Annotated in this window: 53 protein-coding genes and 2 tRNA genes (1 of these 55 running past the window's edge); 33 read left to right on the top strand and 22 right to left on the bottom strand. The window is 47.6% G+C overall.

Translation table 11 applies throughout. The features are described 5' to 3' along the window. From QZ375_RS04750 to QZ375_RS04740, 3 genes are all read left to right on the top strand, one after another. Positions 1 to 258 carry the final stretch of a hypothetical protein gene (locus QZ375_RS04750; protein ID WP_295216013.1) on the top strand. 714 nt of this gene lie to the left of the window's left edge, so 258 of the gene's 972 nt are visible here — the last part of the coding sequence; its start codon lies beyond the left edge, outside the window; it ends in the stop codon at positions 256 to 258. A 144-nt stretch (positions 259 to 402) separates the two neighbouring features. Beyond that, positions 403 to 669: a 30S ribosomal protein S15 gene (gene rpsO, locus QZ375_RS04745; protein ID WP_295216009.1), complete on the top strand. Its 267-nt coding sequence runs from the start codon at positions 403 to 405 to the stop codon at positions 667 to 669. Between the two features lie 213 nt (positions 670 to 882). After that, complete coding sequence (locus tag QZ375_RS04740; protein ID WP_295216006.1) at positions 883 to 3,003, top strand: polyribonucleotide nucleotidyltransferase; 2,121 nt, start codon at positions 883 to 885, stop codon at positions 3,001 to 3,003. A 99-nt stretch (positions 3,004 to 3,102) separates the two neighbouring features. Here the strand turns inward: QZ375_RS04740 and QZ375_RS04735 are convergent, their stop codons facing one another. Further along, positions 3,103 to 3,537 carry a TM2 domain-containing protein gene (locus QZ375_RS04735; protein WP_295216001.1) on the bottom strand — a complete coding sequence of 145 codons (435 nt, stop codon included), beginning with the start codon at positions 3,535 to 3,537 and terminating at the stop codon, positions 3,103 to 3,105. Positions 3,538 to 3,652: 115 nt separating this feature from the next. On the opposite strand from QZ375_RS04735, the gene QZ375_RS04730 reads away from it, so the two are divergent. Continuing rightward, positions 3,653 to 3,868 carry a helix-turn-helix transcriptional regulator gene (locus QZ375_RS04730; protein ID WP_295215997.1) on the top strand — a complete coding sequence of 72 codons (216 nt, stop codon included), beginning with the start codon at positions 3,653 to 3,655 and terminating at the stop codon, positions 3,866 to 3,868. Positions 3,869 to 4,013: 145 nt separating this feature from the next. Here the strand turns inward: QZ375_RS04730 and QZ375_RS04725 are convergent, their stop codons facing one another. The 3 genes from QZ375_RS04725 to QZ375_RS04715 all read right to left on the bottom strand — a co-directional run bounded on the left by QZ375_RS04725 (position 4,014) and on the right by QZ375_RS04715 (position 9,685). Continuing rightward, positions 4,014 to 6,671: a YfhO family protein gene (locus QZ375_RS04725; RefSeq protein WP_295215994.1), complete on the bottom strand. Its 2,658-nt coding sequence runs from the start codon at positions 6,669 to 6,671 to the stop codon at positions 4,014 to 4,016. Continuing rightward, a complete protein-coding gene (locus tag QZ375_RS04720) occupies positions 6,655 to 7,410 on the bottom strand; it encodes a PIG-L family deacetylase (protein ID WP_295215990.1) in 756 nt (251 codons plus the stop codon). The genes QZ375_RS04725 and QZ375_RS04720 overlap by 17 nt, the downstream gene beginning before the upstream one ends. A 181-nt stretch (positions 7,411 to 7,591) precedes the next feature. Then, the gene (locus QZ375_RS04715; protein WP_295215987.1) at positions 7,592 to 9,685 is read right to left on the bottom strand and encodes a glutamine synthetase III; all 2,094 of its coding nucleotides are present in this window, start codon (positions 9,683 to 9,685) and stop codon (positions 7,592 to 7,594) included. Positions 9,686 to 10,268: 583 nt separating this feature from the next. Between QZ375_RS04715 and QZ375_RS04710 the strand changes: the two genes are divergently transcribed. The 3 genes from QZ375_RS04710 (at position 10,269) to QZ375_RS04700 (ending at position 13,551) form a co-directional block, all read left to right on the top strand. Beyond that, the gene (locus QZ375_RS04710; RefSeq protein ID WP_295215984.1) at positions 10,269 to 10,712 is read left to right on the top strand and encodes an ACT domain-containing protein; all 444 of its coding nucleotides are present in this window, start codon (positions 10,269 to 10,271) and stop codon (positions 10,710 to 10,712) included. 21 nt (positions 10,713 to 10,733) lie between these two features. Beyond that, positions 10,734 to 11,963 (top strand): homoserine dehydrogenase, encoded by a 1,230-nt coding sequence (locus QZ375_RS04705; protein ID WP_295215981.1) that lies wholly within the window; start codon positions 10,734 to 10,736, stop codon positions 11,961 to 11,963. 181 nt (positions 11,964 to 12,144) lie between these two features. Continuing rightward, positions 12,145 to 13,551 (top strand): MATE family efflux transporter, encoded by a 1,407-nt coding sequence (locus tag QZ375_RS04700; RefSeq protein WP_295215978.1) that lies wholly within the window; start codon positions 12,145 to 12,147, stop codon positions 13,549 to 13,551. Between the two features lie 58 nt (positions 13,552 to 13,609). Here the strand turns inward: QZ375_RS04700 and QZ375_RS04695 are convergent, their stop codons facing one another. Next, positions 13,610 to 14,527, bottom strand: a complete 918-nt coding sequence (locus tag QZ375_RS04695) for a SufD family Fe-S cluster assembly protein (RefSeq protein ID WP_295215975.1) — start codon at positions 14,525 to 14,527, stop codon at positions 13,610 to 13,612. Continuing rightward, complete coding sequence (locus QZ375_RS04690) at positions 14,527 to 15,249, bottom strand: ABC transporter ATP-binding protein (RefSeq protein WP_295215972.1); 723 nt, start codon at positions 15,247 to 15,249, stop codon at positions 14,527 to 14,529. Before QZ375_RS04690 ends, QZ375_RS04695 begins: the two co-directional genes overlap by 1 nt. Before the next feature lie 265 nt (positions 15,250 to 15,514). Here QZ375_RS04690 and cls point away from each other — a divergent pair, with 265 nt between their 5' ends. Beyond that, the gene (cls, locus tag QZ375_RS04685) at positions 15,515 to 17,044 is read left to right on the top strand and encodes a cardiolipin synthase (protein ID WP_295215971.1); all 1,530 of its coding nucleotides are present in this window, start codon (positions 15,515 to 15,517) and stop codon (positions 17,042 to 17,044) included. 100 nt (positions 17,045 to 17,144) lie between these two features. On the opposite strand, the gene QZ375_RS04680 is transcribed toward cls, so the two are convergent. Then, positions 17,145 to 17,783, bottom strand: a complete 639-nt coding sequence (locus QZ375_RS04680) for an XRE family transcriptional regulator (protein ID WP_295215968.1) — start codon at positions 17,781 to 17,783, stop codon at positions 17,145 to 17,147. A 222-nt stretch (positions 17,784 to 18,005) separates the two neighbouring features. After that, positions 18,006 to 18,218: a hypothetical protein gene (locus QZ375_RS04675; protein ID WP_295215965.1), complete on the bottom strand. Its 213-nt coding sequence runs from the start codon at positions 18,216 to 18,218 to the stop codon at positions 18,006 to 18,008. 126 nt (positions 18,219 to 18,344) lie between these two features. On the opposite strand from QZ375_RS04675, the gene fumC reads away from it, so the two are divergent. The 11 genes from fumC to QZ375_RS04620 all read left to right on the top strand — a co-directional run bounded on the left by fumC (position 18,345) and on the right by QZ375_RS04620 (position 31,493). Further along, positions 18,345 to 19,721, top strand: a complete 1,377-nt coding sequence (gene fumC, locus QZ375_RS04670; RefSeq protein ID WP_295215962.1) for a class II fumarate hydratase — start codon at positions 18,345 to 18,347, stop codon at positions 19,719 to 19,721. A gap of 46 nt (positions 19,722 to 19,767) precedes the next feature. Next, positions 19,768 to 20,550, top strand: a complete 783-nt coding sequence (locus QZ375_RS04665; protein ID WP_295215959.1) for a CoB--CoM heterodisulfide reductase iron-sulfur subunit B family protein — start codon at positions 19,768 to 19,770, stop codon at positions 20,548 to 20,550. Between the two features lie 12 nt (positions 20,551 to 20,562). Beyond that, positions 20,563 to 20,943, top strand: a complete 381-nt coding sequence (locus QZ375_RS04660; protein ID WP_295215957.1) for a 4Fe-4S dicluster domain-containing protein — start codon at positions 20,563 to 20,565, stop codon at positions 20,941 to 20,943. Positions 20,944 to 20,955: 12 nt separating this feature from the next. Next, entirely contained in the window at positions 20,956 to 22,956 is a 2,001-nt protein-coding gene (locus tag QZ375_RS04655; RefSeq protein ID WP_295215954.1) for a CoB--CoM heterodisulfide reductase iron-sulfur subunit A family protein, read from the top strand. Continuing rightward, the gene (locus QZ375_RS04650; protein WP_295215949.1) at positions 22,947 to 23,387 is read left to right on the top strand and encodes a hydrogenase iron-sulfur subunit; all 441 of its coding nucleotides are present in this window, start codon (positions 22,947 to 22,949) and stop codon (positions 23,385 to 23,387) included. The genes QZ375_RS04655 and QZ375_RS04650 overlap by 10 nt, the downstream gene beginning before the upstream one ends. Next, entirely contained in the window at positions 23,372 to 24,346 is a 975-nt protein-coding gene (locus QZ375_RS04645; RefSeq protein WP_295215946.1) for a 4Fe-4S dicluster domain-containing protein, read from the top strand. The genes QZ375_RS04650 and QZ375_RS04645 overlap by 16 nt, the downstream gene beginning before the upstream one ends. Then, the gene (locus QZ375_RS04640; RefSeq protein ID WP_295215943.1) at positions 24,346 to 25,380 is read left to right on the top strand and encodes a 4Fe-4S dicluster domain-containing protein; all 1,035 of its coding nucleotides are present in this window, start codon (positions 24,346 to 24,348) and stop codon (positions 25,378 to 25,380) included. The genes QZ375_RS04645 and QZ375_RS04640 overlap by 1 nt, the downstream gene beginning before the upstream one ends. After that, positions 25,377 to 26,210: an FAD/NAD(P)-binding protein gene (locus QZ375_RS04635; protein WP_295215940.1), complete on the top strand. Its 834-nt coding sequence runs from the start codon at positions 25,377 to 25,379 to the stop codon at positions 26,208 to 26,210. Before QZ375_RS04640 ends, QZ375_RS04635 begins: the two co-directional genes overlap by 4 nt. A gap of 18 nt (positions 26,211 to 26,228) precedes the next feature. After that, positions 26,229 to 26,903, top strand: a complete 675-nt coding sequence (locus QZ375_RS04630; RefSeq protein WP_295215937.1) for a 4Fe-4S dicluster domain-containing protein — start codon at positions 26,229 to 26,231, stop codon at positions 26,901 to 26,903. 15 nt (positions 26,904 to 26,918) lie between these two features. Then, positions 26,919 to 28,517 (top strand): FAD-dependent oxidoreductase, encoded by a 1,599-nt coding sequence (locus QZ375_RS04625; RefSeq protein WP_295215934.1) that lies wholly within the window; start codon positions 26,919 to 26,921, stop codon positions 28,515 to 28,517. A 366-nt stretch (positions 28,518 to 28,883) separates the two neighbouring features. Further along, a complete protein-coding gene (locus QZ375_RS04620; protein WP_295215931.1) occupies positions 28,884 to 31,493 on the top strand; it encodes a cation-translocating P-type ATPase in 2,610 nt (869 codons plus the stop codon). Between the two features lie 72 nt (positions 31,494 to 31,565). On the opposite strand, the gene QZ375_RS04615 is transcribed toward QZ375_RS04620, so the two are convergent. Next, on the bottom strand, positions 31,566 to 31,754 hold the full coding sequence (locus QZ375_RS04615) for a hypothetical protein (RefSeq protein ID WP_295215929.1): 189 nt from the start codon (positions 31,752 to 31,754) through the stop codon (positions 31,566 to 31,568). A 111-nt stretch (positions 31,755 to 31,865) separates the two neighbouring features. On the opposite strand from QZ375_RS04615, the gene QZ375_RS04610 reads away from it, so the two are divergent. Then, positions 31,866 to 32,099 (top strand): helix-turn-helix transcriptional regulator, encoded by a 234-nt coding sequence (locus QZ375_RS04610; RefSeq protein ID WP_295215926.1) that lies wholly within the window; start codon positions 31,866 to 31,868, stop codon positions 32,097 to 32,099. A 57-nt stretch (positions 32,100 to 32,156) separates the two neighbouring features. Here QZ375_RS04610 and hydF read toward each other — a convergent pair whose 3' ends face one another. The 3 genes from hydF to hydG are packed head-to-tail and all read right to left on the bottom strand — an operon-like array spanning position 32,157 to position 35,584. Next, positions 32,157 to 33,365 carry a [FeFe] hydrogenase H-cluster maturation GTPase HydF gene (hydF, locus tag QZ375_RS04605; RefSeq protein ID WP_295215924.1) on the bottom strand — a complete coding sequence of 403 codons (1,209 nt, stop codon included), beginning with the start codon at positions 33,363 to 33,365 and terminating at the stop codon, positions 32,157 to 32,159. Then, positions 33,362 to 34,147, bottom strand: a complete 786-nt coding sequence (locus QZ375_RS04600; RefSeq protein WP_295215921.1) for a PhzF family phenazine biosynthesis protein — start codon at positions 34,145 to 34,147, stop codon at positions 33,362 to 33,364. The genes hydF and QZ375_RS04600 overlap by 4 nt, the downstream gene beginning before the upstream one ends. A gap of 18 nt (positions 34,148 to 34,165) precedes the next feature. Then, a complete protein-coding gene (gene hydG / locus QZ375_RS04595; RefSeq protein WP_295215917.1) occupies positions 34,166 to 35,584 on the bottom strand; it encodes a [FeFe] hydrogenase H-cluster radical SAM maturase HydG in 1,419 nt (472 codons plus the stop codon). A gap of 271 nt (positions 35,585 to 35,855) precedes the next feature. Between hydG and QZ375_RS04590 the strand changes: the two genes are divergently transcribed. Beyond that, positions 35,856 to 37,688 (top strand): glycosyl hydrolase, encoded by a 1,833-nt coding sequence (locus QZ375_RS04590; protein WP_295215914.1) that lies wholly within the window; start codon positions 35,856 to 35,858, stop codon positions 37,686 to 37,688. 69 nt (positions 37,689 to 37,757) lie between these two features. Here the strand turns inward: QZ375_RS04590 and QZ375_RS04585 are convergent, their stop codons facing one another. After that, positions 37,758 to 38,048, bottom strand: coding sequence for a sporulation transcriptional regulator SpoIIID (locus tag QZ375_RS04585; RefSeq protein ID WP_295215911.1), 291 nt, complete (start codon positions 38,046 to 38,048; stop codon positions 37,758 to 37,760). A gap of 210 nt (positions 38,049 to 38,258) precedes the next feature. Here QZ375_RS04585 and QZ375_RS04580 point away from each other — a divergent pair, with 210 nt between their 5' ends. After that, complete coding sequence (locus QZ375_RS04580; protein WP_295215908.1) at positions 38,259 to 39,119, top strand: undecaprenyl-diphosphate phosphatase; 861 nt, start codon at positions 38,259 to 38,261, stop codon at positions 39,117 to 39,119. Positions 39,120 to 39,198: 79 nt separating this feature from the next. Here the strand turns inward: QZ375_RS04580 and QZ375_RS04575 are convergent, their stop codons facing one another. From QZ375_RS04575 to QZ375_RS04565, 3 genes are all read right to left on the bottom strand, one after another. Beyond that, complete coding sequence (locus QZ375_RS04575; RefSeq protein ID WP_295215905.1) at positions 39,199 to 40,116, bottom strand: GDSL-type esterase/lipase family protein; 918 nt, start codon at positions 40,114 to 40,116, stop codon at positions 39,199 to 39,201. A 21-nt stretch (positions 40,117 to 40,137) separates the two neighbouring features. Then, positions 40,138 to 41,544, bottom strand: coding sequence for an MBOAT family O-acyltransferase (locus QZ375_RS04570; RefSeq protein WP_295215902.1), 1,407 nt, complete (start codon positions 41,542 to 41,544; stop codon positions 40,138 to 40,140). Between the two features lie 146 nt (positions 41,545 to 41,690). After that, positions 41,691 to 43,280: a sodium/solute symporter gene (locus QZ375_RS04565; protein ID WP_295215900.1), complete on the bottom strand. Its 1,590-nt coding sequence runs from the start codon at positions 43,278 to 43,280 to the stop codon at positions 41,691 to 41,693. A gap of 396 nt (positions 43,281 to 43,676) precedes the next feature. Here QZ375_RS04565 and QZ375_RS04560 point away from each other — a divergent pair, with 396 nt between their 5' ends. The 11 genes from QZ375_RS04560 to QZ375_RS04510 all read left to right on the top strand — a co-directional run bounded on the left by QZ375_RS04560 (position 43,677) and on the right by QZ375_RS04510 (position 51,973). Beyond that, positions 43,677 to 43,973 carry a DUF2325 domain-containing protein gene (locus tag QZ375_RS04560; protein ID WP_295215897.1) on the top strand — a complete coding sequence of 99 codons (297 nt, stop codon included), beginning with the start codon at positions 43,677 to 43,679 and terminating at the stop codon, positions 43,971 to 43,973. 187 nt (positions 43,974 to 44,160) lie between these two features. Then, positions 44,161 to 46,305: a glycoside hydrolase family 9 protein gene (locus tag QZ375_RS04555; protein ID WP_295215894.1), complete on the top strand. Its 2,145-nt coding sequence runs from the start codon at positions 44,161 to 44,163 to the stop codon at positions 46,303 to 46,305. Positions 46,306 to 46,322: 17 nt separating this feature from the next. Then, positions 46,323 to 46,835, top strand: coding sequence for a flavin reductase family protein (locus QZ375_RS04550; protein ID WP_295215891.1), 513 nt, complete (start codon positions 46,323 to 46,325; stop codon positions 46,833 to 46,835). Positions 46,836 to 47,073: 238 nt separating this feature from the next. Beyond that, the gene (gene queD / locus QZ375_RS04545; RefSeq protein ID WP_295215888.1) at positions 47,074 to 47,493 is read left to right on the top strand and encodes a 6-carboxytetrahydropterin synthase QueD; all 420 of its coding nucleotides are present in this window, start codon (positions 47,074 to 47,076) and stop codon (positions 47,491 to 47,493) included. Between the two features lie 2 nt (positions 47,494 to 47,495). Further along, positions 47,496 to 48,161 carry a putative 7-carboxy-7-deazaguanine synthase QueE gene (gene queE / locus QZ375_RS04540; protein ID WP_295215884.1) on the top strand — a complete coding sequence of 222 codons (666 nt, stop codon included), beginning with the start codon at positions 47,496 to 47,498 and terminating at the stop codon, positions 48,159 to 48,161. Positions 48,162 to 48,179: 18 nt separating this feature from the next. After that, entirely contained in the window at positions 48,180 to 48,740 is a 561-nt protein-coding gene (folE, locus tag QZ375_RS04535; RefSeq protein WP_295215880.1) for a GTP cyclohydrolase I FolE, read from the top strand. Positions 48,741 to 48,751: 11 nt separating this feature from the next. After that, positions 48,752 to 49,456 (top strand): 7-cyano-7-deazaguanine synthase QueC, encoded by a 705-nt coding sequence (gene queC / locus QZ375_RS04530; protein WP_295215877.1) that lies wholly within the window; start codon positions 48,752 to 48,754, stop codon positions 49,454 to 49,456. Then, positions 49,440 to 49,937 carry a preQ(1) synthase gene (queF, locus tag QZ375_RS04525; RefSeq protein ID WP_295215872.1) on the top strand — a complete coding sequence of 166 codons (498 nt, stop codon included), beginning with the start codon at positions 49,440 to 49,442 and terminating at the stop codon, positions 49,935 to 49,937. The genes queC and queF overlap by 17 nt, the downstream gene beginning before the upstream one ends. A 215-nt stretch (positions 49,938 to 50,152) precedes the next feature. Next, positions 50,153 to 51,568, top strand: a complete 1,416-nt coding sequence (locus QZ375_RS04520; RefSeq protein WP_295215869.1) for a sodium:alanine symporter family protein — start codon at positions 50,153 to 50,155, stop codon at positions 51,566 to 51,568. 202 nt (positions 51,569 to 51,770) lie between these two features. After that, positions 51,771 to 51,853 (top strand) — tRNA-Leu (locus QZ375_RS04515). A gap of 28 nt (positions 51,854 to 51,881) precedes the next feature. Continuing rightward, positions 51,882 to 51,973 (top strand) — tRNA-Ser (locus QZ375_RS04510). 202 nt (positions 51,974 to 52,175) lie between these two features. Here QZ375_RS04510 and QZ375_RS04505 read toward each other — a convergent pair. The 6 genes from QZ375_RS04505 to QZ375_RS04480 all read right to left on the bottom strand — a co-directional run. Then, on the bottom strand, positions 52,176 to 52,946 hold the full coding sequence (locus QZ375_RS04505) for a peptidoglycan recognition family protein (RefSeq protein WP_295215866.1): 771 nt from the start codon (positions 52,944 to 52,946) through the stop codon (positions 52,176 to 52,178). Positions 52,947 to 52,968: 22 nt separating this feature from the next. After that, a complete protein-coding gene (locus tag QZ375_RS04500; RefSeq protein WP_295215863.1) occupies positions 52,969 to 53,181 on the bottom strand; it encodes a holin in 213 nt (70 codons plus the stop codon). Positions 53,182 to 53,192: 11 nt separating this feature from the next. Beyond that, on the bottom strand, positions 53,193 to 53,423 hold the full coding sequence (locus QZ375_RS04495) for a hemolysin XhlA family protein (protein ID WP_295215861.1): 231 nt from the start codon (positions 53,421 to 53,423) through the stop codon (positions 53,193 to 53,195). 16 nt (positions 53,424 to 53,439) lie between these two features. Beyond that, entirely contained in the window at positions 53,440 to 55,497 is a 2,058-nt protein-coding gene (locus tag QZ375_RS04490; protein WP_295215858.1) for a hypothetical protein, read from the bottom strand. Positions 55,498 to 55,499: 2 nt separating this feature from the next. Further along, positions 55,500 to 56,900, bottom strand: coding sequence for a hypothetical protein (locus QZ375_RS04485; RefSeq protein WP_295215856.1), 1,401 nt, complete (start codon positions 56,898 to 56,900; stop codon positions 55,500 to 55,502). Then, positions 56,897 to 57,671, bottom strand: a 775-nt coding sequence (locus tag QZ375_RS04480; RefSeq protein WP_295215854.1) for a hypothetical protein, incomplete at its 5' end; no start/stop codon positions are given. The genes QZ375_RS04485 and QZ375_RS04480, both read right to left, overlap by 4 nt.

The raw sequence follows: 57,671 nt of genomic DNA, 5'->3' as shown, positions 1-57,671 counted from the left end.
ATGCCGGCGTCCTGGCTGGGATTGGTTGTGGTGATGCAGTGCTATCCCGTGATCCAGAAGTATATCATCAATCCGTACTATGAACAGCGCGGCGAAGTGAATCCAGAACTGCTGCAATCGACTTCATCGGAGGATGAGACTGTTTTTGAAGATATGGGCGGTAAGGAAAAGCCTATTGAGCCGGCGAAAAAAGCGAAGAATGGAAAGTCCGGCGGAAAAGGCTCGTCCAGAGGACATAAAGGAAAAATCATTTCTTAATTCATAGAAAAGTTCCTTTACAAATTCCCACAAATGTGGTATAATACTTTTTGTCATGTACTCGGATTTTGGAGTAAGCCCGGAACGGGAGGTCACCTGCCTTTTTCTATGTGTATGACGAAATATTGAATGAGGTGAAAGAACATGCTGTTGAAAGAAGAAAAAACTGAAATTATCGAAAAGAATCGTACTCACGAGAACGACACTGGTTCTCCGGAAGTGCAGATCGCCATTCTCACCAAGAGAATCAATGATCTGACTGCACATCTGAAGACACATAAGAACGACCATCACTCCAGAAGAGGTCTGTTGAAGATGGTTGGTCACAGAAGAAACCTTCTGAACTATTTGAAGAAGAAGGATGTTAACCGTTATCGTGCTACTATCGAGAAGCTCGGTATCCGTAAGTAAGATTTTTAAAGTAGAAAAGGCAGTACAGAGCAATGGTCTCTGTCTGCCTTTCTGTGTATCGTTATAGCATCGATTTCAGCAACAGCGGCTTTAGCAGGAAGCCGTGGTTTCCATTGTTGTGGAATTCAGGGCTTTTTGCTAACGCTGCTGCTTATCTCTATGTTTCTGTGCAGCTTTTGAGATTTAGAAATCGGGAAAGGAATTTAGAAAATCATGTTTGAAAACGTACAAAAATTTGAGACTACCTTTGCCGGCAGACCGCTTGTGGTGGAAACCGGAAAGACTTGCGAACTTTCGAATGGTTCGTGTTGGGTACGGTATGGCGACACTGTTGTAATGGCAAATGTCACTGCAAGTGCAAAACCTCGGGAGGGCATTGATTTCTTCCCACTGTCGGTGGATTATGAAGAACGGATGTATTCCGTAGGCAGGATCCCAGGCTCATTTACCAAGCGTGAGGGAAAGCCTTCGGAAAAGGCAGTTCTGACCTCTCGTATGGTTGACCGCCCCATTCGCCCGCTGTTTCCGAAGTCTATGCGCAATGATGTTTCAGTTGTTATGACTGTTCTGGCAGTGGATCCAGACTGCTCTCCGGAGATCACTGGCATGATCGCAACTTCGATTGCCATTTCGATTTCGGATATTCCGTGGAACGGTCCGATTGCTGGTATCAGCGTAGGTCTGGTGGATGGCGAGATCGTCCTGAACCCGACTCTGGAGCAGCGCCAGCACAATGACTTACAGCTGACCGTTGCAGGAACCAAGGACAAGATCGTCATGATCGAAGCTGGTGCTAAAGAAGTGCCAGAGGATACCATGCTGAATGCTATCCTTACGGGTCATGAAGAGATCAAGAAGATCGTCGCCTTTATTTCGGACATCCAGGCGAAGATCGGCAAGGAAAAGTTTGTATTTGAAGCACATGAAGTCGATCCGAAGCTGTTTCAGAAAATTGATGCTATGGTACACGAACAGGTGGAATATGCGCTGGATACCAATGATAAGAATATTCGAGAGGCTCGTTTGCGCCCGATTTCAGACGCTGTACATGAAGCATTTGAGGAGACATGCGGCGAAGAGGTCGGCATGATCGATGAATGCTTGTACTTGATCCAGAAGAAAATTGTTCGTGCATGGTTGTATCAGGGTAAGCGCGTTGATGGACGCAGCATTGATGAGATTCGTCCTTTGGCAGCAGAGGTTGGCTTGCTGCCTCGTGTACACGGAACTGGTCTGTTTACCCGTGGTCAGACCCAGGTGCTCACTGTGGCAACGCTGGGCCCCGTCAGCGACAGCCAGAAGCTGGACGGACTGGACGAGGAAACATCCAAACGGTATATGCATCAGTATAATTTCCCATCTTATTCTGTGGGTGAGACAAAGCCTAGCCGTGGTCCGGGACGCCGTGAGATTGGCCATGGTGCTCTGGCAGAACGTGCATTGGTACCAGTTTTGCCATCTGTAGAAGAATTCCCTTATGCCATGCGTCTGGTGTCCGAGGTGTTGTCTTCCAACGGTTCAACATCCCAGGCATCCATCTGCGGATCAACGTTGGCACTGATGGATGCTGGCGTTCCAATTAAGGCGCCTGTTGCGGGTATTTCCTGCGGACTGATCACATTGCCTGACAGCGATGACTTCATGACTATGGTAGATATTCAGGGGCTGGAGGATTTCTTCGGCGATATGGATTTCAAGGTTGGCGGTACTAAGAAGGGTATTACTGCCATTCAGGTGGATATCAAGGTGGACGGTTTGACTCCGGCGATTATCCAGGAAGCCTTTGAAAAGACCCGGAAGGCTCGCTTGTATATTTTGGATGAAATTATGCTGAAGGCAATTCCGGAGCCGAGAGTATCTGTGGGTGAGTATGCGCCGAAGATGATGCAGATTCAGATTCCTGTGGATAAGATCCGGGACGTTATTGGTCAAGGCGGCAAAGTGATCCAGAAGATCTCTGCGGACTGTGGCGTCAAGATCGATGTTAACGAAGATGGACATGTCTTTATCAGCGGCATCTCCCAGGATGGCTGTCGGAAGGCATACCAGATCATTGAGACCATTGCCATTGATCCAGAGGTCGGTTCGATCTATAAAGGTAAGGTTGTTTCCATTAAGCCTTTTGGTGCATTTGTAGAAATTGCGCCGGGGCGTGACGGTTTGGTGCATATTTCCAAGCTGGACAAGGAACGGGTAGAACGGGTCGAGGATATCGTTTCTTTGGGTGATGAGATTATCGTTAAGATCATGGAGATCAAGGACGGAAAAATCAGCCTGTCTCGTAAGGATGCTTTGGAAGAGCTGGAGGCTCGTCGGAAGCAGGCTCAGGAATAAAGGTACAAAAACAATATAATATGAGTTGAAAAAAGCGCTGTGTGAACGGATGAAGTTCACACAGCGCTTTTTGCTTGGAGAATAAAGATGTAAAATGAATCAGACATAATAGGGGTTTGGCTTGAACAGCAAAACGATAAAGTCAATTAATGCGCCAATGCCAAATAAACCAGCTGTAAACAGGTATAAGATTCCCATACCAATTTTACCCTCATAAAATTTGTGTCCTCCGACCACACCAAGGAAAAAGCAAAGAACCAAAGCAACCCACTTGTTTTTTGCTTTGCCGCCACGTCCGCCGTTATTATTTACATTGGTGTTTGTATTTGTGTTGATATTATCGTTATTGATAATAATTTGTGGTTGAGCCGCATTGTTTTTACTGATGTCCTCAACCTGTCTGCCACACAGTGTGCAGAGTACAGCATCCTCCGGGATTTTTCCACCGCAATGTTTGCAAAATTTCATTTTTTGCTCCGGTTGTGGTGTGGGCTGCGAAACAGCAGTATTCGTAGAATTATTGTTTTCTTCCATGAAAAAACATCCTTTCTATCATATGATACCCTATTATAGCATGTTTTGTTCTAAAAGTCAATAGAATAATTCGTGCTAGCATAAAATAATACTCATATAGAAAGGGTGATATTTTATGCAATATGTACGAATTCGTAATTTAAGGGAAGATATGGACATGACCCAGACTGATATGGCAAAGGTGTTGTTTATCAGTCAGCGTACCTATAGTTATTATGAATCTGGGGGACATGACATTCCCACGGAAATTCTGGTGCGGCTGGCGGATTTTTACGATGTTTCCGTGGATTATTTGTTGGAGCGGACAGAGAAAAAGGCAGTGAACCGATAAAAAACGCATCCGGAAAGAGAATTACCGGATGCGATATAATGGTGTCAATATAGGATTAATGTGCGTTCACGTCAAATAGATGTGCAGATTTTCGGCAGAATTTCCACGGATACAAGAAAAAGTCGTAGGTGCGCTGTCAACTTCTTTATCTTTTTTGCAAACAGGGGATTTGTTCTTTTGTGGTGATAGCACATTTTTCGGAACTATCCAGTTTGTCAGCGATTTTTTTCCGACTCCGGCGATGCAGATAGGATACTGTTAAGTTCCCTAAAAACCACAGCAGGGTAACAGCGATTCCAATCACAGAAACTTTTTTTCCGATGGAAAAGCCGGGGGCAGTATAGGTGATTTGGATCTGATGGCTGCCGGCAGAAATGGGACAGCCGATGAAATCCGTATTTGTAGGGTAATATGCTGTTTTTACGCCGTCAATAAAAACCTGAAAGCCGGTATCATAGGGAATCGACAGTACGAACCAGCCATCTTCTTTGACTTGTATACGCCCTTCCATGGTGTCGTCTCCGAGTGTATCATGCTTCAGTTCCCATGGATCAGTTTGCTCTGCCGCCTGTTCCAGAATGTCATAGTCCATGGTATACATGGCAAAATCGGAGATCACATAGTCTCCTGCAGAAAATTCAAGTGTCAATTTCTGAATTGGATTATCAGAAGATAGTGTATACTGAAAATCGTTGTTTCGATTTTGATATTTCCAGGATGGATCGGTCAATTTGTTGCGGATACCGTTGACAGAAATTGTGACATCACCGGTGGTAGAACCGTTGCCTAAGTGGTTGTTGACGTGGAATTGCAGCAGGATCATGGCGTCTATGGGGGTGTCCAGTGTGACTGTAATGGAAAATGCTTCTTTGCTGTGAATGTAATAGCCTTCTCCCACATCGGTAATTTGTGCTGGATCAATGCCTTCTGTATGATAAGTGGGAGATACTTTTTTAATACTGTTAGGCAGCTTAGATCTCATACAAGGTGTATCAGAAAGATCAGATTCGGAGACCGCTGCATTTTCCAGAAACGCTTCTAGTTGGTTGGGATATCCCAAGGATTGCAGCGTTTCTTGGGTCATGACATAGGGCGTGGCAAATCCAATGGGATATGCCAGCGTGTTCTCATAGAGAAGATACGCTCCTTTTTGTGCAATTTGTTTCATACCATAGCGATTGATGGGTTTTTGTGTGATGATGTACTTTTCACCCATGAGAATACCAAATATGGGATTTTTGGATTGAACGATCATTGCAGCATTCCGGATGCTGTTTTCGTTGCAGATCTGTTCGAAATAGAAATCAGAAAGTGACTTGTTATGAATGGAGGAATAGACAGAACTGCGGTAATAATTTGAACCCCAGATACGGTTGACGGTATCTCCAGCGTGATATTCGTTGGAAATACGGTAAAAAGATGGATCATCTTCTGCAATTGTATCCACCAATTCCTGCATTTCATCTGAATAAACCACATCCAGATCTTGTTTTTTCATGTAGGTATCTCCCAGATTGACGGCAAGACAGGCGGTGATACTGAAAACTAGCGTGGGAATCAGGATGAATAGCTGCCTTTGTTTCCGGGTATACAAGAAGAATGCTATGAGCATACACATACCGTCCAGAATAGTCCCAATCCGCTCATAATCTGTTCCGTCATGCATCAGGAGTCCTAATCCCAAAAACACTGCAAAGAGAATCAGCGTTTGTTTTCGGGCAATCTGATGGGCACGCAATTCTGTAAAAAAGAATCCGCACAGCAGCAAAAGCAGCGGCAGAAAGGGAATATACGCCTTGGGATCTAAGTACATGGTACCATTCATGCCATAGAGAATAGCTGGGAAACAAAAAAAGACGGTAAATACAATTGCGAGAAACCGATAGGATCTTTTGGGAAAACAAAGCATGGCTGCAATTGCCAGAATGCAAATAGATGTCATGCCGATGGAAAAAGGATTGTAGGTCAGGTAGCGCAGGTGAATGCTTGGAAGGAGAATCTGCCACAGGGACGTGCTGCTGTCTGTATCACGTCCGTTGAATAAGGTCATGGCAACTGGCAGAAGAAAAAACGCTGCAATGACAGCTGCTAAAAGCAGATGGGCTGTGATTATGCCAAAAGTGCGCAGTATCTGCCGCAGGACATGCACCTGGTGTTGGTGAATGGTCAGAAACAGGGCATAGAGAAACAGCGTGAAAAATGCGCCCACGCTGAAGAAAAAACTGGTGAGTAAGATACAGACTGCTGCAAGAATGAGCTGAATACTGCATCGTTTTTCCAATGCTCGGTGTACAGCGAATAGCCCCCAGAAGAGAAAAGGAAAGTAGCTGACAAACATAATGTGGTGATGGCTGTGGAAGATGACAGGAGACGCCAGAAGATACAGAATTGCAAGCAGAAAAGCGGTGTTTCGGCGGAACCATTTATTCAGCCAGAAATAACAGAGAATGCTGCTGAGCAGTGTCAGAAGGATGCTGGAGATCTGGATATATGTTGCCATGGAAATTCCAGGGAAGGCATAAGAAAGTAGGAGAATGGGGCTGTACAGTCCGTAATAGGCGAAATTAAAAATATTCTGTCCGCCGCCCAGATGCATAGCAAAATTGGGAAACCAGTTTCCGGTGGCATAGAAACGGGTGCGAAAATATTCTGGAATAGCAAAGTGCTGGTTGCTCCAGTCCGTCTGTGCACCATAAATGCAGCCTGGATGTATCAGAAAAATGAGGCCGATTACTGCACCCAGAATCAACGTCAGACAGCCACAGTGTATAAAAATGATTTTTTTCTCACGTTTTTTGTTCATGCTGTGTGCCTCCTCGGATCTCTGTCCACATTTCATAGGGATTCATGTGGGAAAGGGCATTCGCTGTTGCAGTTTGAGATGGGTATAGAGATAAAAGTGTTTCTTTTTCCATGAGAGCATTTGCAGAGATGGGTGTCAGCGTATTTTTCACATCTGGCAGAACCGCAGCTCGATAGTATTTTCCAAAGACATACAGCGGCATTTGCAGTTCGTTGGTATCATAAATTGTGGTCACCAGCTGATGTGTCATTTTGTGGTGAATGTGTCCATATTCTCCAGCAGCATTGTGCGTTACGATATCGTCCCACGGCTTGTATGTGATGATTTTATCCAGATCTGCTTGCAGCTGTGTGCGGATATGCATCCAGTTATCCCGTTTCCCAGCAGTTTTATCGGGATAGGAGAGAATCAGTCCCACATTGCCGGATTTCGCCATGACTGACTGAAATTCTTCAGAACGTGTTTTGTTCGTGCCATTGGTGATGCAGACTACCAGATAGCCGCTTTCCAGCAAATGTGCGCCGCCCCAAAGTGTCTCGTCATCCGGGTGTGCGACGATCATCAAATGCTTTGTACTGGATAGATCCAGTGCTGTAAGATCGCTATTTGTAAGGGGCGTAATGGAATAGGTGCGGCAGGTGCATATTCCTGTCCAAAGACCATACAGGCTGCACAAGATCAGGCAAATAACCAAAATGCCTGCAATCGGTTTTTTTATAATCTGACTGTGAAACTTCATGTAAAAAGATACTTCCTTTGCTGTGTTACCTGTTGTATTATACATATAACGGTTTAGAAATAGTATAGCATAGCATCCGGTTTTTGTCAAGAGGGAACGAAAAAACGAAAAACATCCCGAACATTCCATAAGAAAGTCCAGGATGCTTTACTTGAGATTGGAGGTAAACCTTTCTCAGAATTTATACGTTGAAGATGATATCGCTGTATGCCGGTACAGGCCACTTCTCAGACGGCGTGATGATTTCCAGTGCATCTATAGCAGCACGGAGTTCATCCATTACCGGGATGACATCATAGCGATAAGACTTTGCCATTTCCAGAATACAAGAATCCTTTGCAGCAGCGGCAGCAGTTACTTCTTCCAGTTTTGCAGTTGCGTCATAAGCCTTCTTGGTCAGATCGCTGACCTTAGAAACCAGATCCTTTTCTACACAGGCACAGATATCCAGACTTGTTTTTGCACTAATGGTATCACACAGTTCCTTTGCATAGGAGATGCAAACCGGGATATACTTCTTCTTTGCCATATCGATCATGGTCAGCGCTTCGATATTGATCGTCTTTGCATAGTTATCCAGCTGGATATCAACACGGGCATCAATTTCAGCCTTGGAGAGTACGCCGAACTTTTCATACAAAGCCACGTTCTTCGGATCAGAATAATGCGGAACACAATCTACCGTCGAACGGAAGTTCGGGAGACCACGTCTTTCTGCTTCTTCTACCCATTCCTGTGAATAGCCGTTGCCGTTGAAAATAATACGCTTGTGTTCCTTGATAATGGAAACCAGCAATTTTTTCAGTTCTTCGTCAAATTTGTCAGCCGGGACTCCTTCCATTTTATCTGCAATTTCACAAAGTTCACCTGCAACAATGGTATTCAACTGGAAGTTCGGGCAGCCGATATTGTCAGAAGAACCAACCATACGGAACTCGAATCGATTTCCGGTGAAAGCGAACGGAGAAGTACGGTTACGGTCGGTAGAATCCTTCGGGAATGCCGGCAGAGAGTCAACGCCGATTTCAAATACCTTAGATTCACTCTTATAGGAAGTGCCAGCTTCCAGTGCGTCCAGAACGCCCTGAAGTTCTTCACCCATAAAGATAGAGATGATTGCCGGCGGTGCTTCATTTGCGCCCAGGCGGTGGTCATTGCCAGCAGATGCAGCACTGATGCGGAGCAGATCTGCATATTCATCAATACCCTTGATGACAGCGCAGAGAAATGTCAGGAACTGCATGTTTTCCATGGGTGTGGAACCAGGATCCAGCAGGTTTTGACCATCGTTTGTGCCCATAGACCAGTTGTTGTGCTTACCGGAACCATTTACGCCGTCAAAAGGCTTTTCATGCAGCAAACAAACAAGACCGTGCTTCAGGGAAATCTTTTCCATCACTTCCATTGCCAGCTCGTTCTGGTCGGTGGCAATATTGGTTGTGGTGAATATCGGTGCCATTTCGTGCTGTGCCGGTGCAACTTCGTTGTGCTTTGTCGTAGCGAATACGCCGACCTTCCACAGTGCTTCATCCAGATCGGCCATATAAGCAGCGATACGTGGCTTCAAGTTTGCAAAATACTGATCCTCCAGTTCCTGTCCCTTCGGCGGCATTGCACCGAACAGCGTACGGCCGGTCATGATCAGATCCTCACGCTGGTCATACATTTTCTTGTCGATGAGGAAGTATTCCTGCTCTGGGCCAACAGTAGAAGTCACCTTTGTGGCAGTGGTGTTGCCGAACAGACGCAGGATACGGATTGCCTGTGTACTCAGGACATCCATAGAGCGCAGCAGGGGAGTCTTTTTATCCAAAGCTTCGCCGGTATAAGAAACAAATACTGTTGGAATATACAGAGAACCTTCCTTTACGAAGCAGTAGGAAGTGGGATCCCATGCAGTATAGCCTCTTGCAGAACAGGTCTCACGCAGACCGCCAGACGGGAAAGAAGAAGCATCCGGCTCACCCTTTACCAGTTCTTTGCCGGAAAAGTTCATAATTATCATGCCGTTGTCTGTGGGGCTGATGAAGGAATCATGCTTTTCTGCAGTGGAACCTGTCATCGGCTGGAACCAGTGGGTATAGTGTGTTGCGCCGTGTTCGATCGCCCAGTCTTTAATGGCGTTTGCCACAACATCTGCATAGGTGGGATCCAGGGGCGTACCCATTTTACGGGTCTTGGTCATAGCCTTATAAACCGGCTTCGGGAGTCTTGCCTTCATGACCTCGTCATTGAAGACGTCGCAAGCAAAGAATTCTGCAACATTTTTGGACATGATAATAACCTCCTAAAAATAAAAAGCATTTTCATGGTTTAACACAATACAAACTGCTGTATCGGCTTAGTCATGGAAACGCCTTTGTTTCACGTATAATCTCACTTGTCTCAACAATTATCAAAGAACGCAGTGCCTTACGGGAACGACCAAACCTGCGATCCGATTGAATTGACATTATTATCATACAGGAATTCTGCCGTTTTGTCAAGTCGTTTTCTGCCATTTTTCAAATTGTCTTGATTTTAAAACGAAAAAGTGATATTTTCTAATGAAAAAAAGAAAAAAACGCTGATTTTTGAAAAAATCACATTAGATGCTGATATGTATTGCTCTTCTGCCTGGTTTCTCTGAGAAAAGAAAGAATTCGCAGGATCTGGAGAAAATGCAGTGGATCTGGAGAAAATGCAGTGGAATCCCTTGACAAACGACAGAATTCATGGTATAGTTATATAGTTGTGATAAGTACAATTGTTTTTTGTGCACGGACGTATTGCAGAATGCAGTTTGTGACTGCACCGAGATCATACAAGGAGGAATAGCTCGTACACGGAATGTTGTTTTCGGTGCGGCTTAGACAGAGATGGACAAGGAAACACGATACATTGTTGTGGATACCGCAGTGCTGCCGGAGATCTTCGGAAAGGTGCTGGAGGTAAAAAAGCTTGTTGCGGATAGAACTGAGGGCAGCTTTTCCTCTGCGTGCAAACGGATGGGCATTTCCCGGAGCGCTTTTTATAAGTACCGGGACTGTGTATTCGCATACGATGATAAAATGACGCAGCAAATCGTCAATTTTTCTGTCACCCTGTGCGATCAGGCAGGGGTGCTGTCCAATGTGCTGACCACGCTGTATGGGATGCATGCCAATATCCTGACGGTGAATCAGAATATCCCCGTAGACGGTGTTGCACTGGTCTCCCTTTCTTTAAAAATGGGGGAAGGTGCGGCGAATCCTATTGAGATCACTCGTGCGATCTCGGAACTGAACGGCGTAGTAGAGGTTCGGCTGCTTTCCGGCGAATAAATTTGGAGGAATATGAGTCATATGAAAAAGATTGCTGTTTTGGGCTATGGTGTTGTCGGCTCCGGTGTTGTGGAGCTGTTTTATCGGAATCAGAAGAAGATCGAACAGAATACCGGTACGGAACTGGAAATCGGTTATATCCTGGATCTGCGGGAATTCCCGGATGATCCCTATGGTGACCGTGTGGTGCATGATATTCAGATCATTCTGGATGACCCGGAGGTGGGCTATGTTGCAGAGTGCATGGGCGGTGTAAATCCGGCGTTTGATTTTGTCCGCCGCTGTCTGGAGGCAGGAAAGAGCGTTGCTACTTCCAACAAACAGCTGGTGGCGGAAAAAGGCGATATCCTGCTTCAGACAGCAAAGGCACACCATGTGAACTTCTTCTTTGAAGCAAGCGTTGGCGGTGCGATCCCGATCATTCGGCCGCTGCATACTTGTCTGGCAGCCAACGATATTTCAGCTGTTGCCGGCATTTTAAATGGTACTACAAACTTCATTCTGGAAAAAATGTTCTGCGATAAAATGCGTTTTGCAGATGCTCTGGAACTGGCACAGAAGCTGGGCTATGCAGAACGGGATCCCTCTGCGGATATCGACGGTGGTGATGCTTGCCGGAAGATCTGTATCCTGTCTTCTTTGGTGTTCGGTAAGCACGTGTATCCGGATCAGGTGTACACTAAGGGAATCCGTGATATCAAGCTGGAGGATGTTCAGCTGGCACAGAAATTTGGCGGTGCAGTAAAGCTTATCGGCGCAGTCAAGCGTTTGAAGGATGGCAGAATCCTTCCCACTGTTATGCCCATGGTTGTTATGAATGACAGTCTGATCTCCCATGTAAATGGGGTGTTCAATGCTGTCATGGTATGGGGTGACGGCGTGGATAAGACCATGTTCTATGGACGTGGAGCAGGAAAGCTGCCTACCGCAAGCGCAGTGCTGGGTGACCTCATTGACGAAGTTAAGCAGACAGATACGGTATTGTCCCAGAGCTGGGAACCGGCAGATGGAAACACGGATTTTGTTGCATCTATTGATGCGTTCTATGCTCCTCGGTGCTATCGGACTTCTCCCTGTGGCAGTGGCGTCTTTGCAAAAATTGCAGAAGAAATTGGCGTGAAACTGCTGGGTGCAGTGGAAAACGGCTGTATGATCAGCACCTGTGATCAGAAAACAGCCGAGGCATTCAAGCAGAGACTGGCACGGGAAGGTGTCACCATTCTGTCCCGGATTCCAGTGATGGAAGATTGATGGAATCTGCGTATGGAGAATTTTCATCCTTTTTTCAGAAATTTGTGCTTACTTTTTTATTAAAGAACTGCTAAAATAAAGATATAACGTGTAGCTGAAACGGCGTAAATCCAGTTGTCATTGATTGGATTTACGCCGCTTTTGCGCTTTTTTACGTATTTTTTAGGAGGTATGGAACGAAATGCAGAAAAATGTAATACAAAATCCGCCCACAAGAAAGGGTAACAAGCTGGCAGACTGGCCCATTCGGACACTGATCCTCAGTATGGGAATGCCCATGGTGCTTTCCATGGTTTTGCAGGCAGTGTACAATATTGTGGATACCATTTTCGTCAGCCATATGGAAAATGGCGATGCAGCTGTATTGGCGCTGACAGATTCCTATTCTATTCAGCTGCTGATCGTGGCAATCGGCGTGGGGACGGGAATTGGCATCAATGCGCTGCTCTCCAAAACGCTGGGAGAGCAGAACAGAGAAAAGGCAGCGGAAATCGCTGGAAACGGTATCTTCCTGGGAATCTGTATTTATGTGGTATTTTTGCTGTTTGGTATATTTGGTGCCCACGGTTTTATTGCCATGCAGGCAAGCGGCAATGCCTTGAGAGAGGAAATGGGTACAAAGTATCTGACCATTTGTTGTATCGGTTCTTTCGGTAATATTGGCTATACTGTGTATGAGCGATTTTTGCAGGGGACTGGCAGAACCAATCTTTCCACCATTGCGCAGATCAGCGGTGCAGCGCTCAATATCATCCTGGACCCCATTTTTATTTTCGGACTGAACATGGGCGTTGTGGGTGCTGCATTTGCAACTGTAGTTGGTCAGATCGTTTCGCTGGCAACGGCTATGTTTTTCCACTACCGCTGGGATAAGGAAATCCGGGGCGACTGGAAACATATCCGCCCCAAGTGGGGACTCATCCGTGGTATCTATACCGTAGGTATTCCGGCGGCGGTGATGCAGGGGCTGCTGTCCGTTATGGTGCTGCTGGTCAATCTGGTATTCGGCACTCAAGGTGCACAGGCGGAAGCATTGCAAGCTGCATACGGCATCTACTATAAGATTCAGCAGTTTGCACTATTTGCTGCATTCGGTCTGAGCAATACGCTGATCACGGTTGTTGCCTTCAATTATGGCAAACAGGAACGGGTGCGACTGCGCCAGTGCGTGCAGTATGGTTTGATCTATTCTATTGGGCTGATGCTCATCGTGACAATTTTGTTTCAACTGTTTGCAGGTCCCATTTCCAGTATGTTCAACAGTGACGGCGGAAAGGAGATTCAGGTGCTGTGCACCCGTGCAATGCATATCTGTACCATTGGTTATGTGTTCATGGGCATTACAGTGGCAATTCAGGGCATTTTGCAGGCATTTCGCTGCATCTTTTCACCTTTGGTGCTGGCAGTACTGCGATTGGTTTTGCTGCCGATTCCGCTGTGTTTCCTGTTTTTGGCAACTTCACATCCGTCTGAACTGGTGTGGTGGTCGTTTACCATTGCAGAAACTGTGACAGCTGTTGTTTCTTGTGTCGTTCTGAAATTTACGTATCAGAAAAAGATGCGGCAGATTTCAGAGAAAGTTGCATAAATAAAAGCCCTTTCCTGCGTGTGATTACGCATACAGGAAAGGGCTTTTTATATCATGCTTATTTCAGGAATCCGGCAATAATGCGTTCCTCTGCTTCTTGTTCTGTCAGTCCAAGGGTACAGAGCTTCAGAATCTGTTCGCCGGCGATCTTGCCGATGGCAGCTTCATGGATCAGTGCTGCATCAATGCAGGATGCTTCCAGTGCCGGTGCTGCTGTGACAGAACCGTTTTCCGCCAGGATCGCATCACATTCCGAGTGACCGGTGCAGCGTGTCAAGCCGTGGATCTGGGAGATGAAATGTTGCTTGGAATTGCCCCGTGCAACAGAACGGGAGATCAGATCTGCGCCGGAATCTTTTCCCCGGAGCACCACTGAAAAATCTGTCTCTGCCGTTTCATCGCCGTCTGTCATAATGCGCTCACGAATCAGGATCTTGGCACGTGCTTCCAGCTCTGCTCTGGTTTTTCTCCGGGAGTGATCCACACCGCCCAGCTGGACTGTGTCCATCTCCAGAACAGCGTCCTCTTCCAGAAATGCTTCTGTTACCGGGTCGATGACACGGTCTGCTTTTGCCGCACCTGTTCCGATGTGCTTTTCTTGATAGATCACGTGGGAATTCTTTCCCATAAAAAATCGATGGATGCCGTTGTGCACTGTTTCTTCTCCGTGTTCTGCGTGGATGCCGCAGCCAGCAACGATGGTGACGTCAGCATCCTCGCCTACGTGGAAGTCGTTGTATACCAGGTCGTGGAATCCGGTCTGGGTAACGCAGGCGGGGATAAACACTTTTTCCCCTTTGGTACCCGGCTGGATGAAAATATCCAGCCCTGGCTGGTCTGTTTTAGAGACGATTCGGATATGTTCTGTGGAATTTCGTTCGGCACACTGTCCGTTGGAGCGGATGTTGTATGCGCCGTCATAAGAGCCTTCATAATCGGAGACAAGCTTCAGCAGTTCTTTCAGTTTCGATTCCATTATCGGCGTTCCTCCTTTCCGAGAGGACAGCGTGCGGTGCGCTCGTCCTCCAGCAGTGTGGGCAGGATCTCTTCACGGCTGCCCTTGGTGCGTACTTTTCCATTTGCCACAACGACGATTTCGTCTGCAATGGACAAAATGCGTTCCTGGTGAGAGATGATGAGCAGAGTCTGTTCCTGTTTCTGCATTTCTCGGAACGTGTCCACCAGACGAGTGAAACTCCATAAGTCAATGCCTGCTTCAGGTTCATCAAAAATAATAAATCTGCCGCCGTGTGCCAAAACGCTTGCGATCTCAATACGTTTCATTTCGCCGCCGGAAAGTCCGGTGTTTATCTCACGGTCAGCATATTCCTCGGCACAAAGTCCGACTTTTCCGAGCAGGGTGCACATGGTTTCCGGGGACATGGACTCGCCGCCGGCAAGTTCCATCATGTCCTGCACGGTCATACCCTTGAACCGCACTGGCTGCTGAAAGGCATAAGAAATGCCTTTTCTGGCACGTTCTGTAACGCTGTAGTTCGTGATATCTTCGCCATTCAGCAAAATGCGTCCGGATGCAGGCGGAATAATACCAGCGATAAGTTTTGCAAGAGTTGTCTTTCCACCGCCGTTCGGACCAGTGATAACTACCATTTTCTCATCGGGAATCGTCAGGTCAATTCCCTGGATCAAAGGAGTTCCGTCCGGCAGATTCCATGTGATTTGTTCCAATTGCAACATGTTGTCTCCTCCAGTTCTATCAATTTATTGATGGGTGTCTCCAGATTTGATAGAGATTCCCTGATGTATTTTTCTATACAAGCTCTTATAGTATAACATATTTTGATAGGAATTGTATACATTTTTTTTGAATTCTTTTTGTACGATAAAATCAGAACGTGATGCTCTTACTTTTCGTAAAATTTTTAATTTCTGCTTGCTATTTTTTGAAACATCTGTTATACTAAAGGCAAATCTTTTTTAGCGAGGGAAGGGGTGCATACCTATGAGAGGAAAGCTGAAAAAGCTGTTCAGTTTGCTCACAAGCCGGGTTGTTATCATTGGCTTTTTGATTGCAATACAGCTTGCGTGGTTTGTTATTTTGTTTTTGCGATTGACGCAATACGCTTCTTGGATCAATGTGGGATTTGTTGTGCTGAGCGTTCTGATCGAACTATATATTATCAGTAAACCCGGCAATCCGTCTTATAAGATCCTGTGGTTGTTGTTTATCGGTACGTTTCCGGTTTTGGGCGGCTTAATGTATCTGATGTTTGGCGATAAGCGGCCGTCCCGGAAAATGCGCAGACAGCTCCATCACGGCAAACGTGCTATTGGGGCACGTGTTCCCGTAGAAAGCGTTCTGGGCGGATTGCCTTCTCGGACGGCTTCTATCGGCTTCTATCTGGAACGCTGTGGATTCCCCATGTATGAGAATACGCAGGTGGAATATTACTCCGTGGCGGATGATGCCTATGTACAGCTTATAGCAGATCTGAAGCAGGCAAAGCATTACATTTTTATGGAATACTTTATTATCACGGAAGGCGTCATGTGGAACTCTATCAAAGAGGTACTGAAAGAAAAAGCTGCAAATGGGGTAGAGGTGCGGTTTATATATGATGATCTGGGCAGCATTGGCTGTTTGCCGAAACATTTCCGGCAGGAACTCTCAGAAGCCGGAATCCATGTCATGGCGTTCAATCCCTTTCGGCCGGCGTTGTCTGCTGTTATGAATAACCGCAGCCACCGGAAAATTACAGTCATTGATGGATATATTGCCTATACAGGCGGATTTAACCTGGCAGATGAGTACATCAATGAGATCCAGCGATTCGGGCATTGGAAAGACACCGGCGTTCGTTTGTATGGTGAGGCAGCTTACAGTTTTACACTAATGCACCTGGAAATGTGGAATGCTTTTCATGACACAGAGGATACTTGTAAAAAATATAAGCCTCATTACTATCATTCTTCGTCATTTCCCTCCGATGGATTTGTACAACCTTATTATAATTCACCTTTTGAAAATGAGACCCTGGCGCAGGATGTCTACCTGGATCTGTTGGCGCAAGCGGAGCGTTATGTCTATATTTTTACTCCGTATCTGGCCATTGATGATGAAATGCAGCGTGCCCTTTGCATGGCAGCACAGCGTGGTGTGGATGTACGGATCGTGACGCCGGGTATCCCGGATAAGCGGATCGTATATTCTCTGACTCGTTCGTACTATGAGTCGCTGATCCGTGCTGGTGTGCGGATCTATGAGTATACGCCTGGTTTTATCCATGCAAAGAGCTATCTGGTAGACGACCGTATCGGCATTGTGGGAACCATCAATATGGATTATCGCAGTCTGTATCTGCACATGGAATGCGCTGTTCTGATGGTGGAATGCAGTGCTTTGAAAAAATTGAAGCTGGACTGCATTGTTACCATGGAAAAAAGCCGTCGTGTGACCTTGCAGGATTGCAAAAACCGTCGGAGAAGCCGTCTGTGGCAAGCAATCCTACGGACAATTAGTCCGCTATTATAATTTTTTTATAAAAAGTAAAAAATAATAAGAACCGGCAGAACAGAAGTGCGACTGTTCTGCCGGTTCATTTTTAGACATAGAATGGTCAGGAGGATGTTTTTCAGAGCAGGCTCATGAATCCCACTGCCTTTCCCAGGATCCGTACATATTCTAACTCTTCGCCCACATAGACCAAGGGAGAATATGCCGGATTTTCTGCCACCAGCTGCAATCTTGCGTGCTTCCGGTCATAGTATACCCGTTTCAGAGTTGCTTCATCGTCAATGATGACAGCGGCAATTTCGCCATTGTCCACCATTGGCTGGCTGCGGATAAACACAGCATCGCCGTCATAGATCCGTGCGCCGATCATACTATCCCCCCGTGCCAGAAGACAGAAATCTGCATGGATATCGGCGTCTGCCATAATAAAGCTTTCCCGTTCTTCCTGGGCAAAAATTGGTTTGCCGCAGGCAATTTCGCCTAAAAGGGGAAACCGCTTAAGACGGACAGGACGCAGATTCGGGTAATTCTCCAGTGACAGTTCCTGTGCTTCCTCGCTGTCGTACCCCATGAGCCAGGCCTCTTTTACGCCCAGCGCTTTTGCGATCCGGCGCAGCTTGCCGTCACGGGGACGGAACGAGCCAGAGCAGTACTGGCTCATGGTAGAACGGGAAATGCCGGTTTTTTCGCACAATTCGGATTGTGTCATCTGTTTTTGCTGCAATGCCTGGTTCAGACGTGCGGTGAAATCTTCCATATGGATACCTCCGGTGCGTTGTGCAGAAATAAAAACTTCAATTGTATTATACCATGGAATAGGTCAAAAGGCAAGTGCAGGCATGAAATTATTGCAGCAAAACCCGGCAGGATCCGGAGAGAATCCCAGCAGTCACCGCCGCTTGTTCATATAAAATTTGCGAATGTATCTTGCAAAATGAGTCGGAATATGTTATAATACTATCGATAGTATATCATGTTGTCATTTTGCCGCAGATACGACGGTATCTTGTGCTGAAGCATTGATTTTTCTGTCAACTGAATTTGCGTCCGGACAGGACGGGTCGACAGCAGGAGAGGCTGTGTTTTCCAGCTTTGCTGTGCCGCGATCCGTGTCGGAACGAAAACCGGCTGCGGACAGCAGCCTGAACCGGCGGACTGCGGCCACTGGCGATGCAGCCTTTTTGCCGGACACACATTGAGGGATTCCTTTGCCTGAAGCAACACCGCATAAAGAGCGCCTGATGGCTTTGCACGCTATTGCTTTGAATACGGGCTGTAAACCGGATCCCCGAAAATTTACAAAATAGGAGAGATGAACATGGAGTATCGCATTGAGCATGACTCGATGGGAGAGGTCAAGGTACCTGCCGACAAGTACTGGGCTGCACAGACAGAACGCAGCCATGAGAACTTTTTGATCGGCGTGGGCATTGAGACGATGCCCCGGGAAATCACACATGCTTTTGGTATCCTCAAAAAGGCTGCCGCAATCGCTAACCACAAGCTTCGTCCGGAAAAAATGACGGATGAGAAGCTTGCTGCTATTTCTACCGCTTGTGATGAGGTGATTTCCGGCAGCCTGAACGAGCATTTTCCGCTTGTAGTATGGCAGACAGGAAGCGGCACACAGTCGAATATGAACACCAACGAAGTCATTGCGAACCGTGGAAACGAGATCGCTGGAAAGAAACTTCTGCATCCCAATGATGATGTGAATATGAGCCAGTCCTCCAACGACACGTTCCCCACTGCAATGCACATTTCTGCTGTTCTGGAAGTGGAGGATAAGGTTTTGCCGGCAATTGACGAATTGGTAGCAACTTTCCGCCGCCTGGAAGAAGAGCATGAAGGCATTGTCAAGAGCGGCAGAACCCACCTTCAGGATGCAACGCCGATCAAGTTTTCCCAGGAGATCAGCGGATGGCGTACTTCCCTCGAGCGTGATCGCGAGATGCTCGTTTCTGCGCTGCCGTATCTGAAAACACTGGCACTGGGCGGTACCGCAGTAGGTACCGGTCTGAATGCGCCGAAGGGCTTTGATGTGGAAGTTGCAAAGGCAGTTTCTGAGTTAACTGGTAAGGACTTCGTTACCGCACAGAACAAATTCCATGCACTGACCAGTAAGGATGAGATCGTATTTGCACACGGCGCTCTCAAGGCACTGGCTGCGGATATGATGAAGATCGCTAACGATGTGCGCTGGCTGGCAAGCGGTCCCCGTGACGGTCTCGGCGAAATCACCATTCCTGAGAATGAGCCTGGCTCGTCCATTATGCCGGGCAAGGTAAATCCGACCCAGTGCGAACAGGTGACTATGGTCGCTGTGCAGGTAATGGGCAACGATGTGGCTGTCGGCATGGCAGCTTCTCAGGGCAACTTCGAGCTGAATGTATTTATGCCGGTTTGTGCATATAACTTCCTCCAGTCTGCACGTCTGCTGGCAGAGTCTATTGTTTCCTTTAACAAGAACTGTGCTGTGGGTATCTGCGCAAATCGTGAGAAGATGCACCACAACCTACACAATTCCCTTATGCTGGTAACAGCACTGAACCCCTATATCGGTTATGAAAACGCTGCCAAGACGGCAAAGAAGGCGTTCCATGACAATATTTCCCTGAAGGAAGCCTGCGTTGAGTTGGGATTCCTGACAGCGGAACGGTTCGACGAGGTGTTCCATCCGGAACAGATGGTCTGAACCCTGCGCTCTGCGCTGAAAAATAAGAAAGAAAGGTAGTTTTGCTATGACATACAGTTATTTTCCGGGCTGTACTTTAAAGACTAAGGCGAAAGACCTCGATCGTTATGCCCGGATCTCTGCTGAAGCATTGGGATTTACTCTGGAAGAACTTCCGGACTGGCAATGCTGCGGCGGCGTGTATCCGATGGCGAAAAATGAGATCGCAACAAAGCTCTCATCCATCCGTGCACTGGCAAAGGCAAAGGAACTGGGACAGCCGTTGGTGACTCTTTGTTCCGCCTGTCATAATGTCATCAAGCAGGTCAACCATGACATGCAGACGGATGACAACATCGTCCTGAAGGCAAACAATTATCTGAAGCTGGACGAGCCGTACCAGGGTGAAACCGAAGTGCTTCATTATCTGGAAGTGCTGCGTGACAAGGTAGGCTTTGATGAACTGAAAAAGAAGGTCGTCAATCCCCTGAAGGGCAAGAAAATTGCGGCGTATTACGGATGTCTTTTGCTTCGTCCGGGAAAAACCATGCAGATGGATAACCCGGAGAATCCGAAGATCCTGGAGGACTTTATCCGTGCCATCGGTGCGACACCGGTGCTCTATCCGATGCGCAATGAGTGCTGCGGCGGCTATCTGACACTGGATGAAAAGTCTGTGGCAGAGTCCCGGAGCAACAAGGTGATGACAAGCGCTGCGGAAAACGGTGCAGAGATGGTCATCACCGCATGTCCGCTCTGTCTCTACAACCTCCAGAAGAATTCCGGCGTTTCTGATCTGCCGGTCGCATACTTTACCGAACTGCTCGCAGAAGCACTCGGTCTGAAATAAGGAGGAACGGAAATGGCAGATTATAAAGAGCTCGTTCTGACAGCGAGCGGCGTCAATCCGCTCAAGTGTATGCGCTGCGGTAAGTGCAGCGGCACCTGTCCGTCTTATGATGCAATGGAATATCATCCGCATCAGTTCGTGTATATGGTGGAAAAGGGTGACATCGAAAAGCTCATGGCATCCAAGTCCATCTATACATGTCTCTCCTGCTTTGCCTGTGTAGAACGCTGCCCTCGTGACGTTGAGCCGGCAAAACTGGTGGAAGCAGTCAGACTGGCGGTGATTCGTCAGCAGGGACAGAATCACCTGAAATCGGAACAGATCCCCGAAATGGTAGATGAAGATCTGCCGCAGCAGGCGATCGTCAGCGCATTCCGGAAATACAGCAAGTAAGGAGGCATAAAAATGCGGAGAATTGGTGTTTTTGTATGCCACTGCGGTACAAACATTGCCGGTACTGTCGATGTAAAAACCGTTGCTGAAACTCTTGGAAAAGAGCCGGCAGTTGTTTTTTCGACAGATTATCCGTACATGTGCTCAGAGGCAGGCCAAAACATAATCAAGGATGCAATTAAGGAATATAAGCTGGAAGGCGTTGTCGTATGTTCGTGCTCGCCGCGTATGCATGAGGCAACCTTCCGGAAGGCAGTTCAGGCTGCTGGTTTGAACCCTTATTTGCTGGAAGTAGCAAATATCCGTGAGCAGTGCTCGTGGATTCACAAGGATATGGCAGCGGGTACTGCAAAGGCGATCGTTCTTGGACGTGCAGCCATTGCAAAGGTTCTGCTGAATACCCCGCTGACTGCCGGCGAAAGCCCGGTAACCAAGCGTGCACTGGTCATCGGCGGCGGCATTGCCGGTATCCAGACAGCCTTGGATATTGCCGAAGCTGGCTATCCGGTAGATATCGTGGAAAAAGAACCTACTATCGGCGGCAAGATGACACAGATCGACAAGACATTCCCGACACTGGACTGCTCGTCCTGTATCCTCACCCCGAAAATGGTAGAGTGTGCACAGAATGAGAACATTACCATCTACTCCTATAGTGAAGTAGAGGCAGTGACTGGTTTTGTAGGTAACTTCAGCGTGAAGATCCGCCGGAAGGCTCGTTATGTAGACGAGGACAAGTGTACCGGATGCGGCGCATGTACTGAAAAGTGCCCGGTCAAGAATGTACCGGATGCCTATAACCTGGGTCTGAGCAACCGCCATGCAGCTTACATTCCCTTTGCACAGGCAATCCCGAATGTGGCTGTTCTGGACAGCGAGCACTGTATCAAGCTCACCAAGGGTAAGTGCGGTCTCTGCTCCACAGTATGCTCCGCCGGAGCTATCGACTATGAGCAGAAGGAGACCATCGTTGAGGAAAAGTACGGCGCTATCGTTGCTGCAACAGGTTATAACCCCATCAACATTGATGGCTATGATGAATTCGCATATTCTCAGAGCAAGGACGTTGTGACTTCTCTGGAATTTGAGCGTATCCTCAAGGCAGACGGTCCTACAGACGGCCATCTTCAGCGTCTTTCTGACGGCAAGCAGCCGAAAACGCTGGTATTTGTACAGTGCGTGGGCAGCCGTGAATCTGGTTCTACCCATGGCTGCGGTAAGGAGTACTGCTCCAAGATCTGCTGCATGTATACCGCAAAACATGCAATGCTCTGCCGTGAAAAATATCCGGATACCGATGTCTATGTATTCTACATTGACGTTCGTACACCGGGCAAAAATTACGATGAATTCTATCGTCGTGCAGTAGAACAGTACGGTGTACATTATATTAAAGGTATGGTGGGCAAGGTCGCACCTCAGGCAGACGGTACTTTGGATGTCCAGGCTTCTGACCTGATCTCCAATGAGCAGCTGCACATCAAGGCAGATATGGTCGTTCTGGCAGCAGCCATTGAACCGGACAAGACAGCTCGTCCTCTGGCAACGATGCTCACTGCCAGCATGGATACCAACGACTTCTTCACTGAAGCACACGCAAAGCTGCGTCCGGTAGAATCCCCCACAGCAGGTGTATTCCTGTCCGGTGTCTGCCAGGGCCCGAAGGATATTCCGGAGACTGTTGCACAGGCAGGCGCTGCCGCATCCAAGGTAATTGGTCTGCTGGCAAAAGATAAACTCTCCTGCAATCCTTGTGTTGCACATTCCGACGAACTCAAGTGTAACGGCTGCTCAACTTGTGCAAATGTCTGCCCGTACGGCGCAATTACGTATGAGGAGAAGGACTTCAGCCGCCGCAAGGATGGCACAATGATTCGCCGTGTGGCATCTGTCAATGAGGCAGTTTGCCAGGGATGCGGTGCATGTACGGTTGCCTGCCCGTCCGGTGCAATGGATCTGAAGGGCTTCGCAACCAGTCAGATTATGGCGGAGGTAGATGCAATATGCAAGTAAATCAGGAATTTAGACCGAAAATCGTCGCATTCTGCTGTAACTGGTGTTCGTATGCAGGTGCTGATCTTGCGGGAACCAACCGCTCTAACTATCCGGCAGATGTCAAGATCATCCGTGTCCCTTGCTCCTGCCGTGTGAATCCGCTCTTTATTCTGCGTGCCTTTCAGCGCGGCGCAGACGGCGTGATTCTCTGCGGATGCCATCCGGGTGACTGTCACTACACCACCGGTAACTATTATGCACGCCGCAGAATGACCATGCTCTTCTCTATGCTCGACTATCTGGGTATCGAAAAAGAGCGTACCCGTGTAGAATGGGTATCCGCCGCAGAAGGTGCAAAGTTTGCAGCTACTATGAATGAATTCGTGGAAACTGTAACAGCACTGGGCGAGAACAAGAGACTGGAGGATCTGAGATGCAAAGCGAAATGATGAAAAGAGCCTCTGCGCTTCTGGCAGACGGTACAGTGGTACGTGTTCTGGGCTGGAAAAACGGTGAATTCGTATATGATCCCACACCGGCTGTGTTTGATTCTGCGGAAGCTCTGGAACAGGATTTTGTATATCACGATTTTTGCGGCAGCAACCTGTCGAAGTATTTGATCAAGCTGTCCAGATTGGAAGGAAAAACGCTGGTTTTTCTGAAGCCATGTGATTCCTACAGCTTCAATCAGTTGCTGACAGAGCACCGTATCAAGCGTGAAAATGTATATATTATCGGCATTCCTTGTGACGGAAAGCTGGATCCGGACACTGTCCGTGCTTCCGGTGCAGAAGGTATCCTGGGCGTTTCCACAGAGGGTGACACCGTAAAGGTGGATACCATGTACGGTGATGTGACCCTGAACAAGGCGGACTGTCTGCTGGAACGCTGCAAGGTTTGCAAGAGCCACGAAGTAGTCGTATTCGACGAAATGCTGGGTGAGAACGGCAGCGTAAACGAGGATTGCGGTCGATTTGATGAAGTGGCAAAGCTGGAAGCAATGACACCCGATGAGCGTTTTGCTTTCTGGCGCGGCGAACTTTCCCGCTGTATCCGCTGCAATGCCTGCCGCAATGTGTGCCCGGCATGCAGCTGTGAGCAGTGCGTATTCGACAACCCGGCATCCGGCGTGTCCCAGAAGGCTGCAGCAGATTCTTTCGAAGAGAATATGTTCCACATCATCCGTGCATTCCACGTTGCCGGCCGGTGCACAGACTGCGGCGAGTGCTCTCGTGTATGTCCCCAGCACATTCCGCTGCACTTGCTGAACCGCAAGTTCATCAAGGATATCAACACCTATTATGGAGAATATCAGGCAGGTGCAGAAGAAGGAAGCCGTGCACCGCTGGTGAACTTCACAAAGGAAGACTGCGAGCCGAATGTTGTATATAAAGGAGGCAGCAAGTGATGAAAAAAGTTTCATGTTCGAATCTGGATGCGCTGTTCGCTGCCATTGCAGAGACAAAAAAGCTCTATCTGCCTACAGCAGACGGTGCGGATGAAAAGCGTGGCGCAAAATATGCTGTTTGGACACCAGAAACGGTCTATGCAGCAGATGCTGTCAATACTGTCCGCAGTGCAAAGGATTTCTTCTTTCCGCAGGTAGAACGTATGGCAAACTTCAAGGTAGAGGGAAAATCCATCGAGATCGAAGATATTCGTGAGGAATGCGAGGACTTTGTGATCTTCGGCGTGCGTGCCTGTGATGCAGCAAGCTTCAAGATTCTGGACAGCGTTTATCTGTCCGATCCGGTAGACAGCTACTATCAGAACCGCCGGGAACATGGCGTGATCATGACTATGGCGTGCGGAAAGCCCAGCGAGACTTGTTTCTGTTCGGTATTCGGCATTGATGCCGCAGAGCCGGCAGGGGATATCAGCTGCTGGAAATCTGGCGATGAGATCCTGATGCAGGCAAATACCGAAAAGGGTGAGGCATTGTTGGCATCTCTGCCTATGCTGGAAGATGCTGCTGATAATGCTGCCGATGCAGCGAAGGAGAATATCCGCAAGGTGCTGGATAAGCTGCCGCTGAAGAACCTGTCTACAGATAAGTTCGGCGGTGATAAGCTGATGGAATTGTTCAATTCCGATAAGTGGGCTGGATTGTCTGAGGCATGTCTGGGCTGCGGTACTTGTACTTTTGTGTGCCCGACCTGCCAGTGCTATGATATCCGTGATTATGACACGGGTCATGGCATCCAGCGGTTCCGCTGCTGGGACAGCTGCATGTATTCCGACTTTACAAAGACTGCCGGCGGTCAGCCCCGTCCCACACAGTTGGAACGGTTTCGTCAGCGGTTTATGCATAAGTTGGTTTATTATCCCGCAAACAATGAGGGCACTTTTGGCTGCGTTGGCTGCGGCCGCTGCATGAAGAGCTGCCCGATTTCTATGAACATTGTAAAAGTCATGAAGACACTGGGGGAGGATCACGAATGAGACAAGAAGCGTTAATTCCGAAGGTCGGCGTTGTCACAGATATTCGTATCGACACTCCGGATGTCAAGACCTTCCGTGTGGTTGGCCTTGACGGAAAAAAAGTCTTTGAACATATGCCCGGTCAGTGCGCAATGCTCTCTATTCCGGGTGTTGGTGAGGGTATGTTTTCCATTACCTCTTCGCCGACAAATACTGAATTTATGGAATTCAGTATCAAGAAGTGCGGCTGCCTGACCAGCTGGCTGCACATGATGGATGTTGGTCAGCAGGTGACCATCCGTGGACCGTATGGCAAGAATTTCCCCGTAGAAACGGAACTAAAGGGTAAGGATCTGCTCTTTATTGCCGGCGGTATCGGTCTGGCGCCGCTGCGTTCTGTCATTAACTATTGCCGTGACAAGAAAAAAGAAGATCCCAATGCTTATGGCTCACTGCATATCATTTATGGTTCTCGTTCGGCAGATGATCTGGTAGATTATCAAGAAATTCTGGATGAATGGAAGCAGGACTGTAAAGTGGATCTGACCATCGACCGTCCTCAGGAAGGCTGGGATGGGCACGTTGGCTTTATCCCCAGCTATGTGGAAGAGTTGAAGCCTGATCTGAACCGTACAGTTCTCATCTGCGGACCTCCTATTATGATCAAGTTTACGCTGGATGGTTTGAAAAAGCTGGGCTTCCAGGAGACACAGGTGTATACCACAATGGAGCTGCGTATGAAGTGCGGTATCGGCAAGTGCGGTCGTTGCAATATCGGTGACAAATATGTCTGCAAGGACGGTCCGGTATTCCGCTTTGATGAGCTGTCCGAACTGCCGAATGAATATTAATGGTAAAGGAGAATTCACATGGAACAGATGGTTAATGTGTTCGTGATGGGCAAGAAGTACGAGGTACCTGCCAGCCTGACCATCATGAAGGCTTTGGAATATGCTGGTTATAAACTGGTTCGAGGCTGCGGCTGCCGGAATGGTTTCTGCGGTGCGTGTGCTACGATCTACCGTATCAAGGGCGACAGAGAACTGCACACCTGCCTGGCTTGCTCCACACAGGTGGTAGATGGCATGTACATCACTCAGCTGCCGTTTTTCCCGTTGATCAAGGAGATTTATGATATCAACGAGGTGCGTCCGGATGAGACTGTTATGATGAAGACCTATCCAGAAATTTATTCGTGTATCGGCTGTAATGCATGTACAAACGCATGTACACAGGAACTGAATGTAATGCAGTACATCGCATATGCACAGCGTGGGGAATATGCAAAGTGCGCAGAAGAATCCTTTGACTGCGTTATGTGCGGCGTTTGCTCTTCTCGCTGCCCGGCTGGTATCTCTCATCCTCAGGTTGCAATGCTGGCTCGCCGCCTGAATGGTAAGTACATTGCACCGAAGTGCCAGCATCTGGCTGACCGTGTCGAAGAGATCGCAAACGGTAAGTGCGAAGAAGCGATCCGTGCAAATATGGCACTGGATGATGCTGCTATCCGTGAGATGTACAACACTCGTGAAATCGAAAAGTAAGGGAGGATCTGCAGAATGTATACTGAAGAAATGCTGGAATCCATTAAGCTGGTAGAGGCTGCGAGAGCAGAAAATGCTGCAATGGAACCGAGAAGAATGATTGCGGAGGAAAAGGACACCCTGCTGAAAACATATCACCCGGACTATCGTACCGACCAGTTTGATACCATCACTGTTGGTCCGAACAAGGGTGAAAAGGCTCCGAAGGAATTGGTTCGTCTGCTCCAGGCAGACAGTCGTATCAAGGATGATCTGCCGGATCTGTCCTGTCCGGACTATGAGACTGATGTGCTGATCATCGGCGGCGGCGGCGCAGGTGCTTCTGCTGCAATTGAAGCTGACAATGTAGGCGCAAAAGTGATGATCGTAACCAAGCTGCGTATCGGTGATGCAAACACCATGATGGCAGAAGGCGGCATCCAGGCTGCAGATAAGCCCAACGATTCCCCGGCACAGCACTTCCTGGACGCTTATGGCGGCGGTCACTTTGCAGCAGACAAGGAACTGGTTTACAAGCTGGTTACCGAGGCACCGGACTGCATCCAGTGGCTGAACGAACTGGGTGTAGAGTTCGATAAGGACGCTGAAGGCAACATGATCACCACCCACGGCGGCGGTACTTCTCGCAAGAGAATGCACGCTGCAAAGGACTATTCCGGTGCAGAGATCATGCGTACACTTCGTGACGAGGTGCTGAACCGTGAGATTCCGGTTGTAGATTTCACTTCTGCAATTGAGCTGATCATGGACGACAAGGGTCACTGCGCAGGTGCTGTTCTCCAAAACATGGAAACTGGCGAGATCCTGATTGCAAAGGCAAAGGTCGTTATCATCGCTACCGGTGGTGCAGGCAGAATGCACTATCAGGGATTCCCGACTTCCAACCATTATGGCGCAACCGCAGATGGTCTGGTATTGGCATATCGTGTCGGTGCTCCGCTGCTGTATCAGGATACGCTCCAGTATCACCCCACTGGTGCGGCTTTCCCGGAACAGATCTTCGGTGCATTGGTTACCGAAAAGGTTCGTTCTTTGGGCGCAAAGCTGGTTAATGTGAACGGTGAAGTATTCATGCATCCGCTGGAAACCCGTGATGTTGCTGCTGCATCTATCATTCGTGAGTGCAAGCGCGGCAATCAGGTCAAGACACCGGAGGGTCAGGGTGTATGGCTCGACACACCGATGATCGAACTGAAAAACGGCGAGGGTACCATCGAAAAGCGCATCCCGGCTATGCTGCGTATGTTTGGCAAGTACGGTATTGATATCCGTAAGCAGCCAATCATTGTATATCCTACACTGCACTATCAGAACGGCGGCGTAAAGGTCGGCACTGACAGCCAGACCTGCGTGGAAAATCTGTTTGTTGCTGGTGAGGCTGCTGGTGGTGTGCACGGCCGTAACCGTCTGATGGGTAACTCTCTGCTAGACGTTATTGTATTTGGTCGTAACGCTGGTAAGTATGCTGCAGCAAAGGCAAAGGATGTTGTTGTGGGAAAGCTGACGCTGGATCACGTTGCAAAGTTCGAAAAGGAACTGGCAAACGCTGGTATTCAGGCAGATACCGTTTCTCCGATGCTCCTGCCGGATTATGCTCGCAAGGTCAATGACTAATTGCTGAGATAATTCTATTTGATAAATCAAATGAGACTGACGGTGCTCTGGCGCTGTCAGTCTTGTTTTTTGTGGAAGAAAGAAATGATCTCGGCAGTTATTTGAAAAAAATTTCAAATTCCTCTTGACAAAACGAAAGAATCTGGGTATAATAATAGAGTAAAAGAGAGTAGCTGGCAGGGGGAACCCTGTTTATGCGGCGTCAGTACGGCTGTGAAAGCAGCCCGCTTCATATCTAAACGGCGAGACTTTTACGGAGCATGGCAGACAAGATAGGTGTCGGTTCCGTAAAGGCTTGCCGTTTTTGTTTGTCCGCTTTTGTCAACCGAACCGCAAAAATGCTACAAAAGGAAAGGAATGTTGTGTATGAACGAACGCTATCGGCAGCAGCCAGAGGAGATTTTCCGTGAGCTGGAAACCAGCCCTGAGGGGCTTTCTTCGGAGACGGCTGCCAGACATGCGGAGCAGTACGGAAAAAATGCCATTGCTGAGGGAAAGAAGAAACCCACCTGGCTGATCTTCCTGGAGCAGTTCAAGGATTTTCTGGTTATTATTCTGATCGTTGCTGCTTTGATCTCTGCATTTACCGGGGACCTGGAGAGTTTTCTGGTTATTATTGCCGTCATTACCATGAATGCCATTTTGGGCACGGTGCAGACGGTAAAGGCTGAGAAATCCTTGTCTAACCTAAAAAAACTCTCATCTCCGACAGCAAAGGTATTGCGTGGTGGAGAAAAGCTGGTGCTCGCGGCAGAGGAGATCACTGTGGGTGATGTGGTGCTTCTGGAGGCTGGCGACCAGATCCCGGCAGACGGCAGACTTATTGACTGCGCATCACTGCAAACGAATGAAAGTGCGCTCACTGGTGAGAGTACCAATGTGGAAAAGAGCCTTGATCTTATTACTAGTGAAGTGCCTCTGGCTGATCGGAAAAACATGGTGTATTCCGGCGGATTTGTTACCTATGGCCGTGGTACCTGTGTGGTGACAGACATTGGCATGAGCACGGAAGTGGGTAAAATTGCGACGCTGATCCAGAATGCAGAGGCAAGAAAAACACCCCTGCAAAAGACACTGGATCAGTTCGGCAAGCGGCTTTCTATGGCCATTCTGGTGATCTGCGCTCTGGTATTTGTGTTGAGTCTGGTGCGTGCAGACAGCATCAACTTCAATGCTGTTATGGACTCCTTGATGTTTGCCATTGCATTGGCAGTTGCGGCGATTCCGGAAGCCCTCAGCTCCATTGTCACCATTGTGCTTTCTTTCGGTACACAGAAAATGTCCCGTGAAAATGCCATTATGCGAAAACTTCAGGCAGTTGAGGGCTTAGGCTCTGTATCTGTCATTTGTTCTGATAAGACCGGAACTCTGACGCAGAACAAAATGACTGTCCGGAAAATTGTGGCACAGCAGCATATTATTACGGCAGATGATGTGAATCCGGAAAATGAAGCAGAGCATGAGTTGATCCTGGCTTCGGTATTATGTAATGATGCGACTTTTAAGGACGGCGTGGAAATCGGAGATCCCACGGAGACGGCACTGGTGCGGTTTGCCCAGGATCATGGGCTCTCAGATGAGACTATGCGTCAGGAATGTGCACGTATCAGTGAAATTCCTTTTGATTCTGATCGGAAGCTCATGTCTACTCTGAATGACTGCGGTGGAGTACGGAAAATGTACACCAAGGGTGCGGCAGATGTGCTGTTGGATCGGATGACATGTTCCCAGGTAGAAAAGCAGGAGATCGTGGAACAAGTAGAGCAGCTTTCCGAACAGGGATTGCGCGTGCTGTGTTTTGCGGCGAAGGAATTCTCCGGCGATACGCTGTCGGCAGAGGATGAAAACGGTCTGACCTATTTAGGGCTGATGGCTGAGATGGATCCGCCTCGTGTGGAGTCGAAGCAGGCAGTTGCAGAGTGTAAGTCTGCGGGCATTAAGCCAGTTATGATTACCGGCGACCATATTGTGACAGCGTCTGCTATTGCAAAGGAAATCGGTATTCTGGAGAAGCCGGAAGAGGCTGTAGAGGGTTCTGCTCTGGATGCATACACAGATGAACAGCTGGTGGATTTTGTGGCAGACAAATCGGTTTATGCCCGTGTGACACCGGAGCACAAGATCCGTATCGTCCGTGCATGGCAGACTCGGGGTAATATTGTTGCCATGACTGGTGACGGCGTCAACGATGCACCGGCATTGAAGCAGGCAGATGTTGGCGTGGCAATGGGTATTACGGGAACGGAGGTTTCCAAGGATGCGGCAGCCATGATCCTGACGGACGACAATTTTGCTACCATTGTCAAGGCAGTCAAGAATGGGCGAAACATTTATGAGAATATCAAAAAAGCCATTCTGTTCCTGCTGTCAGGCAATCTTGCCGGCATTATTGCCGTGCTGTTCTGCTCATTAGCAGGTTTACCGGTGCCTTTTGCGGCAATACACCTGCTGTTTATCAATCTGCTGACGGATTCTCTCCCGGCAATTGCTCTGGGACTGGAACCGCATATGGATTCTGTCATGAAGAAGAAACCCAGACCGGCAGGAGAGTCTATTCTGACAAAGGACTTCCTCATGCGTGTGGGCTATTCCGGTGTTATCATCAGTCTGGCAACTATCGGTGCATTCTTGCTTGGTTATTTCTACGATGGTGCACATAATGCCAGTGCAGCAATGACTATGGCGTTTGCAACGCTGTGCATGTCCCGACTGTTCCACGGTTTCAGCTGTAAGGCAGACGAACCGGTGATTTTTTCCAAGCGTCTGTGGAACAACAAGTTTGGTCTTATGGCATTTGCAGTGGGTATGATCCTCATCAATGCAGTGCTGTGGATTCCGGGTCTGCATGGTCTGTTCCAGATCGAAAATAACCTGCCGGGTGTGCTCATTGCTGCAATGTATGGATTTAGCTTTGGCTCTATGGTGCTGGTGCAGATCGTAAAAGCGATTGTGGCGGCTGTGAAGAAGTCGAAATAAATTATTGTTCGAATATGAGAAAAACCTTTCTGCTTTTTGATGGGCAGAAAGGTTTTTTGTTTAATACTGTTTTTATTTTGCTTCGGAAATCAACATTTCTTCTGTACGTTGTTGAGCAAATTTCAAATTGTCAATTTGATTTTGTAATTGCAATTTGATATTATCTTCGATTTGTGTATTTTCGAAGAGATGTTCTAAAGCTTCAACTGTATCGCAAATCGAAGAAAAAAGCATAAAATAGGTTTTCTTGTAGTTATCCATAGAAGCACCTCACTTTCTTTTTCTTTATTATGCCACAAATTGTGCCAAATGTCAATAGTATAAATGACAGCATGATAAAATAATAGAGGAAATCAATAGGAGGTTTACTCTATGGCATATGAACGTATTCGGAATTTACGGGAAGATGCAGATTTCACGCAGCAACATATGGCGGATCTTTTGTTTATCAACCGCCGGACGTATTCCAGCTATGAAGTGGGTTCTCGCATGATTTCGCCGGAAATATTGGGAAAGATCGCGGATATCTTTCAAACAAGCGTGGATTATCTAATGGGACGGACAGATATCAGAGAGCCTTATCCGAAAAAGAAACATTCTATATAAATGACAAAAAACCTTTCTGCTTTTGATGGGCAGAAAGGTTTTCTTTTATGTTTGGGCTTATAATTGTTCCAGAACTGTCAGACTCCGTTCCAGAATGCCATTGAGATAGGCAATCAATGTTCCGTAATTGGTATAGGGCACGCCCTGGGCAGCAGCTCGTGCGGCACGGGATTCCATTTCCCGCTGATTCAGCATACAGCCGCCGCAGTGCACCACCAGCTGATAGGGAGACAGATCCTCCGGAAAGGTATTTCCCGAAGTGAAGTCAAACTGAAATGTCTTTCCTGTATGCGCTTGAATCCACTTTGGCAGCTTCACTGTACCGATGTCATTGCATTGCCGGTGATGCGTACAGCCTTCGGAAATCAGGATGCGGCTGTTTTCCGGGAGTGTTTCCAATGTTTTCACCGCCTGCACAGCCGGTTTCAGTACACCTTTGTAATGGGCAAATAAAATGGAAAAGGATGTAAGCGGTATCGCATCCGGGACGATTTCCTTGACCTGACCAAATGCCTGGCTGTCTGTGACCACCAGTTTCGGAGGTTGCCGGAGCATTTTCAGGGAAAAGGCAAGCTGTTCCGGCTGAGCGACAAGGCAGATTGCCGTCTTGTCCAATATCTCCCGGATTGCCTGTACCTGGGGCAGGATCATGCGCCCTTTTGGTGCAGATTCGTCGATGGGAGTGACAAGCACCACGATATCTTCCGGGCTGAGCCAATTGCCGAAGATAGAACGCACTTTCTGATCAGTAATTTGTCTTTGATAACGTGCGGCAAGCTGTTCTTTCAAGGTTGTAATTCCTTTGCCTGTGATTGCGCTGACCGGAACTGTATCGGGCGGCAGGATTTTTGGCAGTATCGCTGTGTCCGATTTGTTCCATGCAATAAGATAGGGAATATGTCGGTTTTTCAGTTGTTCCAGAAGTGCATTGTCCTCCGGCATCATGCCTACAGTACCATCCACCACAAGCACTGCCAGATCGGTGTGCTCCAGCGTGCGCTGGGTTCGTGCGATACGCATTTCGCCCAGTTCTCCCACATCATCTAGTCCGGGCGTGTCAATCACCACAACAGGGCCGATGGGCAGTAGTTCCATTGCCTTTTCCACTGGGTCGGTTGTGGTTCCACGGATATCGGAAACAATGGCAATATGTTGTCCGGTGACAGCGTTCACCAAACTAGATTTTCCGGCATTGCGTCGCCCGAAAAAGCCGATGTGTATGCGGTTTCCCCGTGGAGTTTGGTTGAGATCTTGTTCCATGGTCATGCTTCCTCCGGTACGAATATTTCCCCGTGCAGATACAGTTTCGCTTCACCAGATATTTTTACGTCCTCTTTCCCCATGGAACAGTATAACACGCCGCCTCGTTCCGATAGTTGTTTTGCCAGAAAATCGGTTTTGCCTAGTTTTTCATGCCAGAGAGGGATTAAACTGCTGTGGGAGGAACCAGTGACAGGGTCTTCTAGTTTCAACTCCGGGCAGAAGAACCGGGACACAAAATCAGCATCTGTTCCCTTTGCTGTTACGGCGATCCCCATCCAGTCACTGAGTTTGCTCAAACGCTGATAATCTGGCAGGAAGTCTTTCACTGCCTGTTTGTTTTCCAAGAGAACATACAGATCACGTGCGGCGTATACTTCCAACGGTTCTGTTCCAAGTGCAGCGATCATTTCCTGTGTGACAGGGATTTTTTCAGGGGTACGCAGAGGAAAGGACATTTCAAAGCGGTTGCCATGTCGGATAACATGCAGAATGCCGCTGACTGTGTGGAAGGAGACTTCCTGCAAATGGGGTTCCAGACAGGTACAGAGGACGAATGCTGTCGCCAATGTGGCGTGACCGCACAGGTCGATTTCAAATGTGGGCGTGAACCAGCGGAGATTGTACTGCTGCTGATTTTTGTATAAAAAAGCAGTCTCGGAAAGATTGTTTTCCGCAGCAATCTTCTGCATCAGTGTATCAGGGATCTCATGTTCTAGAATGCAGACACCAGCTGGGTTTCCCCGGAAGAGCTTGTCTGCAAAAGCATCCACAACATAGTAATTCATGGCATAACCTCCCGGTGTTCAGAACCGGAAATCTCTTGCTCCTGCTGCAATTTCACGCAGGAACTGTTCCGTTTTCGCACGAGTCTTTTCATTTGGAATATCTCTCAACTGCTGCCCTATCAATGCCTGTCCCAGCTGTTTTGTTTCTGATGAGGCATAGTCCTCCAGATACTCTTGTAAAGTGATCAGGGCATTGGGATGGCAGCAGTTCTGAATCTGTCCGCTTTTGCACAGGGACATAAACCGGTCACCAGTACGTCCGGCACGGTAACAGGCAGTGCAGAAGCTGGGGATATATCCCAGTTTCATAAGCCAGTATACTACTTCGTCCAGAGAACGCTGGTCGCTGACGTCGAATTGAGCAGAATTTTCTTCTTTCGGTTCTGGAATATCATAGCCGCCAACACTTGTGCGTGAACCGCCGCTGATCTGGGAAATGCCCAGGGGCAAGACACGTTCCCGGACAGCCTGGCTCTCCCGTGTAGAAATGATCATGCCGGTGTATGGAACGGAAATGCGGATCAGGGCGCAGATTTTAGCAAAAATATCATCGTCAATGCCGTTGTCAAAATCGTCCGGGTCGATATCCTCTGCACGTTTGATCCTGGGAACGCTGATAGTGTGGGGACCTACGCCGTGCACAGCTTCCAGATGCTCTGCGTGCATGAGAAGGGCTACCAGCTCATAGGGATAATTCTCCAAACCGAACAGTACGCCCAGCCCTACATCATCAATACCACCCGCCATGGCACGGTCCATAGCTTCGGTGTGATAGGCATAATCATGCTTCGGCCCGGTGGGGTGGAGTTTTTCATAGCTTTCTTTGTGATACGTTTCCTGGAATAAAATATAAGTGCCGATGCCGGCTTCTTTAAGCATGTGGTATTCTTCTTCGGTCGTTGCGGCAATGTTTACATTGACTCGGCGGATGGCACCGTTTTTGTGGTGAATATGATAGATAGTGTCAATACACTCCAGAATATAGGAAATGGGATTGTGCACCGGATCTTCGCCGGCTTCAATGGCAAGCCGCTTGTGTCCCATGTCCTGTAATGCAGTGACTTCTCGGACAATATCCTGCTGGGTCAGCTTTTTTCGTACTATGTGCTTATTTTTGGCATGGTACGGGCAGTAGACGCATCCGTTCACACAGTAATTGGAAAGATACAGGGGGGCAAATATCACAATACGGCTGCCGTAAAAGTCCAGCTTGATCTGTTTTGCCAGGCGGTTGATCTGTTCAGTAACTGCGGCGTCCTCACAAAGCAGAAGCACAGCCGCTTCTCGGTGATTCAGTCCCTTTCGCAGTTCTGCCTTTGCCAGGATCTCAGCCAGCAGCGTCTTGTCATTTTTATGCTGTGCAGCATATGCCAGGGAGTCCATGACTTCGGCATGGTCAATAAATTCCTCTGCACGGAGAGAGTTTGGATTATACACAATGGATCGCCTCGTTTTAAAAAATAAATAAGAACTATTCTCATTACATTATAACATGAAGAAAAAAGTTTGTCAATTCTATGCAGTATTGCCTTATGAAAAACTCTATGCGTAAGCTTTGTCAAATTTCTTTGGAACTATTGACAAATTTTTAGGGAGGGTGTATAATAGATGTATCAATCATACAAGATGTTGTGTGCCTGCCCCGGCAATGTTTCTAGATATAGAAAAAATGGGACGGTATGTAATGTGTGGAAAGGATGAATCAGTCATGCAGAAATTTTGGAAGCGTTTGGGGAGCGTGAGCGTTGCAGCTGCCCTGTGCGCAGGTATGGTACAGGCTGTTCCTCTTGCAATGACAGCAAGTGCTGCTGAGGTGATTTTTCAGTCAGAATGTGAGGATCTGAAAACTACCGACGGGGGATCGCCCCAAATCTGGACGGATATTTATGGGAAACAGCTGCCGGGTTATTCTGGTGAGGGTTTTGTCTATCTGACTGGTGAAACATTGACCATGACCGTGGAAGCACCCTACGAGGGTATGTATGAGATTAGTGTACATTGTGCCCAGATTTTGGATAACGATGGCAGAATGCAGACATTCTCTATTAACGGAACAGATTATATGATCAAATTCCCCTATTCTGATTCGTTCCAGGATCTGAATGTAGGCCGGTTTCGTTTAAAAGAGGGCAAGAATACTATTGAGATCAAGCCTCAGTATGGTTATGGCTGTTATGATACGATCACCATTCAGGAGGCAGAAATGCCGGATCTGACTGTGGAGCCTACCACATGTGATTCGGACGCAACGGCAGAGACAAAGTCTCTGATGAACTATTTGACTTCTGTCTATGGCTCTCATATCATCTCCGGACAGCAGGAGATTTACGGCGGCGGCAATGACGGCGACTATGAGCTGGAGTTCGATTATATTGAGGGATTGTCAGGAAAGCTTCCGGCGATCCGCGGTTTCGACTTTATGAACTACAATCCCCTTTACGGTTGGGATGACAACACCACAGAGCGCTGCATTGAATGGGTAAAGGAACGTAATGGTATTGCCACAGCGTGCTGGCATATCAATCTGCCGAAGGATTTCACCAATTATACGCCAGGGGATACTTTGGATTGGACAGAATGTTCTTATGCCAACAACTCTACATTCAGTGTGGTAAATGCTGTCACTGAGGGCACAAAGGAAAATGAATATTTGAATATGGCCATTGAAGATCTGGCAGAGCAGTTCACACGTCTCCAGGATGCCGGCGTTCCGCTGATTTTCCGTCCGTTCCATGAAGCAGAGGGTAACGGTGGTCTCGACGGCAGCGGCGCATGGTTCTGGTGGTCACAGGATGGCGCAGAAGCATTTAAGGCACTCTGGAAGTATCTGTACAATGCGCTGACAGTGGACTATGGTTTGCATAACATTATCTGGGAAGAAAACCTCTATGCGTGGTCGGATGAGTCCGCACAGTGGTATGTGGGCGACGACTATGTCGATATTGTCGGATACGACAAGTATAATACGGAGTACAATCGTCATGATGGTCTGTCCAGCGGTCCGAACGAGGATGCAGAAAGCTCCTTGTTCTACTCCTTGTACAACTATGTAAACGGTAAAAAGATGGTTGCAATGCCGGAAAATGATACCATTCCGAGCCTGAGTAACATGCAGGTCGAAAAGGCAGCATGGCTGTATTTCTGCCCGTGGTATGGCGATCATATTCTGTCGGATCAGAAGAACAATCCAGACACTGTGAAGGAATTGTACCAGAGTGAATATTGTATTACTTTGGATGAACTGCCGGCAGACCTCTATACCAATAATGGTGATATTCAATCGGGAACTACGACCACCAAGGTAACTAATGATGAGACAACTACCACCACTGTAATAACGGAAATTGTCAGTGCAATTCCAGGTGATTTTGATAAGAACGGTATTGTTAATGGTTTTGACCTGGCGTTGGCACGGCAGGATATTTTAGCTCCGGCAGATAGCTACAGCATCCCGGAAATGGAAACACGTGACTTCAATCGTGACGGGGAATACAATCTATCTGATATTGTTGCAATGTTGCGTTTTCTGTTGGGGCAATAAGCTCTGAATCACACAAATAAAAAGAAAGGCCCTGTATCCGGCAACAGTCGGGTACAGGGTCTTTTCAGATCAGCTGGCATAGTTTTTTGCCTGATATTCCTCCTCTTGTTTTCGGCGCAGCTCGTATTTCCGTTTGGTAGCAAGCCCGCCTCGGATGTGTCGTTCCTGTTTGTTCTGTTCGAGGATCTCCTTGACCTGTGTATATAATTCCGGCTGAAGCTGCTCTAGCCGTTCGCTGACATCCTTGTGCACAGTGCTTTTTGACACGCCGAACCACTCCGCTGCGGCACGGACGGTTGCTTTTTGCCGAACAATATATTCGCCGAGAATCACGGCACGTGTTTCGGGCTGTTCTTTCATGATACCTCACTCCAGTTGTAATATTTGATACAGCATATGCGGAATGGGCGGAAATGAGAACAGACAGAAAAGGGTGTGCTGTGATAAATTCCTCGGAATGTGCTGTGATAAATTCCTCGGAAATCATTGACGGATGCGGGAAATTGTGTTACAATAAAAAACAGCGGCATATATTTATGACGACTGAATTGATGAAAGGATACAATACTTATGATTTGGGAACTGATCAAAGCACTGATTTTTGGTATCGTAGAAGGTATCACGGAGTGGCTGCCAATCAGCAGTACCGGACATCTGATTCTGCTGGACGAATTTCTATCCCTGGATGCTTCCGATACATTTAAAGAAATGTTCGATGTGGTGATTCAACTGGGTGCCATTATGGCAGTCGTGGTGATCTACTGGAAGAGCCTGTGGCCCTTTGGTAAGCAGAACAATCCTAAGCCTATGGCACAGAGCGGTTTCGGGGCGTGTGTAAAAAAAGATGTGCTGCAAATGTGGTGTAAAGTCATCACAGCCTGCCTGCCGGCAGCAGTGATCGGTCTGCTGTTAGATGACTGGTGCAACGAGCATTTGTATAATGCATGGACTGTGGCAATCATGCTGATTTTGTTCGGTGTGGCATTTATCTGGATCGAACGATGGAACAAAACCAAAACGCCGAAAATGAATAGTATTGCCTCACTGAAATACAGTACTGTGCTGATGATCGGTGTATTTCAGGTGATCGCAGCAATATTTCCGGGGACATCTCGTTCAGGTGCTACAATTGTTGGTGCATTGCTGCTTGGCGTATCCAGAACCGCAGCAGCGGAATTTACCTTCTTCCTGGCGGTACCCGTTATGTTCGGCGCAAGTCTGTTGAAACTGGTGAAGTGTGGACTGCCTGCAACTGGTATGGAAACGGCAATTCTGCTGGTGGGTATGATCTCCGCTTTTCTTGTGTCGGTGGTTGTTATCCGGTTCCTGATGTCCTACATTAAGAAGCACGATTTCACAGTATTTGGATGGTATCGGATTGTTATCGGTATTCTGGTGTTGATCTGTGGTATTGTTGGTGTGATCGGCTGATACAGAAAATGACTGTTATAAAAAGACGTGTATCCTGTTTGTTGGGACACACGTCTTTTTTGTAGTAATTGCTAGGTATTTATTCTGAAAGCGGTGCAGTGGGAACTGCTGTTGTATAAGTCGTGGGTGAGGTGGGGACGGTACTCATCCCAGCAGTTCCGTTGCTGTTAATCGCATGTTGTTTCAGATAGTCTTCCCAGAGGGAGAGAGAATTTCCCAGCAGGTGAATGCCATCTGATGTCAAAGAAGCATCCAAACAGCCGTTTGCATCCATGACCGCTTCGTTGACATTGAGATAATAAATATTGTTCTGTGGATTTGCAAGGGCTTCTAATGCGGCGTTTCGTGTGTTGACTGCAGTATTGTTGATGGCACTGCTTGGATCGTTCTGAGATGCTGAGACTACCAGGATGCTTTGGAGATAAATGATAGCATTGGGCTGCGCCTGGCGTACCTGGGCAATGACATCAGCATAGGTCTGTGACCAGCTTTCGGTGGTACCAGTTCCCAGTTCGTTTAGCCCCAGCATGATATAGACTTTTCCGTACTGCTTTTGTGCCAGCTTTTGAGATAAGGTGCAGCTTTCACCCAAGTTTGGGTTGCCTGCGGATTTTTCCGTAACTTTGAAAATAGACATGCCCACGCTTGTGAAATAGTCTGCATTACTCAGATCGCCGTATAACGCCAATCCCTCTGTCCGGGAATCGCCGATGAAGAGAGCATCGTCAAAATAGGAGGCGTCCACTGTCTGAAAAACAGGTATGGGTTCTGTGGTGATAGCTGATGTTGCCAGGGAAATAGCATCGTCGGTTTCTTGGGGCAGTGTTGTAGTGACTGTCGGCGTTGTAGCAGGATTGTCAATTTTGTTGGCACCTTGCACCAGTTTCCAGACATTTGCCACAGCAATGGATATGACAAATGCAAGAATCAAAGGATACTGTTTGAGAAATTTCAAAAAATTTGCAAGAAAATGCGTTGATGCAATTTTATAATTCACTGCAATACTCCTTTCTTCTTATCAGAACTGGAAATACAAAAACGGATTGTTGGTCTGCGTCATCATGGCACGGATTGCAAAGATAAAGATAAAAAGGAGAACCAGGATGCAGAAACCACTTTTTTGGTATTTTTTGTAATAGTGCAGGGGGAGCGGTGTACAGAATAAAACGCAGGGGATCAGGATCTTCCAATAGCTGCTTAGTGCCAGCATGACGTCACGTGTATTGGATTGTATCTCTCCGGAGGAAAGGAAGGGGAAAAGCCGAGTGAAATAGGTGCCAAGTTGGTGCATGTCCGGAATGGCAAAGACCATCCAGGTGAGGGGAATTAGAAAGATAATGTAGAGGTGTTTCAGAATATGGGTACGTTCTAGAAGCTTGCCGTAGACATTCTTTTCCAGAGTCAGGAGCACAAAGAAAATTAGTCCCCAGAGAACGTAGTTCCAACTTGCGCCGTGCCACAGCCCTGTGAATGCCCAGACCGCCAGCATATTGCGCATGGTTTTCCATTTGCCCTGTCGATTGCCGCCAAGGGGAATATAGATGTAATTGCGGAACCAGCGTCCTAGCGTAATATGCCATCTGCGCCAGAATTCTGAAGCGGAGCTGGACATGTAGGGCAGATTGAAGTTTTGGGGCAAATCGAAGCCCAGCATTTTTCCCACGCCGATAGCCATCATGGAATAGCCGGAGAAGTCGAAGTAGATCTGAAAACTGTAGGCAAATGCTCCAAGCCATGCATAGGGCGTGGAAATGCTGTCAAAGCCAATGACGGTTAAATTGTTCCAGAGTCCACCCATAGGGTTGGCGAGGAGCGTTTTTGCACCAAGTCCCAGGACGAAAGTCTCCATGCCTTCTTCTAAAAGCCGCACATTCACATGACGGTTCCGCAGTTGCGGTGCAATTTCGCTGTAGCAGCAGATGGGACCGGAGATCAGCTGGGGGAACATGCACATATATGTCCCTAGATCCAATATATTCCGTGCAGGTTTGATTTTTCCTGTGTATACGTCAATGAGATACGAGGTGATCTGGAAGGTGTAGAAGCTGATGCCCAGGGGCATTACCAGATTGACTTCTGGTATCACGACATGGAAAACGGAAAGCAGTGTATTGAGATTTTCGATGAGAAAATTGGTGTATTTAAAAAAGACTAACGTTCCGAAATTATATACTAAACCAATGATAAAAAATTGTTTGGATCGTTGGGGGTCTCTGGAATGCGAACCGCTGAAAAATCGGGACAGCCTGTAGTTCACAAAAAGCGACAGCAAAAGCAGCAGGGTATACCAGCCGCTGCCGATGGCATAAAAAATCAAGCTGCCAATAATCAGGGTAATATTACGGTATTTGGTTGGTGTGAGATAATACCCCAGAAGAAAAAGAGGCAGGAATTGAAACAAAAATTCGATTGTGCTGAAAACCATAGGCTGACTCTCCCATTATATCATAACAATAACACCCCGACAAGCGGGGTGTCTTACATTATATGATAAAAGAATTTGATCGAATTTTCAAGAACTTTGTCATAACAAATAGGTTACAATTCAGTGACAGCGTGATAAAGACCGCATTATTCTGCTTTTTCTGATTTCACTGCATAGCACTGGAATACTTCTTCTACATAAGCCGTGTCCTTTACTTTTGTGCAGGCACTGACAAGAGGCACCAAGATCAGAGAAAGAATCATGGCAACTGCACCGGCGTTAATGGGAGATGCCAGATTTAATGGAAAGCTTGCTGCTGCCTTAGAAAGCTCTGGAAACCAGCCGAAGCCGAACAGGAACATATGCACCAGAGTTAGTCCTACGCCAGTGATAAAGCTTGTCCAAACAGCCGACTTTGTAACTTTTTTACTGAACAGACCATACATAAATGGTCCCAGGAATGCACCAGCAAGTGCTCCCCAAGAATAGGACATGAGGGTGGAAATAGAGGCGTTCTTGTTGAATGCAATCAGCACCGAAACGATCAGGAATACGGCAATCAGAATACGCATGATGATCATTTCCTTTTTCTCCGAGCATTTTTTCATGTTTGGGCAGATCAGATCAATGGTCAGAGTAGAACTGGATGTCAGTACCAGGGAAGAAAGGGTAGACATGGATGCAGACAGTACCAGAACAACTACCAGTCCGATGAGCAGATCCGGCAGCGCTGTGTTCAGGAGTGACGGAATCATGGCATCATATTCCGGTTTGCCGTTGGACAGGGTAGAAATGAGGGCCTTACCGCTTTCATTGCTGTCCAGTGTGCAGAACAACCGATCGAAACCGCCCAACAAATAGGAACCGCCGGCAACTACCAGAGCAAACAGTGTGGAGATCACAGCGCCTTTTTTGATGGCATTTTCACTCTTGATGGCATAGAATTTATGTACCATCTGGGGCAGTCCCCAGGTGCCCAGAGATGTCAGGATAACTACACCCAGCAGGTTTAAAGGATCCGGTCCAAAGACGGAGTTGAGGGTGTTGATCTTGCTGTTGACTTCGATTTCCCCCAGAGAAGCCACTGCCTCTGTCCAGCCGCCCTGGTTCTGGATCGTGCAGATGACTACGGCTGCAATGCCGATGAGCATAACGATGCCCTGGATAAAGTCGTTGATGGCGGTAGCTGCATAGCCGCCGAGAATGACATAAATGGCGGTGAGCAGTGCCATTACTACGATAATGATCTTATAGGCACCTTCTGATTCGATCTGAAATGCCATGTTGAACAGACGGGATAGTCCGTTGTATACCGATGCAGTGTAGGGAATGAGAAAGATAAACACAATGATGGCTGCGGCGATCTTCAGTGCTTTGGAGTTCCAGCGGCGCTCGAAATATTCCGGCATGGTCTTAGCCCCCAGAGACTGGGTCATAATGCGTGTGCGCCGTCCCAGGACGATCCACGCCAGCAGACTGCCCAGAATTGCATTGCCCACGCCGATCCATGCGGCGGAAATGCCGTATGTCCAGCCGAATTGTCCGGCATAGCCAATGAATACCACAGCGGAAAAATAAGATGTGCCATAGGCAAATGCTGTGAGCCAGGAGCCTACGTTGCGTCCGCCCAGGACGAAATCATTTACAGAATGTGTCTGTTTGGCGGTGTAAACGCCGATCCCCATCATGATGGCAACATAGATGATGATCATTCCAATTGTAATTGCGGTTGTCATATTCTTCTCCTTGTGTTTAAAATATTAAAGCGCAGCGGACAGGGCAAAACATCTGTCAGAACGCCTTTGGTAATTTTGTGCAGCTTTGACGAAACTGATTACGTCAGAAAGCACGCTATTCATTATAATTGCGCTGTTGAATTTTGTCAACCCTTTTTATAGAAATTCGGGAATATTGTCGGTAAATGGGCGGGATTCTTATGCAGAATGTATGATTTTTTAGTTTGTGGGCAAAAAACTTGAAAAAAGTGCTTGACAAACGACGAATTCTATGATATTCTATAGTTAGTCAATGCTAACCGAATAGAAGAGATCTCCGATTGTGTATGCAGCTTCTGCGAAAGAGGATAGCTTGGCTTCCAGAAATTTATCTGAGAAAGGTTGAGATGTGAAGATATGAGTGTTGTGATCATTGGCGGCAATGAACGGATGAGTCGGCAGTATGCTGATGTCTGTACGGTGCACGGTTGTACTGCAAAGGTGTTTCCCAAGGAGACGGGACCTATCGAAAAGAAAATCGGATCGCCGGATCTGATGATTCTGTTTACCCGGACGGTTTCTCACAAGATGGTACAGGGTGCTGTAAAGGCAGCAAAAAAGAACGCCATTCCCATTGCAAGGGTACAGAGCAGCAGCATTTCCGCCTTACGCTCTTTATTGGGAGAACATGGAATGGAACCTGTGGAAGGGTAGGCTTTATAAAAATTGGCGTTGCTTGTGCAGCGCCAATTTTTGCATGTATGTAAAATTGAAAAAATCCACATTAGATTATCTTGACAAATTTGAAAAATCATGGTATGATAAAACTATCCACAATATCTGACGGCGTATTGTACGAAATGTACATCGTCTTGAAATTGAATTAGGAGTGATATGACAAATGAAGATTGGATCGAAATGGAGAAATCGGGTAATGGCAGCATTGTCTGCCGGTGTTCTTGCGGTGACAGGGACGATGTCTGCAGCAACGGGCTTCACGGCATCTGCTGAGGATCTGGGGCTGGACAACTATGCAAAGCTGCTTCAGTATTCTCTGTATTTTTTTGATGCCAACATGTGTGGCGGCGAAGTTGGGGAGACAAGCGCATTTTCTTGGCGTGATGACTGTCATGCAGGTGATGTGGCAGAAGGTGGCTTTCACGATGCAGGAGACGGTATCAAGTGTGGTTTGACTGCTGGCTTCACGGCTTCTACGCTGGGCTGGATGTATTATGAATATGAAGATCAGTTCCAGAAAACCGGTACAACAGAGCACTATCAGGTGGTCATGGATTATTTTTGTGATTTCTTCAAAAATTCTACGACATTGTCCAATGGGGAAGTGACCTCCTTTGTTTATGAGGTCGGAAACGATGGCAAAGACCATTCGACTTGGTGTGCGCCGGAAACCATGTGGGATCATGACAGCAGTGAGACTTATTCCACTACAAATGGTGCCAGCAATGTTGCTGCACAGTATGCGGCTGCACTGGCACAGAATTATATGATCTCCGGTAACGAAGAGGATCTGACCTATGCAACAGCCCTTTATAATTTTGCTGCGAAGTATCGTACCATGACTTATGAGGAAAGCACCTATGAAGACAAGGATGTACAGGACGACATCTCCTGGGCAGCTGGCTGGATGTATTTGGCAACAGGTGAGGATGCATATCTGACGGAAAACAGCAAATACACTAGTAGTACCAACAGCTGGACGAATGACTATTATTACGGTAATGCATGGCTCGGCGCTGCGATCATCAACGCAGAGATCACCGGTAATTGGAGCAATGCGGTCAATTATATTGACACAAAGGTGAACGCAAACCAGAGCCAGTTCTATGTTATGAACAGCTGGGGCAGCGCAAGACACAATACCCTGATGCAGCTCTGTGCGCTGGTATGTACGAAGCATAGTGCAGAATCGGGAAAGGATTATTCCGAGTGGTGCAAGAAGCAGATGAATTATATTCTGGGCGATAACAATGCCAATGTCTGCCTGGTCGTTGGCTATAATTCTCTGTCCGCAACTTCACCTCACCACCGTGCCGCTTCAAATCTGACAGTAAGCTCTGACTGGCATGAGTGGAATTCCTGGAACGGCGATTATGCATCCACAGGCGGTCATACTTTGTACGGCGCATTGGTAGGCGGTCCCACAAGCTCTGACTTTACCACATACAATCATTCTGCAAAGGATGCGACTTCCAACGAAGTTGCTCTGGACTATCAGATCGGTCTGGTAGGCGCTGCTGCCGGATTGTTTGCAGCTTACGGCACTGGTGAGGTCGTTGCGGAGATCGGTGATGAGGTCACAGTATATCCGTCTGAAGTTGCAGTTGCAAACGGAGAAGAGCCAGTTATCCCAGGTACAACCACGACAGAAGAAGTGACAACTACTACAACAGAAGAAACTACCACTGAAACAGAAGAGACAACAACTACCACCACCACCGAGGAAACCACAACTTCCACGACAGAGGATACCACTGAAACTACACAAGATATCAATGTAGATCCGGTAGATTCTATCAGCGGTCCTTCGAGTATGAATGTGGGTGAAACAGCGGAATTACGGTTCAATACAGCCTTTGGAGACAGTGCGGAATGGTCTTCCTCTGATTCAAATATTCTTGAGATTATCTCCACTGACGGTAATACGGCAGAAATTCTGGCAAAGAGTGAAGGTAGTGCCATGATATATGCAGGCATGGCATCTTTGATGATCACGGTTTCCGATGGAACAGTGACCACAGAATCAACAGAGCAGACAACAACCGTAACAACGACAGAAACCACCACGGAGACTTCCGGCAATCACGGAGGTTCTGTTCTCTACGGTGATGTCAATCTAGACGGACGCATTGACATCACTGACGCTGTTCTACTGAATAAAAAGGTTTCCGGCGCTGTGACGCTGAACGATGCAGCCATGAAAAATGCAGACTGCAAGGTGGATAATGAAGTAAACGGCGATGACGCCATTCTGCTGCTGAAGTTCCTGGTGCACATTGTCACCTCTATCGGCCCCGGTGCAGAATAATTTGGGAGGATTGGATTATGAATCGTAAAGCATTGCAGAAGTTGTCCTATGGCGTGTACATTGTGACAACAGCAAATGGAGAAAAACTGTACGGCTGTGTGGCAAACAGTGCCATGCAGATCACCTCTTCGCCGGCACGGATCGCAGTCAGCATCAATCACGACAATGCGACCCATGACCAGATTGTGGAAAGTGGAAAGTTTGCCCTTTCCATTCTTGCTACAGATACGGAGCCGTCCCTCATCGGCGGTTTTGGCTATCGCTCCAGCCGGGATGCGGATAAGTTTGCAGAGGTGTCCTATACCATGCAGGAGGATATGCCAGTGCCGGACGGTGCAATGGCATGGATGACTTGCCAGGTCGTACAGACCATGGATGCCGGAACTCACACCATTTTTCTTGGCGAAGTGACAGACTGTGATCTGGTACGTGCAGAAGCCATCCCCATGACATATTCCTATTACCACGCTGTGGTAAAGGGAAGCAGTCCCAAGAATGCACCGACCTACGTTCCGCCGGAGGAATCGTAAAATTAAGCCTTGACATTCGTTTGCCCATGTGTTATACTATGAAAAGAAAATATTCTTTTTATGAGATTTGACAGTTCGCTTGCGCCATCCTGTCGTAAAACAAAACCAGGGCATCCGAAATATTGTTTGATATGTATGTATAATATGTATGTAAAACCGGATGCAGCCGTTGTAAGGACGGCTGCATTTTTTATAGCAGGATGCAGGTGCAGTGACTTTGAATATGGGGGACATTCCTATGTATGAGTTGAAAACATCGGCTTCATTTGATAGTGCGCATTTCCTGGCAGGATATGAGGGAAAGTGCTCCAATCTCCATGGCCATCACTGGTGCGTGGAAGTGACTGTTGGGGCAGAGAACTTGCAGGAAGAGGGCGTACAGCGTGGTATGGTTCTGGATTTCGGCGATGTGAAAAAAGCTGTGCGCACCCTGGCGGACAGTTATGATCATGCGCTGATCTATGAAGAGGGATCTTTGCAGAGCACGACTATTGAGGCATTGCTGGCTGAGGGATTTCGCTTGATCGCAGTGCCGTTTCGTCCGACTGCTGAACATTTTGCAAAGTGCTTTTTTGAGAAATTCCAGGCAGAGGGTCTGCCGGTACGGCGTGTGGCTGTCTATGAAACGCCGGAAAATTGTGCGATTTATGGGGTGTGAGTATGAATCAGTTTACAGTAGCAGAAACCTTTGTCAGCATTAACGGAGAGGGTGTCAATGCCGGAGCACTGGCAGTTTTTATCCGGTTCTGCGGCTGCAATTTGTCGTGCAGCTTTTGTGATACCAAGTGGGCGAATCAGGAGGACACGCCGGTGCAGAACATGACCGCAGAACAACTGGTGCAGTATGTGCAGAGTACCGGTATCCATCGGGTGACGTTGACTGGCGGTGAGCCTCTTTTGCAGCCAGGAATCGAAGAATTGATCACGGCACTGAGTGCGCTGGGTTATCGTGTGGAAATCGAGACAAACGGTAGTGTTCCGCTGGAATCTTTTGCGTCGCTATCCTTTCGTCCTAGCTTCACCATGGACTATAAATTGCCGGGCAGCGGAATGGAATCCCATATGCTGACGGATAATTTCCTGTTGCTGAACAACAAGGATACGGTGAAATTCGTGGTAGGGGATACGGCTGATCTGGAACGTGCCAGAGAAGTGATCCGGCAGTATGCCCTGACAGCTCGATGCACGGTCTATCTCAGCCCGGTATTCGGCTCTATCGAGCCAGCAGAGATTGTGGATTTTTTGAAGGAACATACCTTGAACGGTGTCCGGCTTCAGTTGCAGCTGCATAAATATATCTGGGATCCGCAGGCACGCGGTGTCTGAAGAAAAGGAAGTGATACAGTGGATACCAAGGCAATTGAACAGCATATTCGTGGAATTCTGGAGGCGATCGGGGAAGACCCGGATCGGGAAGGTCTCCAGGAAACACCTCAGCGTGTAGCACGGATGTATGAGGAGATCTTTGCCGGGATCGCATATTCCAATCATGAAATTGCACAGATGTTCGGCAAGACCTTTGAAGCACCTGATCCGAATCAGGCTCAGACAGCTGTGGTAATAAAGGATATCAGTGTGTTCAGTTATTGTGAGCATCATCTTGCGTTGATGTATGATATGAAAGTCGATGTGGCATATGTCCCCCGAGAACGGGTCATCGGGCTGAGTAAGATTGCACGTATCTGTGATATGGCGGCCAGACGGCTGCAACTGCAGGAACGGCTGGGAAGAGATATTGCGGAAATCCTCATGGAGGCGGCAGATACGCCGGATGTGGGTGTGGTCATCACTGGTTCTCATAGCTGCATGACAGCCCGGGGAATCCGGAATGTTTCTTCTCGGACAACCACAAAAACTTTCTGCGGTGCGTTCCAGACAGAGCGTACGCTACAGGAATTGCTATAGGAGGCAAGGGCATGAAAGCATTGGTTCTTTTCAGCGGCGGTGTGGATAGTACCACTTGTCTGGGTCTGGCGGTGGAAAAATATGGCACAGATCAGGTGCTGGCACTGTCGGTGTATTATGGACAGAAGCACAAGAGGGAAATGGAAGCGGCGGAAAAAATCGCAAAGCATTACGGCGTCTTTTGGAAACAGTTGGATCTGGCGTTGATCTTTGCGGATTCTAATTGTTCTCTGCTGTCTGGTTCTACGGAGGAAATTCCCAAGGAAAGCTATGCGCAGCAGCTGGAGCATACGGGCGGCACTCCTGTTTCTACCTATGTGCCTTTTCGGAATGGTTTGCTCCTTTCATCTGCGGCAAGTATTGCATTGTCTCACGGCTGCGAAGTAATCTATTATGGCGCACACAGCGATGATGCGGCTGGGAATGCCTACCCGGATTGCAGCAGTGCATTCAACGATGCCATGAACCAGGCAATCTATCTGGGCAGTGGAAATCAATTGTATATTGAAGCACCTTTTGTCAATTGGACAAAATCGCAGGTGGTGAAAAAAGGGCTGGAACTTAATGTGCCCTACGAGTTGACCTGGAGCTGCTATGAGGGAGGCGAGACTCCTTGCGGCACTTGCGGTACCTGCCGTGACCGTGCGGCGGCATTTGCGGCAAACGGTGTGGCAGATCCGGCATTGGGAGGTGAATCAATTGGCAGGACGAAGTGAGGAAGAAAAGGGCGATATCACGCTGCTGGGTAATCAGAATACCCAGTATGCAAGTGACTATGCGCCGGAAGTGCTGGAGACATTTCCGAACAAGCACCCAGGACGGGACTATTTTGTCAAGTTCAATTGCCCGGAATTTACCAGCCTTTGTCCTATTACTGGGCAGCCGGATTTCGCAACACTGTATATCTCCTATGTTCCGAGAGAACGCATGGTGGAGAGTAAGTCTCTGAAACTATATCTTTTCAGTTTCCGGAATCACGGCGATTTTCATGAAGATTGCATCAATATCATCATGAATGATCTGATACAGCTTATGGATCCGGCATATATTGAAGTCTGGGGGAAATTTCTGCCTCGGGGCGGCATTTCCATTGATCCTTATTGCAATTATGGAAAACCAGGGACGAAATGGGAACAGGTGGCGTGGGAGCGTCTGACCCATCATGATCTGTATCCGGAAACAGTGAATAACCGTTAAAAGAAAATATGGACAAAGGCGTCCGGTCAGGCTGAATGGAGATTTTATTCAGTCTGACCGGATATTTTTATTTTCGTAAGATACGAGAAAAATTGTAATTTTTCAAATAATATCATAGTATTTTGCTTGAAAAAAGCAGGAAAATGTGATATAATAAAGTGCATTTTTTCTAATTTTATCGGAAATAGGAAAATATCAAAAGGAGTGTATTTTGTATGGAAACATTTACATCTGTTATCAAACAAATTGATAGCTGGGTATGGGGTATTCCGCTGATCGTACTGATTCTGCTGTGCGGCATCTGGCTGACAATTCGTGTCTGCGGACTTCAGATCCGTCATTTGGGCAAAGCGCTCAAGTTTATGGTAAAGAATGAAAAAGGCGGCGATGGTGAGGTTACCAGCTTCGGTGCCCTTTGTACTGCACTGTCTGCTACCATTGGTACTGGTAATATCGTAGGTGTTGCAACCGCAATCGCTGCCGGCGGTCCCGGCGCATTGTTCTGGATGGAAATCGCAGCACTGTTCGGTATGGCGACGAAATATTCCGAAGGCTTTCTGGCAATCAAATACCGGACAGTGGATAAGGATGGGCACTATCTGGGCGGACCGTTTTACTACATTGAAAAAGGCATGGGTTCTCGCTGGAAGTGGCTGGCGAAGCTGTTTGCTTTGTTTGGCACTTTGGCTGGTCTAATGGGAATCGGCACTATTACACAGATCAACGGCATTACCTCAGCATCGAATAATTTCTTTGATCCGGACAAGTCCGGCGTGGCTTTCATATTGTTTGGCAATGAATATACCTGGACAACAGTGATCGTAGGTTTGATTGTGACAATTTGTGTGGCACTGGTTATTATTGGCGGCATTAAGCGCATCTCTCAGATCTCCCAGGTTGTTGTACCGTTTATGGCAATCATTTATGTGCTTTGCTGCTTGATCATTATGGTATGTAATGTCACTGTAATTCCAAGTGCCGTTGTTGAAGTGATCCGCAGTGCCTTTGGCGTGGATGCAGTTGCTGGCGGTGCGTTGGGTGCCATGATCGTGGCAATGCAGAAGGGCGTTGCCCGTGGTATTTTCTCTAATGAAGCAGGTCTGGGCTCTGCACCGATTGCCGCCGCTGCTGCTCGTACCAAAGAACCGGTGCGTCAGGGTTTGGTGACTATGACAGGCACTTTTATTGATACCATCGTAATCTGCACAATGACAGGTCTGTCTATTGTCATTTCTGGTGCATGGAGAAGCACGGAATTGGAAGGCGTGGAGATCACAGACGCAGCATTCCAGTATGGTCTGCCGTTCCCCAGTCAGGTATCTTCTTTTCTGCTGATGGCATGTCTGATTTTCTTTGCCTTCACAACGATTCTGGGGTGGAGTTATTACTCAGAACGCTGCCTGACCTATCTGTGCGGTAAGGCAAGCCATACGCTAACTCTGATGTTCCGATGGCTGTACATCGTAGCTGTATTTATTGGACCATATCTGACAGTTGAGGCTGTCTGGGATATCGCAGACATTTTTAACGGACTCATGGCATTCCCGAATGTGATTGCACTGCTGGCGTTGTCGGGAATTGTGGCAATGGATACCAAACAATATTTTGCAGAAAAACGGCATTTGAGATAATTGTTTGGAGAAAAAGTAGGGCACTTCCTGGTGTGAAGTGCTCTTTTTTTTATGCTTTAATGACTATACCACGTGAGAATTTACATAAATTTCCTGATTAAACATTTATATTTACAAAAAATAAACAAAATCAGATGCATTTTAGTGTTGACAAGTGCTGCTTTTTTTGATATAATAATAAAGCTGAATGCGACAAATGAATGCGAGTGTGCTGGAATTGGCAGACAGGCACGTTTGAGGGGCGTGTGCTTCGGCGTACGGGTTCAAGTCCCGTCACTCGCACCACTTCCTAACGCAGGAAGCTTTATATAATGGACAGGTGGCTGAGCTGGTCTAAGGCGCACGACTGGAACTCGTGTATACGTTAATAGCGTATCGAGGGTTCGAATCCCTCCCTGTCCGCCAAACAAATAAATGAAAAAACCTCGCAGTTTCGGAAATCTGCCGATTCTGCGAGGCTTTTCTTATTTCATCCGGAACGATAAAAAGCATATACAAGCGCAAAAACGCATTGTTTCGCATAAAAATGCAACACGATGCAACACGAAATGCAACACGAAAAAACCGGCGATACCGCAGGAATCACCCTGTAGTACCGCCGGTTTTTTTAGCTCATCTTATCAATGCTCACATACCCTGTCACATACTTACCAGCCGGAGTTTTGCCGCAATTAGCCTTTGTGGTTGTAATGCGGTATCGTCCGTTTTTACAAATCTTCCCGTCATAGATGTAATACGTACCGCCACGCAGACGGCTTGACGGTGTAGCTGTTGATTCATTCACAAACAGCTGCGCCTGATCTGCGATAGTGACCTTCTCGCCCTGCTTCCAGTCTGTACGGTATTTTTTTCCGCTTGTTTCCGCCTTAGTTGATTCAGCCCCCATCTTCGCAGCAACATCCGACAAAAATTTCATCCAGTTTGCACTGCTGTTCGTGTCCGTACCGCCCTTTGCCCTGGGTACAAACCACTTCGGGCAGACCTTTCCGGTCACATCGAAATGCCGGATCACACCGCCTTTCTGCGGGTCCAGACCATACTTTTTGCACAGCTGCGCAGTCAGTTCCACAAGGGCGTTATAAGTAGCAGTGTTAAACTTTCCAGTTGCATCCGGGTGACATGTCTCAATGGACACAGTGTAGCTGTTTGCCTGATTGGTGCACCAGCTAACTTCTTCGTCTGGGATGCAGCAGATCACTTCGCCAGACAGTCCTATGATATAGTTGCTGGAGACTTCGGTGGATGTTGTCTGAAAATAATTCCGGTTTGCGGCTGCTGTGCTGCCGGGATTCCCGACCCAATGCACTGCAATCGCAGTCGTCTTTGTACGCTTAGTGTACGGACGGTTATGTGTGAGATATGCGTTTGTGATTGTCATAGTGATTCCTCCATACTATGTCTTATTTTGCTTCATCGGTTTTTATTTCCGGCAAGCCTGCCACCGATGTCAACACCGACAGCACTCCAGCCAACACCGCAGCAGACGCAACCGCAAGCCAATCAACCTCGCTGATCAATGCGGTGGTGCCGATCATTGCAATAGCAGTCTGTGCCACGGTCTTAACCGCACGCGCAGCCGCTGCCTTTGTCCATGTTTTCCAATTCCGATTCATCTTGATTCCTCCTAAAATAAAATCTGTTGTATGCCGTATGCCAGGATGCCGACAATGGTTGTTGCCAGCAGTCCACACACGCCGTACAGTGCCTTAGTCAACCCTCCGATCTTGTCGCAAAGGTTGTCCAGCTTGATGCGTGTTTCTGCTGCGTCCTGTTCTAAACGGTCAAGACGCTTACTGTGGTCGTTTAGGCGCTGTTCGTGCTTGTTTAGCAGATGTTCTTCCAGTTCTTCGTTCATTCTGTTTCACCCCCGATCAGTCGATAAACCCGGTAACATAAAAATCACCGGATGTCTCAGCTGGTATTGCAGATCCAATACCGCAAATGTGTATGATATTGCTGCCATTATATTTTGCCAGTGATATAATACCTGCATACGATCCCCATCTGCCTATACCGCTTACATTTTTTATGTTTGTAAAGTCGTAGGTGCAAGATGCGATGCTTTGTGGCGCTTTCGGAGACATTGCAGCCTCCTTCGCTAAAACAACTTGGCTGCCGTACACAGCTATTTGTTTTCCGACAATACGGTATTTTATTGTACCACTAGTTGCAAATGATCCTAGTGTACAGGTGATCCAACCAGAGTCGGATAAATTCGGGCAGATAATCGTCCCATCCGGCATAATTTTTACAAGCGGATCGTTATACATTCCACCGAGGCATATATATTTTAGTTCGTCCCCTATTCCGTATGCACCGATATAGCATAATGCAGTTGTATCAGTTGCATCATAATATGCGATCCCCTGGAACCAGCCACCGTTTGCAGCAACATCGCATCTGATACCTGCCCTAGTTAGTGATGTTGATCTATTATTTTCACCAGGAATAGTGACTTTACTATTTGTATCCATCGTACCACCGGACAGTGGCAGGCAGTTGTCAACTCGTTCCTGCAATTCATAGATGCTGCTAGGCAGAGTTTCACGTAATTTATCCAAATCCCCGGGACTGATCGAGTTAAGCAGATTGATGTTATTGTGCGAGTGCGCACTTGAAGTTACCTGTGCCCACAATGCTGCTGTAATACTATCCAATACGGATTGATTGTCATGCGTATGGGCTACTGCTTGTAGTAATGCGATTGCTACTGCCACAGCCCTATTAGCGATAGCGTTATCACTTGATTCGTCAAGATCGGTGTCGATGATCGTTTTATTTGCGCCGTTTTCAACACCATTTAGCTTGGCAAGCAGCGCATCGGTAAGGTTGTTTGCAGACAGCCCCATCCCGTCTGCTTTATCCACCTTATCGTCCAGCAGTGCATCCGTTTGCGCACTAGTGTAATAACCGGACAAGTCCATCTTCTGTGCGCCTAGCGTTTCCCAGGCGCTGTTTACGTAGATATACTCCGTATAAAGGTTGTCTGTCTCAGAACCGGATTTTAACAGGTAGACTGTAGTGGGGCTAATCTCACTTGTTGGGAGGGCGGACACAACTGCGATCGCAAATTTGGGGATCGCAGATATCAGTTGATTGACCTCCTCCTGCGTGTAAGTCTCAGACTTCCGATAATAATTTACCAGATCGGCACGCACCGAATTTGCAACGGATTCTGCATTTTGGGCAGCTTCGAGTATTTCCGATGTATCCGGGATTTCACCAGTGTCGCCTTTCAGACTTGCCAAAAAGTCCGCCTCTGTTCCGACATTTCCGGCATCCAACCAGATCTCATAGGCGGATTTGCCGTCAGCTCCGTCTAGCCCATCTGCGCCGGGCACACCGTCAGTACCATCTTTTCCTGGTACACCGTCAGCACCGTCACGACCGTCCTGTCCGGCAGGACCTTGTGCAGGCTGTCCGCTATCCTCATATGCGCCGGAATCCGTGTTATACAACCACCATGTCCCGTCCTTGATAATGGGCAGTTTCACGGAAATAGAGCGTGTTTCCTCCAGGATCTGCTCCATCTCTTTCAGGGCTTCTTCAATAGCGTCCACACCGCCGCTGTATTCTTCCAGCACTGATTCCCGTACCTGCATAGGCGTGACAGTGTATTTCAGGATCATGTTGTCCTCGTCATAGCACACGATTTCCAGCGCCAGTATACCGGATACCGCCGTAAATGCAGGGGAGATGTTCCACGTCAACAGGATCGCTGTATCTGTGGTTTCCTGCGATAGCGTCTGTAACGACAGATTACCGGCGCTGTTGACGCCACGGATTACAAACAGACAGCCTGCAAGATCTTTCCCGTGATACTGCCGATCCACCGAAAAAGTCAGCCTATCCGCATATTTTTCCCCGGCGGTTAGCAGATGCGCCACATGGGACGCATCAATAAATTTTTGATCTGCCTGTAAAATCATGATTAACCTCCCAGTTGCTTCACTCGTTTTTCCAATGCCCGGCAGCGATTCCGGGCTTCTTTGCGTACTTTATCACCCTTAGACGCACGCAGACAGTCTGCCATAACACGACTATCTGCACCGCCGCAGCTAAGCTGTGTGCCGCCGCGGAACGTCCACTGTATAGACGTGATAATGCTGCTGTAGGTGCGTGCTGCTGATTCGTGCAGATCCTTGTATGTGATATCGATTTTCTGCCCTAGATGGTAGCGCTTTGTACTGTGGGCAGTACAGGAAAATGGGCGGATGCTGTACCCGTTTGTGTCAGGATAGCGTGCCTTCCACATTGATCTGGTTACTGTTTGCAAGCTGTATCCTCTTTGGAATACAAAGTCTTTTGCGAAACCGTCCAGAAATGGGTTGGATTCGATTGCAAATCGTGCCCAGATGCTGGAATTATAATCTGGACTTGTGTGTCGTGTGTATGCCCATGCGCTGCTCTCGTCCTCCAGTTCCACTCTTGCGTCCATACGCATGGCTTCTATGGTGTAGTCTGCAACGTCGCAGGAATCATACTCAATCTCGTTCATGCCGATTTGCACCGTACCGAATTCCGGGTGCCCAAATTGTCCTAGCTCCAGTTTGCCGTCCTCTGGTCTGGCAGAGATAAATCCGAACGCAAGTTCTGATAGATACTTATAAAAATCACGTGGGCAATCCGAATCGCTGTTGCTATTGTCCGTGCGCAGGAAAAACTTTGCGGGGTAGATCGTCCTAGTCCATTCATCGCCCACTTCTGCATAGATCCTGTCGTTACAGTATCTACCATATGTCTCTCGTTTTGCTTTGTCATATGGTTTCCAGGCAAGCATATTCGCAATACCGGTCTGAGAGAGGATAAAGGTGTTTGTGCATCCTGTCAGATAGTACAGCCAACCGCCGTATTCCGCCCCATTTTCATCGTCCCATTGGTCGATACCCATGCCGGTGTTGCCGTACTGGTTGGTGAGGATTGTGCCAACAGAGCTGACTGCGGAATCGGATGTACTGTTATAACTGGAGGTGTCTAACCATCCCACAGCATCCTGCGCATTGAGAGTGTATATCTCGCCGACTCGTGTGGCATCCGTTACCCAGAATGTGCCCATAGGATACCATTCGTTTTCCGTGCTGTATTTTGACCAGACAATGATTTTCGCTCCACGCACCTGAAATAAAGACATGCCTGGCAACTTTACCTGCATGGACAGTGTCGCTGCATATACACCGCCGATCTCAAAAGCCCCGTCATGGCAGCACTGCCGCTTGATAGATGCGGAAATGATGCTGCTTTCGTCTAGTGCATTGGCGTAGACTTCCGTATACTGCTTTGCACTGTGGTCGTAGCAGTAGATGCGGCAGTTGATGCGTTCATAGATCGTCATTCTGTACCACCTCTGTATACTGTAAAATAAACACTAAAATCCTTGCAATTTGGACTGGGGGAATGGGCATATAAACGATAGTCTGCTGTCGATGCCCCACTTGGAAGTGAATAGATGCTCGACATGGATTCTCGCTTTCCGTTTATCGTTTTCAACACAATTTCTTCGTTTTCAGCGCCATCTGGAGTGACATCTTCCCAAATGCTTTTCAAATTTTTTCGCTGGAGCTTTACCCGGATAGTTCTATCCGAAAATGACGTTGGCAAATTAGGTGAAAAAAGGATTTGAAACGAACTTGCATTGGCGCTTAATCGAATCGGGTGTCTGAGATAATATGCGCCGTTGTGATAAGCTGCGTGCGATTGAAATAATTTTGTACTCCCGTATATCACAACACCGTTTGCTAAAATTGCTGGCACTGAGATATCATCGCCGTTTGCGGAAACCATTTTAACGCCAAGCGACACCCTGCACAAATTCGATTTGTAAGAAATCATTTCGGATGTAATACTGCCTGTGAAAAACAGCTCTGTTCCGGTTAAAGATACCGGTTGCACGTTATAGTTTGGCTTCATATGATGCAGATTGGCAAAGATCAGAGAACCATAATTTCGTGCGTACGTTTGGATGATATCCGCATCTGGCAAACTGCATTCTAACTCTACGGTCATGCTGTCCGTCCCTGCACCTGTGCGGTATATCGTAAATGCACCATTTGCCATTGTAAACGATTTGAGCAGCGGTGTACATTGTACAGATGGCGTTCCAATT

Origin of the sequence: Ruminococcus sp. (assembly GCF_019417665.1) — a bacterium.
In the GTDB taxonomy this organism is placed as follows: domain Bacteria; phylum Bacillota; class Clostridia; order Oscillospirales; family Ruminococcaceae; genus Ruminococcus_C.
Note: the sequence above shows the minus strand (reverse complement) of the source record. Positions and strands in the feature narration are given on the sequence as shown.

Coding starts and splice junctions, on each gene's coding strand:
- rpsO (WP_295216009.1), top strand. CDS start 403: ATGCTGTTGAAAGAAGAAAAAACTGAAATTATCGAAAAGAATCGTACT.
- QZ375_RS04740 (WP_295216006.1), top strand. CDS start 883: ATGTTTGAAAACGTACAAAAATTTGAGACTACCTTTGCCGGCAGACCG.
- QZ375_RS04735 (WP_295216001.1), bottom strand. CDS start 3,537: ATGGAAGAAAACAATAATTCTACGAATACTGCTGTTTCGCAGCCCACA.
- QZ375_RS04730 (WP_295215997.1), top strand. CDS start 3,653: ATGCAATATGTACGAATTCGTAATTTAAGGGAAGATATGGACATGACC.
- QZ375_RS04725 (WP_295215994.1), bottom strand. CDS start 6,671: ATGAACAAAAAACGTGAGAAAAAAATCATTTTTATACACTGTGGCTGT.
- QZ375_RS04720 (WP_295215990.1), bottom strand. CDS start 7,410: ATGAAGTTTCACAGTCAGATTATAAAAAAACCGATTGCAGGCATTTTG.
- QZ375_RS04715 (WP_295215987.1), bottom strand. CDS start 9,685: ATGTCCAAAAATGTTGCAGAATTCTTTGCTTGCGACGTCTTCAATGAC.
- QZ375_RS04710 (WP_295215984.1), top strand. CDS start 10,269: ATGGACAAGGAAACACGATACATTGTTGTGGATACCGCAGTGCTGCCG.
- QZ375_RS04705 (WP_295215981.1), top strand. CDS start 10,734: ATGAAAAAGATTGCTGTTTTGGGCTATGGTGTTGTCGGCTCCGGTGTT.
- QZ375_RS04700 (WP_295215978.1), top strand. CDS start 12,145: ATGCAGAAAAATGTAATACAAAATCCGCCCACAAGAAAGGGTAACAAG.
- QZ375_RS04695 (WP_295215975.1), bottom strand. CDS start 14,527: ATGGAATCGAAACTGAAAGAACTGCTGAAGCTTGTCTCCGATTATGAA.
- QZ375_RS04690 (WP_295215972.1), bottom strand. CDS start 15,249: ATGTTGCAATTGGAACAAATCACATGGAATCTGCCGGACGGAACTCCT.
- cls (WP_295215971.1), top strand. CDS start 15,515: ATGAGAGGAAAGCTGAAAAAGCTGTTCAGTTTGCTCACAAGCCGGGTT.
- QZ375_RS04680 (WP_295215968.1), bottom strand. CDS start 17,783: ATGGAAGATTTCACCGCACGTCTGAACCAGGCATTGCAGCAAAAACAG.
- fumC (WP_295215962.1), top strand. CDS start 18,345: ATGGAGTATCGCATTGAGCATGACTCGATGGGAGAGGTCAAGGTACCT.
- QZ375_RS04665 (WP_295215959.1), top strand. CDS start 19,768: ATGACATACAGTTATTTTCCGGGCTGTACTTTAAAGACTAAGGCGAAA.
- QZ375_RS04660 (WP_295215957.1), top strand. CDS start 20,563: ATGGCAGATTATAAAGAGCTCGTTCTGACAGCGAGCGGCGTCAATCCG.
- QZ375_RS04655 (WP_295215954.1), top strand. CDS start 20,956: ATGCGGAGAATTGGTGTTTTTGTATGCCACTGCGGTACAAACATTGCC.
- QZ375_RS04650 (WP_295215949.1), top strand. CDS start 22,947: ATGCAAGTAAATCAGGAATTTAGACCGAAAATCGTCGCATTCTGCTGT.
- QZ375_RS04645 (WP_295215946.1), top strand. CDS start 23,372: ATGCAAAGCGAAATGATGAAAAGAGCCTCTGCGCTTCTGGCAGACGGT.
- QZ375_RS04640 (WP_295215943.1), top strand. CDS start 24,346: ATGAAAAAAGTTTCATGTTCGAATCTGGATGCGCTGTTCGCTGCCATT.
- QZ375_RS04635 (WP_295215940.1), top strand. CDS start 25,377: ATGAGACAAGAAGCGTTAATTCCGAAGGTCGGCGTTGTCACAGATATT.
- QZ375_RS04630 (WP_295215937.1), top strand. CDS start 26,229: ATGGAACAGATGGTTAATGTGTTCGTGATGGGCAAGAAGTACGAGGTA.
- QZ375_RS04625 (WP_295215934.1), top strand. CDS start 26,919: ATGTATACTGAAGAAATGCTGGAATCCATTAAGCTGGTAGAGGCTGCG.
- QZ375_RS04620 (WP_295215931.1), top strand. CDS start 28,884: ATGAACGAACGCTATCGGCAGCAGCCAGAGGAGATTTTCCGTGAGCTG.
- QZ375_RS04615 (WP_295215929.1), bottom strand. CDS start 31,754: ATGGATAACTACAAGAAAACCTATTTTATGCTTTTTTCTTCGATTTGC.
- QZ375_RS04610 (WP_295215926.1), top strand. CDS start 31,866: ATGGCATATGAACGTATTCGGAATTTACGGGAAGATGCAGATTTCACG.
- hydF (WP_295215924.1), bottom strand. CDS start 33,365: ATGACCATGGAACAAGATCTCAACCAAACTCCACGGGGAAACCGCATA.
- QZ375_RS04600 (WP_295215921.1), bottom strand. CDS start 34,147: ATGAATTACTATGTTGTGGATGCTTTTGCAGACAAGCTCTTCCGGGGA.
- QZ375_RS04590 (WP_295215914.1), top strand. CDS start 35,856: ATGCAGAAATTTTGGAAGCGTTTGGGGAGCGTGAGCGTTGCAGCTGCC.
- QZ375_RS04585 (WP_295215911.1), bottom strand. CDS start 38,048: ATGAAAGAACAGCCCGAAACACGTGCCGTGATTCTCGGCGAATATATT.
- QZ375_RS04580 (WP_295215908.1), top strand. CDS start 38,259: ATGATTTGGGAACTGATCAAAGCACTGATTTTTGGTATCGTAGAAGGT.
- QZ375_RS04570 (WP_295215902.1), bottom strand. CDS start 41,544: ATGGTTTTCAGCACAATCGAATTTTTGTTTCAATTCCTGCCTCTTTTT.
- QZ375_RS04565 (WP_295215900.1), bottom strand. CDS start 43,280: ATGACAACCGCAATTACAATTGGAATGATCATCATCTATGTTGCCATC.
- QZ375_RS04560 (WP_295215897.1), top strand. CDS start 43,677: ATGAGTGTTGTGATCATTGGCGGCAATGAACGGATGAGTCGGCAGTAT.
- QZ375_RS04555 (WP_295215894.1), top strand. CDS start 44,161: ATGAAGATTGGATCGAAATGGAGAAATCGGGTAATGGCAGCATTGTCT.
- QZ375_RS04550 (WP_295215891.1), top strand. CDS start 46,323: ATGAATCGTAAAGCATTGCAGAAGTTGTCCTATGGCGTGTACATTGTG.
- queD (WP_295215888.1), top strand. CDS start 47,074: ATGTATGAGTTGAAAACATCGGCTTCATTTGATAGTGCGCATTTCCTG.
- queE (WP_295215884.1), top strand. CDS start 47,496: ATGAATCAGTTTACAGTAGCAGAAACCTTTGTCAGCATTAACGGAGAG.
- queC (WP_295215877.1), top strand. CDS start 48,752: ATGAAAGCATTGGTTCTTTTCAGCGGCGGTGTGGATAGTACCACTTGT.
- QZ375_RS04520 (WP_295215869.1), top strand. CDS start 50,153: ATGGAAACATTTACATCTGTTATCAAACAAATTGATAGCTGGGTATGG.
- QZ375_RS04505 (WP_295215866.1), bottom strand. CDS start 52,946: ATGACAATCACAAACGCATATCTCACACATAACCGTCCGTACACTAAG.
- QZ375_RS04500 (WP_295215863.1), bottom strand. CDS start 53,181: ATGAATCGGAATTGGAAAACATGGACAAAGGCAGCGGCTGCGCGTGCG.
- QZ375_RS04495 (WP_295215861.1), bottom strand. CDS start 53,423: ATGAACGAAGAACTGGAAGAACATCTGCTAAACAAGCACGAACAGCGC.
- QZ375_RS04490 (WP_295215858.1), bottom strand. CDS start 55,497: ATGATTTTACAGGCAGATCAAAAATTTATTGATGCGTCCCATGTGGCG.
- QZ375_RS04485 (WP_295215856.1), bottom strand. CDS start 56,900: ATGACGATCTATGAACGCATCAACTGCCGCATCTACTGCTACGACCAC.